The sequence below is a fragment of the Tessaracoccus zhenghani genome, assembly GCF_055326325.1.
In genome coordinates, this window is sequence record NZ_JBUZNQ010000005.1 from 114,469 (window position 1) to 170,424 (window position 55,956).

Here is a 55,956-nt window from a genome sequence, read left to right on the forward strand (position 1 = left end):
TTGCTCGAGGGTTCCGGCTACCTGTCGCGCGCCGCCTACCTGATGGACCGCGTGATGTCGACGGCGGGCCTGGAGGGCCGCGCGTTCGTCGCGCTCCTCTCGTCGCTGGCCTGCGCCATCCCGGGCATCATGGCCACGCGCACGCTGCCGTCGGCCAAGGACCGGCTGGCCACCATGATGGCCGCTCCGCTGATGACCTGCTCCGCCCGGCTGCCCGTCTATGTGCTGCTGATCGGGATGCTCGTGCCGCCCGAGCTGGGCTGGGGCCCGGTGCGGGCACAGGGCGCCATCATGTTCGGCCTCTACGTGCTGGGGGCCGCGTCGGCCATGACGTCGGCGTGGTTCTGGAAGCGGGTCGTCGGGCGCTCTGGCGTGGGGTTGCCGTTCTACATGGAGATGCCGTCCTACCGGCTGCCGAAGCTCAAGACGGTGCTGATCTCGGTGTGGGATGCCTGCAAGGCGTTCCTGCGGAAGGTCACGTCGATCATCCTGGTCACGACGGTGGTCCTCTGGGCGCTGTTGAGCCTGCCGATGCGCTCGGCTGACGACCTGGTGGCGGCAGGGGTGGACCCGGCCGACGAGGTGGCCGTGACCGCCTACACGCTGGACCATTCGGTGGCCGCCGGCCTCGGCCGCGCGGTGCAGCCGGTGTTCGAGCCGCTGGGCTTCGACTGGCGCGTGAACGTGGGCGTGATCTCGTCGCTGGCCGCGCGCGAGGTCTTCGTCGCGACGCTCGGCCAGGTGGCGTCCGCCTCGGATCCCGAGAACCCGGCCAGAGCGTTGGCGGAAATGCGGCACCAGGACGGGCCGCGCGAGGGTGAGGAGGTCTTCACGCCTCCCACCATCGCCGCGCTGCTGGTGTTCTTCGTCTACGCGCTGCAGTGCATGTCCACGCTGGCCGTGATGCGTCGCGAGACCGGCACCTGGCGGTGGCCGCTCATCGCCTTCGGCTACCTGGGCCTCACCGCATGGCTCATGGCCTTCCTGGCCCATCAGATCGTGGGAGTACTCACATGACGCGCGCCATCCATCCACAGTCGATCCCGGGGGAACCACGCGCTGTGCGCTGGGTCACCGACGCCGACCTCCCCGTCGGACAGGTCCTGCACGCGCCCGGCACCCTCGGCCCGCTGCTCGAGTACGGCGTCCTGACCAAGGTGATGGTGGAACGACGCGGGGTCTGGACGTGGTTGGCCGGGGACCGCACCTGGACCGAGCACGGCCCGCGGATCCGCGACGCGGTGGCGGCCGCCGTCGACCTCGACGGCTGGGAGGTCACCGAGGGTTCCGGGGAACTGCTGGGAATGCTGGCGCGCGAGGTGCTGGAGGGTGAGCTGGCCAGCTACGTGTCGAGCCACGGCGGCCACATCACAGTCGCCGAGGCGACGGCCACGACGCTGGAACTCAACTTCGGCGGCGCCTGCGAGGACTGCCCCGCGGCCGCGTCGACGCTGCATGACCGGGTGGAGGCATCGGTGCGGGAACGCTACCCGCTGCTCGCGGAAGTGAAGCGCAGCGGCGGGCACCACCACGGTGGCGGGTGGCTCGGCCTCCCGGTGCCCGGTCGGGGCCGATAGCTCCTGAAACTCCCGCGTGCCTGACAGGATGGCCGTATGAAGGTCTACGAGCACGTCACCGACTTCGCGCACCCGCGCGACCTCGTCCGCCGGATGCTGTACGCCCCCGGTGGGCTGGTGCGCTTCCTCCCCGGGGGCGGCCTGACCGTCCTCGAGGGCAACCCGGACGACTACCGCGTGGGCAACCAGTTCACCGTGAGCGTCCACCTGCCCTACCGGCCGTACCCGAAGCCCAAGGCCACCTACCGCTACATGGCGCTGAGCGACGACGTGCAGGTCGTCGACATGGTGGACAGCGCCATCTTCAACAGTTGGCGCCACGAGTCGTTCCTCAGCGACCTGCCAGACGGCGGCACCAGGATGTTCGACCGCATCACGTTCGACGCCCCGCAACTGAAGTTCGACACCGACGTGGAACACAACCGCGACTTCCGGTTCAGGGCGCGCCAGATGAAGGGCGACCTGATGCTCCACCGGCTCCTCGCCGGGCAGAGCCGCCGGATCCTCGTCGCGGGTGCCTCGGGCCTCATCGGTACGCAACTCGTCGCGCTCCTCGCCAACGCCGGGCAGCACGTCGGACGGCTGGTCCGCTCGCCGGACCGGGGCTACGCGCCCGGCACCGCCATCCAGTGGGACCCCGCCGGGCGACACCTGCCCCCCGGCGTCCTCGAAGGCGTCGACGCGGTGATCAACCTCGCCGGGCACTCCATCGGTGGCCGGTTCACGGCGAAGAACAAACACAGAATCCTGCAGTCACGCCTCGACGCGACGCACACGCTGGCCGATGCCGTCGCCGGGCATCCGTCGACCGCGCTGATCCAGGCGTCGGGCATCGGCATCTACGGCGCGCGACGCCCGGGCGAACTCCTCACGGAGGAGTCGGCGCCCGGCGACGGGTTCCTCGCCGACGTCGTGCGTCAGTGGGAGGGGGCCGCCGTTGCCGCGTCGGACGCCGGTGCCCGCACCGCCTTCATGCGCACCGGTATCGCGCTGAGCCAGGGCGGAGGGGCCCTCCTGCCGCAGCTGCCGCTGTTCTTCCTGGGGTTGGGTGGGCCGGTGTCGCCGAAGGAGGGCATGAACAGCTGGATCGGGATCGACGACGTGGCCCGCGCGTACACGTATGCCGTGGTGGCGCCGTCGGTGCAGGGAGCGGTCAACATGGTGGGGCCGGCTCCCGTCACCAACGGGGAGTTCGCCGAGACGCTCGCCCGGGTGATCGGGAAACGGTCCTGGCTGCCGGTGCCCTCGGTGGGGCCCAAGGTCCTCCTGGGGTCCGAGGGCTACGACCAGCTGATCAACACGGACCAGCGGGTCTCCTCGGCCAAGCTCCAGGCCGCGGGTTTCCGGTTCTCTGAGCCCACCGTCGAGGAGGCGCTGAAGCACACGCTCTGGCGGTGACAGGCGGGGCTACCCGGCGAGCTGGAGCCCCCGGAAGAGGCTGACGGCCACGAAGGCAACGGCCAGCGCGGCGAGCAGCGGCCACTGCCACTTCCGCGCAGACTTGGGCAGGAACAGGACGACGGCCGTGGCCACCACGCCGCCCACCAGGCCGCCCAGGTGCCCCTGCCATGACACGTTGGCCCACAGGAACGACACCGCCACGTTGATGCCGATCCACGTGAGGATGCCGCGCACGTCGCCCTTGTGCTTGATGGCGAGCAGCAGCACGGCGCCGAGGAGACCGTAGATCGCGCCCGACGCGCCCAGCGTGGAGCCCAGCGGGTTGGAGAACAGCATCACGCTGGCAGAACCGCCGAGCAACGAGATGAGGTAGATGGCCAGGAACTTCCAGCGCCCCACGATCTGCTCGACGTTGGGGCCCAGCAGGTACAGCACCAGCATGTTGAAGCCGAAGTGCCACAACTCCACGTGCGCGAAACCTGAGGTGAGCAGTTGCCACCATTCGCCGTAGTACGCGGCGATGGCGGGGGTGAGGGCCACGTAGCCCATCGGCTCACCGTCGTAGCCGCCTGTCAGCAGCAGCAGGATCCAGATGGCGGCGTTGATGCCGACCAGGACCATCGAGGTCGTCTTGGGGTTGGAGGTCCGCTTGCCCCCGTACGGGAGGGCGTGTTGCCGTGTCTGCTGCATCCCCTGCTGCACGCATTCGGGGCACTGGAAGCCCACTGAGCCCGGCACCATGCACTGGGGGCAGATGGGGCGGCCGCAGCGCTGGCACGAGATGCGGGTGGGTTCGTTCGGGTGCCGATAGCAGACGGGCGCGGCCATTTCCATGGGACGAGCGTACCCGTGCGCCTACTGGTGCTGTTTCCGGCGGCTCTCAGCCCAGGCCTCGCGTGATTCCGGGTCGTCCATGATGAGATAGACGAGGCCGCAGTCGTGCGGTCCGGTCACGTTGATCTGGCAGAGGGTGCACGGATCCCCGGGGCGCAGCGGGCACTTCGCGTCCGGGCGCCGCTTCCGCCTGGTTTCCGCGTTCGTCGACACGTTTTCGAGTGTACGTCCGCCGTGTACGTTGGCCCGCATGGGTCACTCGCACGGCGAACACGCACCAGTAGAAGTGGGTCAGCGCGCCCGGGCTCTCCTCGTCGGCTTCCTCGCCGTCGTGGGCATCCTCGCCGTGGCGGGCATGATCTGGCTGTGGCCCAGCGGCGCCGAGCTCGACGGCGCCCTCACCATCGTCGACGAGGTGCCCGGCGTCACGTATGAGGACGCCACCATCACGGAGGTCGCCGAGGGGTGCGAATCGGCCGATGTCGGCCCCGTCGAGGGGCCCGCCTGCCTGACCGCCCGGGTCGTCGTCGACAGCGGGGCCGACGAGGGGGCGGAGGTCACCGTCGAACTGTCCGGGCCCCAGGTGCACGCAGGCTTGAGGGCGGGCGACTCCATCGAGGTCGCCCGCATCCCCACCGAGGACGGCTTCCACTACGCGTTCAGCGGTGTGAACCGGCTCCCGGTGATCGGGATCATGCTGGCGCTGTTCGTGGCTGCGGTGGTCGCCGTCGCCCGGTGGCGGGGGCTGATGGCGCTGGTGGCGCTGGGCATCGCCGCCTACGTACTGCTGGGGTTCATGCTTCCGGCCGTCATCGTCGGCAAATCCGGCATGGCCGTGGCGCTGGCGGGATCGACGGTGATCATGTTCATCGTGCTCTACGTGGCGCACGGGGTCTCGGTGCGCACCTCCGCCGCGCTGGCCGGGACGCTGCTCGGGCTCGCGGTCACCACGGGGTTGGGCGCGGTGGCCGTCGTGGCGGCCCGGCTGTCCGGCTTCTCCGACGAGAACGAGTACGACCTCGCCCAACTCGCGCCCGCCATCAACTTCCAGGACCTGCTGATGGTGGGCATCATCGTGGGCGGGCTCGGCGTCCTCAACGACGTGACGATCACCCAGGCCTCGGCCGTCTGGGAGCTGCGCGGCGCAGCGCCGCAGTGGTCGCGGACCCGCGTGTTCGCGGCGGGGATGCGGATCGGCCGCGACCATATCGCCTCCACCATCTACACCATCGTCTTCGCCTACGCCGGCGCAGCCCTGACGGTGCTGCTCCTCCTGTACTTCACCTCCCGGGCGCCGCTGGACCTGCTCGGCGTCGAGATGTTCGCCGGGGAGGCCGTCCGCACCCTCGGCTCGGCCATCGGCCTGGTGTTGAGCGTGCCCCTGACCACCGGTATCGCCGCCCTCACCGTCGGCCCGGCGAAGGGGGAGGTCCCGGCCGCAGAGGCAAGCCTATAGCAGAAAGCTGAGCAATTCTCAGGAAGGATTTGGGAAACTCTCAGGAAAATCGTACAGTTCTCAGGGATCACCGCGTGGGTGGTCTCCTCATCCTGAGAAACCCTGAGAATTTGCTGAAGGATATCTGCGTGCGAAAGTCTTTTGTCGGAGCCCTGGTAGTGGCGCTCCTGGCTGGCGTGTTCAGCGTCGCCACCGCTCCGAGGGCCGAGGCAGCAGCCACCCTTCCGGATTTCCCCATGCTGCTGCCCGTGGGCTGGGGCCTCACCGTCCAGGGTGGCGGCACCCACACCTTCACCTCCGGCGTGCGTAGCTCCGTGGATCTCGGCGCTGCCGGCAACGCGTCGGTCGACGTGGTCGCCGCCGCCGATGGCGTGATCACCACCGTCAAGGCCAACTGCGAGGTCATCATCACCCACGAGGGCGGCTGGCAGACGAAGTACTACCACCTACGCGCCATCCCGGCCGGCCTCGCGGCCGGTCAGCAGGTGGCGGCCGGCACCAAGCTGGGTATGACCGGCATGCCGGGCTCCGAGACCTGTGGCCGCGGCACCTTCCGCCATGTGCACTTCACCCTGATGAAGGCCGGCCAAGAGATGCCCATCGACGGCCTGCAGCTGGGTGGCTACGCCATCCACGGCAGCGGCGGCGCCTACTGCGGCTACTGGACGCGCAACTCCGACGGCGCCGTCGTCGCCGACGCGCGCCGCTCCTGCTACGCCGTGCCCGCCCTGAGCAACACGCTGTTGCCCGCCTCCGCGCTGCACCGCGCGTCGGAGGTTGCCGCCTCGCGCGACGTCCAGCGTCCCGTGATCGCCGCGGCGGACACCATCGACGCCGTCGCGCTCTACGTGACCGAGGGTCAGCACACCGTCGGCGGCCGCGCCTGGCGCACCACCTGCGAGCCGTACTCACAGACCGAACGGTGCCGCACCGAGATCTGGGCCTCCATGGTCGAGAACGTGGCGGGCTATGAGCTGCACACCGAGGGCTGGGTGTTCAACAACCTCACCTACAAGCCCGCCAAGCGCGAACTCTGGGTAGGCAACGACCTGGGCACCACCGGCAGTTGGAACGACGCGCAGGGCCGGCAGTGGCGCACCGAGTGCGACACCGCCGCGACGGGTCGCGGCGCCTGCCGCACCTACGTGAAGTCGTCCGCCGGCGGCGCCGAGGTCTTCAACAACCTGGTGCGCTTCAGCGACTGACACTCCGCCCCTCGCGGCATCCACTTCCCACGAATCCCTGCCCCGCCCGCACCGGGGGCAGGGATTCTCCTATCGTGGGGACGTGGCCCTCCGGCGTTCTTCAGCTCTGCTCCTCGCCATCGTCCTGGTGTGGAGCGTTTTCACGCCCTCCGTGGCGACGGCCGACGACGACCTCCACAACTGGCGGGTCCCCCTCGCCCAGCAGGCGACCGACACGGAACTCAGGGGATTCGTCGGCGCCGAGAGCCTCCTCCCCGGCCAGCCCATGGAACTGCGGGTGCACAGCCCCTCCCAGGCCGTGGCCGTTGACGTGTACCGCATCGGCGACTATGGCGGCCGCGGCGGGCTCAGGGTGGCGCAGCTGCCCGCCCAACCCGGCGTCGCGCAGCAGCCCTGCACGCTCGAAGAGGGCAACATGGTGGACTGCTCCGGGTGGAAGGTCACACACACGTTCGACACCACCGGCTGGCTGCCGGGCATGTACTACGTGAACCTGCGCCACGCGTCGGGGAAGTCGAAGACGGTGCCGGTGATCCTGCGCTCGAAGTCGCACCGCGGCACGGTGACGGTGATGTCGGCGACAGCCACCCACCAGGCGTACAACCCGATGGGCAACTTCAACCTGTACCAGGGCTACCAGGACGGGCGCTCTGCTTTCGAGTACCGGGCGCACCGCGTCTCGTTCATGCGCCCCCAGGCGTTCGAGGGAAACCGCACCCTCAAGGTGCAGGAGTACGAAGTGGGACTCATCCAGCAGCTCGAATCCCTGGGGGTGCCGCTGTCCTACACCACCAACTTCGCGCTGCACCAGGGGGCGGCGCAGTACGCAGGCTCGCCGGCCATGGTGTTCCTCGGGCACGACGAGTACTGGAGCCTGGAGATGCGACGCGCCGCCGAGGCGTTGCGCGACTCCGGCACCAACCTGCTCTTCCTCGGCGCGAACACCGCCTACTGGCGCATCCGGTGGAACGCCGACGGCACCATCGTGACCAGCTACAAGGACGCCAGCCTCGACCCGGTACAGGGGCCGACGACCACGGACCTGTGGCGTCGCAGCCCCGGCGCCGATCCCGAGGCTTCGCTGCTGGGTTCGCAGTACACGTGCGCGTCGCGCTTCCGGGAAACGGCGCCACTGGTGGTCACGGATCCGACGTTCTGGGGGTTCGCGGGCCTCGGCGCGACCGCCGGCGCTCAGTACCCGGGGCTCGTCGGTCATGAGATCGACCGGTTGGCGAAGCAGTCGCCTGACTCCACCGTCGTGGTGGCGCACAGCCCGTTGCGGTGCACCAACGACGCCAACGCCTTCTCGGACATCACGTACTACTCGGCGCCGTCCGGGGCCGGGGTGGTGAACCTGGGGTCGTTCGCGTTCGCGTGGGCGGTGTCGCCGTGGATGGAATCCGCACCGGCCAGGTCGCAGGCGTTCGCGCGCGGGCTCGTGCGCAACCTGGTGACGGAAGCGGCGAAGGGTCCGCTGGGGCTGCGCCATCCGAGCGTCGAGCCCCCTCCGGATTTCGTGAAGAACCCGCAACTGCTCTACGTGACGCCCGGCGAGCACCTGGTCAACGGGCGGCGCTGGCGCACCTCGTGCGAGCCGTACTCGGTGACCGAGCGCTGCCGCACGGAGATCTGGGGCACGGTGGTCAGCCAGGCTGGCGGCCGGTTCGTGCAGAGCACCGGCTGGCTGTTCAACAACCTCACCTACAAGCCCACGCCGCGTTCGGTCTGGGCCGGGAACCCCCTGGCCGCAACTGGCGAATGGACGAGCAACGGCCGGCGGTGGCGCACCGAATGCGACACGGCCGCCACGGGCCGGGGCGGCTGCCGCAGCTACCTGGTGGCCACGGTGATCGCCTACTCGGTGGGCGCCGACGGGACGGGCAGCTACGCCTGGCGCAATCAGTGGACGTTCAACTCGATGGTGTCGTTCAAGCCCGCGTGACGTGGCCAACACGTCCCGGGTGCACGGCCCTGTGCCTAAGCTTGCGCCATGAGTAATGACGCGATGGTCCTGGTCGGAAACTCCAAGGGTGGCACACTCACCACCCTGCGGATCAGCGACGAGCAGCTGATCCGGGTGAGCGACGTCGCCGTCGGCGCGGGGTGCAGTACGTTCGCCGTCGACCATGCCCGTGGCCTGCTGTACGTAGCCACCTCGGAGCCGGCGCCGGCGATCCTGACGCTGCGCATCGATCGGGAGAACGGCCGGCATCAGGAGGTGGCGCGCCGCCCGGTGGAGGATCCGTTGGCCTACCTGGACGTGTCGCCGAAGGGCCACATGCTGCTGGCCGCCTCCTACCACGGCGGCTGGGGCGCGTCGTACCGCGTTGTCGACGGCGTGGTGGGCGATCAGTCGGCACGCCTGGAGAGCCGGAACATGCACGCAGCACTGTTCGACCCGAGCGGCCACAACGCCTACTTCGTGTCGCTGGGCGACGACCGCATCGCCCAGTTCGCCACCACCGTCGACGGCGGGCTCTCCGAACTGTCTGAACCGTTCATCCACGCCACGCCCGGGACGGGGCCGCGGCACCTCATCTTCTCGCCGGACAGCAACCACGCGTACCTCCTGACCGAGTTCACCGGTGAGGCCATCCACTTCGAACGCGGCGAATCCGGCCGGCTGACCCGTCGCGAGGAGGTCCCGGCCTTCGACGTGACGCGGGGGCTGCACACGTCGTCGTTCGGGGTGGACCCCATGGCGGGTCACCTGGTGTGGGGCGCGGACCTGGCGCTGGCCGCCGGGGGCCGGTGGCTGCTGTGCACTGAGCGCACGGAGTCGACGGTGGGCGCGGTCGCCGTCGAAGCGGATGGCACGCTACGCGGCCCGGCCGTGATCACCGATACGGAGACGCAGCCGCGCGGGCTGACGGTGTCGCCTGAGGGTGAGCATGTCGTCGTGGTGGGGGAGCGCAGCGGGCACGCCTCGCTGTATCGGATCTACGACGACGGCCACCTGGTGCTGCAGAGCCAGAGCGAGACGGGCGAGGGCCCCAACTGGGTCCGCTTCCTGTGACGGTTGTCCACAGGGTTACCCACACCCGGGGATAAATCACACGGCTGTGTTTCCATCATGTCAGGATGTTGGAGCGCCGTCCTCCGCGCGAGGTTCAGGGGTCTCGCCGTTGGCGACCTCGTCGATCCAGTCGTTCGCCTCGTCCGACAGGTATAGCCCGGCTGGACCGCTCTGGCCTACCCACCATGCGTCGGTGCTGACGATGCCGCCTGCCTCAGTGATTTCTTCGACAAGGTCGGTCGGGACCTGGTCACCGTTGTTTTCCATCAAATAGTCACGGGACTGCTGACGAAGCTTCGGCCACCATGCTTCGATACTCATGCGCGACATCATCCATCACTGCGATGTGATGCGCCAGACGCGGCAGAACCGGACGTCCGGCGAGCGCCGGGACAAGGCTCGTGAGGATGGGACCGATGAGGCCCCCTTCCGCGGATACAGCGGAAGGGGGCCTGGACGTAGCGCGAGGGTCTAGTGGTGAGCTGACGCCTTCATGGATCCACGCTCAGCGAGGTTGATGTGGAAGTCGAAGGCGGTGGCCAGGTCGTGCGGGGTAACGGTTGCCACCGCCGCATGGAACGAAAGACCTAGGCTGGGCTGAAGGGCCAGCGCGAAGCCACGACCGCTCGCTAAGGCATAAGGCGCGGCAGATCCGGATGGCTTCAGGCGGTCTTGTCCTGGTTGAGTCGGTCGAGGATCCAGGAACGCACCAGGGTCGACGGTGGGAGGTGCTGGGCGTCGGCGGCCTGCTGCACCCGGGCCTGCTCGTCTTCGCTGAGCCGGATCGAGTACACCTTCGTCCGGTTCGGGCGGGACGGTCGCGCACCCTCTGGATAGTCGCCCTCGAGGGTTCTCTCGGACTCATCTCGCAGGCGAGCCGCCAGCGCAGGGTCAATTGTCTTTGCCATGTCTAGTCCCCTCTCGATAGAACCTCAGATCGGCACCCGTTGCCGGCCACGCATTGATCCCGTGCAGATCCCCATCAGCGTCTCGGAACGCGATGACGACCAGCACTCTGCCAGCAGCCGTGGAGAAGCCGATGAAGCGAGAAGCACCCATCCTGACTTCGGGTCCGGCTCGAACGCCGCGAGGTCCGGATCATCCATCACCTCATGCGCCCAGCTCGGTTCGACGCCACCCCCGCCGGGGTAACGGTCGCCGCGACTCCGGATGTACGCCACGGACTCGTCGTCCCAGTTGAGTTCCTCTCCCACGTCACCCAGTATACCTTCCGCGTCAGACAATGTAGTACGAAACCGGGTTCGTAGCATGTCAGGTGCCGGAGGCCATGTAGGCGGCGAGGATGTAGTTAGGGTGCCGGTCGAGGTTCTTACGTGCCCGGTCGTAGCGCATCGTCGTCCTCGGATCGGCGTGTCGGGCAGCGATCTGGACGTCACGCAGGTCCACGCCGGCTTCCAGCATCGTGGTGACGAACGTGTGCCGCATCATGTGTGGATGCATCCACGGCAGGCGGACACCAGCAGTGTCGGCGAGGCGCTTCAGCCGGCGGGTGGCCGCGTGCCGTTCCATCCTCACCCCCCGAAGATTGCGCAGAACCGGGCCCTCAGCCCGGCCTGCCACGGCTCGCTCGATCGCGCGCTGGACCGAAGGCGGCAAGGGTGTCAGGACGACTTTGCCGCCTTTACCGTGGACCTTCAGCACGCGATGGCCATGCTCCTCTCCCAGGTCCTCGATGTTGGCGCCGCATGCTTCGAAGATCCGCAACCCCAGCAACCCCAGCATCGTGACCAGCGCGAAGTCGTTGACATTCGCAGACGACCTCGCCGCGGTCAACAAGGCTTCGAACTGGAGATGGGACAAGCCCAGGGTCGGGGACTCAGCCGACACGTTCGGGCGCCGCACATAGTCCGCCGGTGAGGCAGCGATCACTTGGTCAATGACGCAGGTGCGGTAGAAGCCCGCCATCACAGAGACACGACGGCTCACGGTCGAGGGCTGGAAGTGACGGACTTCTTGCATCCAGCGCACGTACAACTCGGCCTGGGCGCGGCTCGCCTGCAGGGGGTCGACACCCCGTTCTCGGCACCACACCAGGAAGCTACGCAGGTCAGACTCGGTGTGGACGCGGCTCTGCCCACGGTAGCGGGCGAGGTAGGCGGCGACTGCCCTCACCAGAGGATCGGTCGCAGCATCGAGGAGGACAGGGAACAAGATGGGCTCAAGACTGGTCATACATGATGCTGCGCTCACCCCGACCACAACGCCAGAGGCATCATCTTCGAACTGGCTGCGGCATGAGCGTCCGTCGGTGAAGTTCTACTCGTAGTGCGTCTACATCCTCAGGATATGGACGACGTGTCGCTCAGGGAGCACCTCATAGACAAGTCGGTGCTGGATATTGATGCGTCTCGAGTAGCAGCCCACGAGGTCGCCGACCAACTTCTCGTACTTAGGTGGAGTGGTGAACGGATCCTGAGCCAGGACCTCCAGCAGGTGCTGCGCCTTCGTCTTCAGCCCCGAGGAGGCCAGCTTCTTGGCGTCCTTCTGGGCCTGGCGCGAATACACCAGAGTCCAGGGACTCACCAGTCCAGCTCAGTCGAGCCCGCATCGACACCCTCCGCGCGGGCACGACGGATCGACTCAGCCAACCCAGGCACCGACTCCAGGAACAGCGTCTCCTGAATGGCCAGCCAGTCCTCCTCACCGACAAGCACAGCATTGCCACGCTGCCCGGTGATGGTCAACGGCTCGGACTCCTCGTTGACCTGATCGATCAACCGGTACAGATTCGCTCGGGCAGACGTTGCGCTCACAGCAGTCATGGAAACCACCTCCGCCCCAAGCGTACGTCATGACGTACGCTCAACCAAGGATGGCCAGAAGCGGGGAAGCTCGACCGAGTGACGTGGTCGGTCGCGGGCAGTGCCACCTTCAAGCCGATGGCGTCGATCTTCACCCTCCAGACCACACCAGGAGCGGCAGTTGCGGATGTCGCGGAGGTGGCTCAGCTCGCCTCAGAGAGACGCCGGACGAGATACTGGTTGAGGCTGAGGTGCTCCTCAGCCGCTTGGATCGCGAGCCTACGGTGCAGACCCTCCCCGACCCGGAGATTGAACTTGCCCGAGTAGTTCCGCTTCGCCAGAGGTTCGGGGATGACTTCACCCTCCGCTGCGAGATCGGACACGGTCTCGGCAACCAGATCAACCAAGCCCTGCAGGGCGGCCAATTGAGAGTCAGCGAGCCATGACAGCGAGGGGAACTCCGCACAACTGGCGACGAACTCGTGATCTTCGACCGACCACGTCACGCGGTAGGTGTAAAGGGACGCGTCCACAGTTGGGGTCTGAGACATCACTTTGCCTCCTTCTTGTCGATAGCAGCCATCACCTGTCGCACCTGATACGACTTGGCCTGACCGTTGCTGTTCTGGATGTTTACTCGCGGGTCGCCAGGCCAGGGGGTCTTGAACACCGCGTGTGATCCACCGGTTCTACGGGGCGGACCGAAGTAGTGTTCGCAGACCTTATGGAGGTCGTCATAGCGCACGTTCTGTGGATTCTTTCGCATTGCTGCTACGAGCTTTTCCACGGTCGCCACACCTCTATGGTACCGCGGGCAGTACCACGGTCAAGCACTGCGCGGTCAGACGGCACCTTTCAGCCCGCGCTATGTACGAGATGCCCAGATAGGTCCGGCGTGCGGCAGAGTCGGATGTCGGCCAGTCACGGCGCGAGGAGTCCGAGGGGGAGCACAGCGATGCCGTCGGGACGCCGGTAGGCGTTTGGCCCGGTGTTGATCACGATTGCGTCTAGCAGCTTGTCGCCCATGCGGTCGGCCAGCCAGTGGAGGTGCTTGGTGTCCTGGTCGGTGACGGTGTTGGCCAGTTTGACCTCGACCGCCAGGGCTCGGCCGTCGTCGCGGACCACGACCAGATCGACTTCGTGGTCGCCGTTGCGGGCACGCAGGTGACCGACGGTGGCTTCCGCCGCCTGCGCCGGGACCCGGACGCACAAGGTCACCAACGACTCGAACAGGTGACCCAGAACGCTGCCTGACTGCGGACCCACCGACGTGCCAACGCCATCGAGCAGAGCGTCGCGGCTGAGGCCGAGGAGACGGGCGGCAAGCGCCGGGTCTGCCAGATGATGCTTAGGCGTCTGCCCCAGCCGGGTCAACAGACTCCCGCTCGGCGCCCACGCCGGCACCGGGTCCAGCAGCCACAAACTGGACAACACGTCACGGTAGGCGATCGACGTGGAGCGGGCCGGCTTATCGCCCTGCCCGGGAGTGGCGGCATCCAGGATCTGCGCATAGCTCGCAGTGGTCGCCGTCGCCGCAGCATAGGCACGCAACCACGCCAACATCGCCTCAGGCTTCCGCACCGCCAGCCCCTGTTCCGGGACGTCACGATCCACCGCGTTGCGCAGGTAGGAGTCGAGCTGGAACCGCCGCGACCTCCCCACCAATGGCCGCATCGCCGGGAAACCCGACGCGACGATCTCCTCCACGTAGTCGCTCAAAGTCAGCGAGCACGAACCGGACAGCGGCCCGCGACCTCCACCCAGCAGCCCCCGCAAGCTGACCGTGGGCTGCGTCACTCCCCGCTCGGACAAGGTCATCGGACGCATCCGCAACCGACCGATCCGACCAGCCCCGGAATGCGCCGTGGCCCCCGGCGCCGGGGAGGCGCTGCCGACCAGCAGGAACTGCCCGCCCGTCGGATCAGCATCCACCGCACGGCGCACCACGTCCCACACCTCAGGGACCTTCTGCCACTCGTCAATCAACAGCGAACGCCCACGCCCCAACACCTGCTCCGGCTCCGCGGCGATGGACTCACGAATAGCCCTCGAGTCCAACCGCACCACTCCGGCAACCCGCTGCTCAGCGGTCGTGGTCTTCCCCACCCCTTTGGGCCCGTCAACCGCGATCGCCGGAACCTGCCCGAACAGCTCATCCAACTCGTCATCAAGAATCCGGCGCGCATACTCCATGCCCGAACCATACAAGAAGCAGAATTTGAATCAGTCAATTAGCACGGCATGAATCAGACAGATTGCAGGCTCGCGCATCGGCATGAGCGCTAAATCGCAAGGCCATCGCTGTCGTCCCTCTCTGGAGCCAGGATGTGCAGACCGGGGGCCGCCACCGCAGCGCAGCAAGCTTCTTGGTGCTCTTGACGAACCCCGGCCAAACGTCCCGATCCACCAACTGCCGAGCGCAGCCCGCAGACTGAAGCGCGGCTCGGCAATGCGTCGCTCCGAAGGAGGGCCCGCTCATTCGCCCGGGCGACGGCGCGCGCTCTTCAGCTCCGCCCTGTGCTTCTTGGACCGCAACCGGCGTTCCACCGATCCCCTCGTCGGGCGGGTGGCCCGCCGCTTCGGTGGGGGCGGGGCGAGCGCCTCGCGAAGCATCGCAGCCAGCCGCTGGCGGGCGGCGGAGCGGTTGCGGAGTTGCGAGCGCTCCTCCGAGGCTTCGACGGTGAGCACCCCGTCGACCAGTCTGTGCCGCAGACGGTGCAGCACCCGCCGACGCTGCGCCTCCGTGAGCGTGGTCGAGGCACGGACGTCGAACGAGAGCTGCACCTTGTTGTCGGTGGTGTTGACCCCCTGACCGCCGGGGCCGGACGAGCGGGCGAACCGCTCCCGCAGTTCGCCGGCCGGGATGACCAGGCCGTCGGGAATCCCCGGGCCCGGGTCGACGGTCAACTCGCTCATGCCCCGGAGTCTACGAGGATCAGTACCCCAGGTGGATCCCCGCGCCTGCCGTGCCGCAATAGGCTGCCAGGCATGGTGCGGAGATCCTGGGGATGGGTGCTGGCGGTGGCCCTCGCGTTGGCGGTGGTGTCGCTGGTGAGCGGCCTCGCAACCCATTCCGAGCTGAACGGCGACGCCAACGGGCTGCTCGCCACGCGCCTCACCCTCACGAAGTTGCTCAACACCGGCACCGCCTGGGCGGGCGCCCTGATCCTCGCCGGCCGCCTGGTGCGCCGCCCGCGCCAAGCGGCTGCTGCGGGAGTCCTGAGCGGGTGGCTCCTGCTGGGTGCCCACTACGGGCTGGGGCAGGTCCTCGGCGTCTACACCGGCGACATCTGGGCGGAGAACCTCAACTGGTTCCTGCTCACAGGCGCCATCGGCGCACCGCTGGGCCTCATCGGGGCGGCCGCGGGCCGCCCCGGCGGTTGGGGAGCCGCTGCTCGGCTCGCGGTCCCGGCCGGAGCCGTCGTCGAACCGTTCTACTGCGGCATGTTCGACCTCCCCGGCGCGACGCCCTGGCCCGGGATGCTGTCCAGCGTCCTGTGCGGGGCGACGCTGCTGGTCCTCGGCGGCGCAGGTCTCGTTGCCGCGCTGCGCCGAGGGGGCAGAGCTGTGCGGGTTCTAGACTCAGCCGCATGACGCGCCCCTCGTTCGACGAACTCGGCCTCGCCACCGCACGCCTCTGGGCCACCCGCAGCGCCGACGCGAAGGTCCAGGTGGGCGCCTGCCTGCTGGACCGGTGGCACCGTGTGGTGGGGGTCGGGTACAACGGCCGGGCCGCCGGCGAGCCCAACGAACGCGAGTCCATGGCTCAGGGCCAGAGCGGGTTCATCCACGCGGAGGTCAACGCCCTCCTGGCCGCGAACTGGAACGGCGAGGGCCACACCCTGTTCGTCACCCACGAGCCGTGCGCCACGTGCGCACGGCTGATCATCAACTCGCGCCGCGTGACCAGGGTCGTCTACGAGACCGGGTACACGGAAGTGGTGCGCTCCGAAGTGGGCCTCCCGTCCGGGGCGCAGATCCTCCGCGAGGGCGGACTCAGCGTCGAACTCGCTGGCTGAGTCGAGGGCCACTGGCCAGCGGCCGTGCGAGCATTGTCGGATGCAACTGCCCCAGCCCTCCGTCAAGGCCAAGGCGTCGCTCCTGCTGGGCGTCACCCTGGCCGTCGCGCTCGTCGCTGCCATCGTCCTGACCGAGCTGTTCGGCGAGATCATGGAATCCATCGCGGACAACGACGGGGTCGCGGCCTGGGACCGCCCGGTGCTCGAATGGGCCCTCGCGGCGCGCACGCCGGGGTTCACCTCGTTCGTCGCCTGGTACTCCAACACCGGCGGGCCCTTCTGGCAGCCGATCGTCACCGGTGTCGTCGTGGCCTTCCTCAGCTGGCGCTGGCGCGACATCACCCCGCTCATCCTGACCGTCATCGCCGTGGGCGGCTCGCTGCTGATCACCATCCTGGGCAAGAACTACATCGGACGCGCCCGGCCGCCCATCGCGGAGGCGGTGCCCCCGTTCGAGTCGTCGATGAGCTTCCCCAGCGGGCACAGCCTCAATGCGCTGGTCATCGCCGGCATCCTCGCCTACCTGCTGATCCGCGACACCTGGAAGCACCGGCGCTGGCTCACCTGGGTCATCGCCGCGTTGGCGGCGCTCTACTCCATCTCCATGGGCCTCTCCCGGGTCTTCTTGGGGCACCACTGGTTGACCGATGTGTTCGGCGCCTGGGTCATCGGTCTGGCGTGGCTCGCCGTCGTCATCGGATGCCACCGCATCTGGCACGCTGTGCGGTCCCGCACAGAGCCCGGGCCGGTGGAGGAGGAACGCGCTCCCGCCTGAAACCCCCAGTCAATGGTGGAACAATGGAAGGGTCAATGGAGCCGGGCGGTGTCGCCCGCCTGCCCGGCGCGGCGACGCGTAGAAGGGAAGGGCGCCCCATGTTTGAGAACCAGTTCGAGAAGATGCAGAGCGCACCCGGCTTCATCGCCGCGCTCGACCAGAGCGGTGGCAACACGCCTGGCGCACTGAAGCGTTACGGCATCGAATCGTGGGCCGATGAGGCCGAGATGTTCAACCGCGTCCACGAGATGCGGACCCGCATCATGACCAGCCCGAGCTTCGACGGGGACCGGATTCTCGGCGCCATCCTCTTCGAGGACACCCTGCACCGCCAGGTGGAGGGACGGCCCACGGCCGAGTACCTGTGGAAGGTCAAGGGAGTGGTGCCCATCCTCAAGGTGGACAAGGGTCTCCTCGACGAGGAGTCCGGCGCCCGCCTGATGAAGGACATCCCGCAGCTCGACGACGTGCTCGCCGACGCGAGGGACCACCGGGTGTTCGGCACCAAGATGCGCTCGGTCGTCATCACGCCGGGCGCCGGATTGAAGGCCGCGGTCGATCAGCAGTTCGACATCGGCCGGCACATCTTCGCCGCCGGCCTGGTGCCCATCCTCGAACCGGAGATCGACATCAAGAGCCCGCTCAAGGCGGACGCCGAACAGCAGCTCCACGACCTCCTCATGGAGGCCCTCGACTCCCTGCCCGATGACGAGTGGGTCATGCTCAAACTGACGCTGCCGGAGGTCGACGACCTCTACCGCGACGTCGTCGACCACCCGCGCGTGCTCAGGGTGTTCGCGCTCTCCGGCGGCTACACGCGCGCCGAATCCAATGAGCGCCTCGCGCGCCAGCACGGGGTCGTGGCCAGCTTCTCACGCGCCCTCACCGAGGGGCTCAAGGGGAGCCAGACCCAGGAGGAGTTCGACGCGCTGCTCGACGAGTCGATCGGCAGCATCTACGCCGCGTCGAACACCTGAGCGGAGTTGCGCAGATGTGGGCGGCGGGCCTCGGCGGCGCCCTCCACATTCCGGCCACCCGGCTCAACGGGCGAACAGCGCGGCGATCTCCTCGTGCGCGGCGATGTAGCCGTCGAGCAGTTTGCGGCCCAGCTCCGGCGAGTTGACCAGCGGGTGCGAGGCGAAGCCCTCCCAGGCCTTGTCCGCATCACGGGTGAGGGCGGCCTCGGCAATGGCCTGCTCGGCGCCGCGGAGCCGAGCCATCAGGCCCAGTTCGAGGAGGCTCACGGGCCCGACGGGCAGTGGGTGCACCCCGTCGCCGTCGACGACACAGGCGACCTCCACCACCACGTCGTCGGGCAACTCCGGCACCACGCGCCGGCCGTCCGACAGGTTCGCGACGTCGAGGATCATCCGCTCGGGCTGCCCCGTGGCCAGCGCCCGCATCATCCGCAGCGCGACCTCCTGGTAGCCACCGCCCATGTCCTCCTCGCGGCGCTCCTCGTCGCGGGCCTCGGCCATGTAGGTGGCCTCACGCTCGTGCAGCACCTCGTGCCACAGGCGCAGCGGGTCGGCGGCCCCGGCGACATTCTCGTAGAACTGGCTCTGCTGCGCCGCCAGGTACTGGCCGCGGGTCTGCTCGTTCTGCCCGATCCGTCCGACGGCGGAGTCTGTGTGCCAGTAGTAGTAGAGGTATTCGTTCGGCAGGGCGCCGAGCGCGCGCACGAAGTCCTTGCCGATCAGCCGGGCCTCTTCGATGGTGTCGAGCCGGGCGTCGTCCGCGAGGATTTCCGGCAACCTGTCCACGCCGTCGACGCTGACCGACCGGAGGAAACCCATGTGGTTGAGCCCCAGGTAGTCGTAGTCCACGCGGTCCTGGTCGTGCTCGAGCGAGACGCCCAGCAGCCGCGACACCCTCCGCACCAGCCCGATGGGGGTGTCGCAGATGCCGACGACGCGCTCGCCGAGCACCCGGCGCATGGACTGCGTCACGATGCCGGCCGGGTTGGTGAAGTTGATGGTCCAAGCTTCGGGCGCCACCTCGGCGATGGCCGTGGCGACCTCGTGCATCACTGGGATGGTCCGCAGCGCGTAGGCCAGCCCGCCGGGGCCGATGGTCTCCTGGCCGAGGAGCCCGAGGTCGAGCGCCACCCGCTCGTCCTTCACCCGGCCCGCGGGCCCGCCCACCCGGATCGCGGAGAAGATGAAGTCGGCGCCCGCCAGGGCGGTGCGCAGGTCCGTGCCGGTCCGCAGCGTCGGCGGGTTCTCCAGCTGCGCGGCCCGCGCACGGATGACCCGCTCGATGCCGTCGAGCCGCTCCTGCGAGGTGTCGTAGAGCACGACCTCCTCGATGAAGGGCCGGCCGTCCGACATGGCCACCGGGTCTGTGGCCACCGCTTCGTAGACGAGGGGTACGCGGAAGCCGCCGCCGCCGAGGATCACGAGTTTCATGGGTAGCGAACCTCCAGATTCGTTTCAGGGGGAAGGTGCAGCGACTCCGGCCCCGCGGGGCTGTCGGTGACGAGTCCGGTGAACGCCGTGATGGGGGCGATCTCGAGGAATCCGGCGCCCGGGAACTTGGCGTGGTCGGCCAACAGCCAGGAACGGGTGGACACCTCGATCATGGCCCGCTTGACGGGCACCTCGCTGGGCGTCGAATCGAGGACCGCCCCGTCGGGCCGGATGCCGGCGGCGCCCAGGAACGCCACGTCGACGCGGACCTGACGCAGGCACGACTCGGTCAGCACCCCCACCAGAGACTGGTAATTGGGCCTGAGCACGCCGCCCATCACCACGAGGTCGACGTGCGGGGCGTCGCTGAGTTTCGCCACCACCGCCAGGGAGGCCGTGACCACGGTGATCGACCGTGACCGCAGGTAGGGGCACATGGCGAACACGGTGGTGCCGATGTCGAGCGCCACCACGTCGCCGTCGTTGACCAACGCGGCTGCGGCCTTGGCGATCCGGCGCTTCTCGTGGGTTTCCTGCCCGGCCACCACGTCGAAGGCGGCGTGGTCGGCCTCGGGGCGGATGCTGTGCGGCCGGCAGGCGCCACCGCGCACCCGCTCGACGAGGCCCGCGTCGGAGAGCTGTTGGAGGTCGCGGCGGACGGTAGCCTCGGACACACCCAGCGTGCTGGCGAGTTCGGGCACCGACGCGGAGCCCTTCGCGTGCACGAACTCCGCCACCCTGCGGAGGCGCACATCTGTCAGCATGACACTGACCCTAGCCGCGATGTCCAATCATTATCGCTAAACATCGATCATCACCAAACAGAACGTGGCAGACTCAGAGCCACAGACCGTCAAGGAGGACCCCCATGTCGCCCAGTCCCATCAGCCGGCTGCTCAAGGCGGCCGTTGCGGCCGCTGCGTCGTTGAGCATGCTCGCAGCCTGCGCCCCCGGATCTGACGCCCCGGATGAGACCGCCGCCCCTGCCGACGGCGGGTCGAGCGCCGCGGCTGAGCCCAGCGTCGACCCGGGCAGCCTGGGCGACATCACGCTCACCGTGTGGGACCAGGAGGTCCGCGGCAGCCAGAACGACGCGCTCGTCGCCCTCAACGAAGCGTTCATGGAGAAGTACCCCAACATCACCATCGACCGCCAGAGCCAGTCCTTCGACGACCTCAAGGCGCAGGTCTCCCTGGCGCTGAGCGGCAACGACGTGCCCGATGTCGTCCAGGTCAACAACGCCCGCGGCGACATGGGCCAGTTCGTCACGGCCGGTCAGCTCACCGACCTGTCGCCGTACGCGGCGCAGTACGGCTGGGAGGACCGATTCCCGGCCTCGGTGCTCTCGAAGGTGCGGTACTCCCCGGACGGCACGACGTTCGGCGAGGGCAACCTGTACGGGCTCCCGCAGACCGGTGAGATCGTCGGCATCTTCTACTCGAAGAAGAAGCTCGAGGAACTGGGCGCCGAGCTGCCCACCACCTGGGACGAGTACTTCGCCATCCTGGACCAGGCGAAGGAGGCCGGCGAGCAGCCGATGATCCTCGGCAACATCGAGGGCTGGCCGGCCATCCACGTCTTCGGCCCGCTGATGGCCAACTACATCGAGCCCGAAGAGGCCGTGAAGCTGGGCATGGGCAACGCCGGCGCCAGCTGGGTCTCCGACGGCAACAAGGCCGCCATGGAACAGTTCGCCAAGTGGGGGGCCGAGGGCTACTTCGGCACCTCGCCCAACGGCACCGACTACGACGCCGCCTGGAACGACTTCACCAAGGGCACCGGCGTCTTCCTGCCCGGCGGCTCCTGGCTGGGCACCGACATGGAGGGCGTGATGGGCGAGGACCTCGGCTTCATGGCCCCGCCGCCCGCAGTCAACGGCGAACTCGCCACCACCGGCGGCACCGGCATCCCGTTCTCCATCCCGGCCAACGCCGAGAACAAGGACGCGGCCGTGGCCTACATCGACTACATCACCAGCGACGAGGCCATGAAGCTGATCGCTGAGAACGGCGGCTTCCCGGTGCTCGGCGCCGCCGACCTGGCGCCTGAATCCGGCGTCCAGAAGGAGATCTTCGAGGCGTTCGACAAGGTATCCCAGGAGGGCACGCTGCTGCCGTACCTCGACTACGCCACGCCCACGTTCTCCGACACCGCCGGCCAGGGCCTCCAGGAGGTCCTCGGCGGCCAGCGCTCGGCCGACGAGGTGCTCCAGGCGTTCGAGGACGACTACAAGGGCTTCACGGGCGAGTGACCCATGGCAGGACGAGGTAGGCGGGGGAAGGGCAACCCGTCCGCGGTGATCCGCGGGCGGGCGACGCCCTATCTGTTCCTGCTGCCCGCCTTCCTCGTCTACGCCGCCTTCCTGCTCTATCCGCTGCTGAGGGCCGGCCAGTTCTCGCTGTACGACTGGCCGGGCTTCGGCCCCTCCACGTTCGTGGGGCTGGGTAACTACGCAGACCTGCTCGGCGACCGTCGCTTCCTCGCCGCCATCAGCCACGCGCTGGTCCTGATCTTCTTCTACTCGATCCTGCCTCTGGTGGTGGGCCTCGTGCTCGCCGCAGTGCTGCGGCGCGGCCAGGTCCGTGGCCTCGGGTTCTTCCGCGTCGTGATCTTCATGCCTCAGGTGATAGCGCTGGTCGTGGTGGCCGTCGCCTGGTACCAGATCTATTCGCCGCGCGGCCTGCTCAACGCGGTGCTTGAGCTCGTCGGGCTGGGCGATTTCGCGCGCGGCTGGCTGGGCGACCCGGACTTCGCGCTGCCCGCCGTCGGCATGATCGGCTTCTGGTTGTCCACCGGCCTGGTCATGCTGCTGCTCCTGGCCGGCATGAGCCGGATCCCCAACGACCTCTTTGAGGCGGCCCGCCTCGACGGCGCCGGCCCGGTGCGCGAGTTCTTCGCCATCACGCTGCCCAGCGTCCGCGCCGAGATCACCACCGCCCTCGTGCTCACCATCATCGCCGCGCTGAAGACGTTCGACCTGGTCTACGTCACCACCTCCGGCGGGCCCGGCACGGCGACGACGGTGCCCAGCTACGAGGTCTACAACCGCGCGTTCAACCTCAAGCAGGTGGGCTCGGCGTCGGCCGTCGCGATCGTGCTGACGCTGCTGGTGTTCATCATCAACGTGTTCGTGTCGCGCATCGGTGAAGAGAAGGAGGTGCGACGGTGAAGGTCTCGGCCGGCGAGAAGCTGATGAACTACCTCATCCTCAGCCTCTTCGCGCTCTTCGCGCTGTTCCCCATCATCACCATCCTCCTCACCTCGCTGCGCCCGCAGATCGGCGTCGTGGGAGGAGCGTTCCACTGGGAGAACTTCGTCACGGCGTGGGAGCTGGGCCGCTTCGGCACGGCGCTGACCAACTCGCTGCTGGTGGCGCTCCTCGTGGTGAGTGTGGCGCTGGTCCTGTCGATCCTGGCCGGCTACGCGTTCGGCACGATGCAGTTCCGCGGGTCCACGGTGCTGTTCTACCTGTTCCTCCTGGGCCTGATGGTGCCAGCCGAGGCCATCGTCATCCCGCTGTTCTTCGACCTGCGCAACCTGGGCCTCACGGACACGATCTGGGCGATCGCCGCGCCGCAGATCGCGCAGTCGGTGGCCTTCGGCACGTTCTGGATGCGCGCCCAGTTCCGCGCCCTGCCCCGCAACCTCATCGAGGCGGCCGCCATCGACGGCACCTCCGGCATGGCCGCGCTGTGGCGCATCATCGTGCCACCGTCGCTGCCGTCCATCGCGACGGTGGCCGTGCTGATGTTCATGTGGACCTGGAACGAGTTCCTCATCCCGCTGATCATGAGCCCCGGCGGGCAGTGGCGCACCGCGCCGCTCGGCCTGGCCATCTTCAAGGGCCAGTACACCTCTGATCACGCGCTGCTCGCCGCTGCGGGCGTGATCATCGCGGCACCCATCATCCTGGTGTTCCTGCTGCTCCAGCGCTACTTCATCAGCGGCATGCTGGAAGGAGCGTCGAAGGAATGAACCAGCATCAGCACCAGGAACCCGTCTGCTACGACTGCTGGGACTGGGATCCGCTCGCGGACCTGCGCTCCGACGACGACCCGCCGCTGGACGTGGTGACCACCGGCCCGCTCTTCTTCGACCTGATCTTCACCGGCCTCCCCCGGCTCCCGGAGCCCGGCGAGGAACTGTTCAGCACCGGCATGGGCTCGTGCCCGGGCGGCATCGCGAACCTGTCGACGGCGACGGCCCGGCTGGGCCTGCGCACCGGTCTGGTCGCCGGCTTCGGCGACGACGCCTACGCCGACTGGATGTGGGACACGCTGGCCAACCAGGAGCACATCGACCTGTCCTGCTCGCGGCGCTTCCAGAACTTCCACTCGGCCATCACCGTGTCCATGGCCTTCAGGGGCGACCGCGGCATGGTCACCCACGAACACGTCCTCCCCGAACCCCTCGACGACCTTCTGCTCACCGCCCCCGCCGCTCGCGCCGCCGCCGTCGACCTGAAGCGGCCCGGCCTCTGGTGGGACAAGCTGCGCCACGACAACACGCTGATGTTCGCCGACGTCGGCTTCGACGAGACGGGGCGTTGGGACAAGGCGCACCTCGCGCCGCTCAGCCAGTGCCACGCCTTCACCCCCAACGCCGTGGAGGCGATGGGCTACACGCGCACGGACCGGCCGAGCCACGCCGTCCGGGCGCTCGCCAACCTCGTGCCGCTGGCGGTGGTGACCGACGGCGTGCGGGGCTCGTACGCCATCGACAACACGACGGGGGAGGAGGCCTACTGCCCCAGTGTCGCCGTCGACGCCATCGACCCGACGGGGGCCGGTGACGTGTTCGCCGCCGCCATCATCCTGGGCACCATCTCCGGCTGGAGCCTGGAGCAGCGGCTGCAGTTCGCCTCGCTCAGCTCATCGCTGGCGGTGCGGCAGTTCGGCGGCTCGCTGGCCGCTCCCGGCTGGGGCGACCTTGCCGACTGGTGGCGCAACCTCGAGAAGCTCCGCGAGGAGGGCGACCTCCGCGCGGCACACATCGGCCGGGAATACGCGTTCCTGGCGGACCTCATCCCCACCCACCAGGTGCACGGGGTGCGCCGGGCCCAGGGCACGTTCGCCCTGGCCTCAGATGCGGACTCGCCCCTCGCGCGCCCGGTTCCGGGTGCCGAGCCCCGGAGCTGACAGCCCTTTTCAATCAACTTCGCGCAGACCCTCGCAAATGCACACAGGTCGTGCCTAGTATGACCATCATCCTCATCCAACTAGGGCAACGCCGTCGTTGCCATTGGAGGTTCCCTGATGAGACGCAAGTTGCTGGCCCTGTTCGGCGCATTGGCCGTCGGCTTCGGTCTACAAGTCCCAGCGTGGGCGCAGGACGTGGAGCTCGCCGTGGGCGAGCCGTCCGTGACCACCGAGGTCAATCCCAACAAGATCGATGTGCTCGGCATCTGGGCCCATCCCGATGATGACGCCGGTTTCACCACCCCCTGTGGCGTCTGGACTGACCGCTACGACGTCAAGTGCGGCGTCGTCATGCTCACGCGTGGTGAGGGCGGCTCGAACTCGGTCGGCGACGAGGCCGGCCCGGATCTCGGCCTGCGCCGCGAGAACGAGGACCGCACCTCCTTCTACCGCTCGGGCGTGTACGACATCTACAACATCGACGCAGTGGACTTCTGGTACAACACCAGCGCCGCCCTCACCGAGGACGTCTGGGGCTCCGAGCGCATCCAGCGCCAGGTGGTGCACATCATCCGCCAGACGCAGCCTGAGATCCTCATGGGCTTCGCGCCCAGCCCCGCAGGTCACGGACACCACCAGTACGCCGGCCGCGTGAACTGGGAGGCGGCCCAGATGGCCGCGGATCCCACCGCGTTCCCGGAGCAGCTCACCGGTCCTGACGCGGTGGAACCGTGGCAGGTCAAGGTGACCACCTCCGGCGGTGCCACGAACGGTACGGGTGGGGTGCTCGGACCCGAATGCAATGCGGGCTTCGTGCCTGCGGACAACAACCAGTTCACCGTCGTGGGGACGTGGACGGGCTACGAGTCCCCCTACGCGTGGCTCGAAGGCAATGTGCAGGAACAGGAGCCCGGCACGCTCATGACGTGGGCGCAGGTGGGCCGCGAGGGTAACCGTGGCCATCCCACCCAGGCCCGCACCAAGCACACCGGCATCTTCGAGCCGTTCTGTCAGCGCTACGGCATCTCCCGGTCGATCGTGCCGTTCCAGCCCAATGGCACCGCCGCGAACGCCCGCGACGACGCCCTCCTGTTCGGCAGTGTGATCGCGGATCCGGGCGGCATGCCGCTGGGGTCGACGTACACGATCGACGTGGGCGACTACTTCCAGGCGCCCGGCGTGCCGTTCGACGTGACCGTCACCGCGCAGTCGGGTGAGGGCACGATCGCCGCCGGCGACGTCACCCTCGGGCTGCCCGAAGGCTGGACCGTCACCGGTGACACGGAACTCGGCCCCATCAGCGCCGACGCCGAATCCAGCGTGACGCTCACAGTGACGCCGGCCGACGACGCCGCACTGGCCCGCTACAAGATCGAGGCCCGCTTCAGCAACGGTTCCGTGACCGCGTACAACGACACCCGCGTGCAGCTCGTCGGAGGCGTCGAGGGCCAGTTCGAGCGGTGGGGCAACTTCGCCTCCTACGAAGCGTGGGCCGACGAATTCTCCCGGGTGTCCGGCCGCTCCGCGGCCGAGCGCCAGATCGGCGCGGGCGAGTCGGTGACGATCCCCGTGATCGTCAGCAACCGCACCACCGTGCCCCAGAGCGGCAACGTCTCGGTCACCGTCCCGGCCGGGTTCACCGTCGACCAGGCCACCCAGCCCTACACGGCGCTGGCCGCCGGCGCCCAGACGACCGTCGACTTCGTCGTCACGCACACTGACCCGGCAGATCCGGGCGGACGGATCGCGGAGGTGCCGATCGTGACGACGGCCACCGCGCTCGGCTCGACCAGCACCGAGACGCTGCGGCTGTACGTGGTGCCCACCACGGTCATCCCGGAGGCTGAGGTGGCGCCCGTGGTGGACGGTGTCGCCGATGACTTCTACGGCGCCCCGCTCGACATCGGCCGCCGCTGGGAGGGGGCGGCGTGTGATCCCGACGGCACCGACTGTGGCGCGGGCAGCACCGTGAGGCTCGCCTGGCACGGTGACGCCCTCTACGCCCAGGCATTCGTGGTGGACAACATCGCCGGCGCCGCCGCCACGCCTGAGCGCTGCTTCGGCCACTGGCTGGTGGATTCGGTGGAGGTGCTCCTCGACCCGCTCGGCGGGTCGCGCGACACGTCGACGACGTTCAAGACCGGCATCATGCCGTTCACGGACGACGCCTCGGGTGCCGCGGGTCAGGGCCCCAACGGGCCGTGCTGGAGCCGCGACGCCGACAACCACCAGGGCTTCTCGTCCGGTCCGCTGGCCGCCACCGTTGAGGGCGGGCCCAACTCGCCCGGCCAGGAAGTGGCGGTCGACTTCGACCTCAACGAGGACGGCACCTACGTCGACGGCGGGTTCACCGTCGAGGTGAAGATCCCGCTGGAGAACCTGCCTGCGGCAGTGGTGACCAGCACCGCCCCCACGGGCGCCCAGGCGACCAACGTGGTGGACCCGGATTACCTGGGCCTCAACGTGACGCCGTACGACTCCGACGTGGCTACCTTCATCGGCAAGACGCGCACGGCGTGGTCGCCGTTCGGAAGCCAGCAGTCCGAGCCGTACCGCTGGGGCCACGCCTACCTTGAGGGCTACACGGCGCCTGAGGGTCGTTCGACCACTCCGGACACGCCGCAGATCCCTGATCAGGCGTTGCTCGGCGTCGAGTCGCCTCAGACCATCTACCAGTCCGCCGCCCGCGGCGTGACCATCGCGGGTCTGAACGCGAGCCGTGCGCTCACCGTGCAGGACGTCTCGTTCGACGACGACGGTGCCACCATCTCCGTGGCCAGCGCCAAGGCCGGCACGCTGCGTGCCTTCGCCTGGAACGGCAACCCCGCCGCCATCCCGGTCTGGGTGTCCAGCTGTGAGGGCGACGAGTGGGGCTTCTCCACCTGTGACCTCGCCACCGACACCGCGGCCGCGCCGTGGGGCGATGACATGGGTGGGCGTCTGCTCGGCTCCGTCGAGAAGGCCATCGGCACAGGTGCCTCCACCGTCCGTCTGGCGTTGGACGCAGCAGACCTGGAGACGCTGATGGGCGAGGACGGCACCATCCTGATCTCGTTCCAGGAGAGTGCCACCAGCGCGGTCAACGCCTGGGCCTACCCGGTAGTGCTGCGCGAGGTGGAGCCGACGAAGCCGCCGGTCACGCCGCCCGTCACGTCGCCCGGTAAGCCGGACTTCGTGCGCACCCCTCCCTACACGCTGCCGGGTTACCACGACCTCAACGGCCGCAAGTGGGAGACCACATGTGAGCTGTACTCGCAGACCGAGCGTTGCTGGACCTACATCTGGGCCACGACGATCAAGGTGGAGGACGGCAAGTTCGTGCGCACCACGGGCTGGGCGTTCAACAACCTCACCTACCTGCCGTACATGACCCGCGCCGACTGGGCGAAGAACCCGCTGGGGTTCACGGGGGCATGGACCGCGACCGACGGCCGCATGTGGCGCACCGAGTGCGACACGGCTGCCACCGGCCGGGGCGGCTGCCGCTCCTACGCGAAGGTGACGGTGTACCAGGCGCATGCGAAGCCCACCGGCGGGTACACGTTCACCCAGAGCAATGAGTGGGTGTTCAACAACATCGTGCTGTTCAAGGAGCGCGTCTGACCCCTGAGCGGTTGATGTGAAGCGGGGCGGGTGGCGGTTGCCACCCGCCCCTCCTCATTCGGACAGGGCCCGCCGGGCCGGCGTCTGCATCGCGTCCTGGACCCGGAGGGCGAGTGCCGGCTCCAGGTCACGGGCGTCGGCCCGCAACGCCCGGTTGAGCCGGACGACGGCGTGCTCAGCGTCGGTCTGACGACCCGCCCTGACGAGGGCCTCGATCTCCCGCACGGCGAGCGCATCATCTGAGGGCGAGCCGAGCCGACCCCGGGCGATGGCCCACATGGCGGTCTCGAGGTCTCCCTGGTTGAGCGAGCGGTCCGCGAGGACGCAGGCGGCGTCGACGATCGTCGCGATCATGTCCGCGCGCAGTTGCTGGGCCCATTGCCACTGGAACCCGAAGGTGCCGAGCGGCTCGCCGCGCACCAGGGTGAGGGCGTCCCGGAGGGCGTGGCTGCCCGCCATGTTCACGCCGCCGCTGAGCAGGGCGACGAACTGCTCCCAGTCTGACGTGACGCGTTCGTCGAGCGCGATCCTGCCGGTGTACGCGTCCGGCAGGTAGGGCTGGCCGGACGGGTCTGCCCCCAGCCAGGTGCGCAGGCGGCTCATGTTCGAGCGGCGGGTGGCATCCGCCACCTGGAGGTCGCGCAGCATCCGGGTGGGCGTGGCACCGGGGTTCTGCAGCAGCCAGGCGCAGTACTCCATGCATTGCCCCAGCGCGCGGGTGGGTGCGGTACCGGTGGTCCCGCCCAGTTCCACCGGCCCGAGGAGGGAGAGCACGGGATGGGGCGGCGAGCTGAGCATGGTGGTCATGGGTCGCTCCTCGGGGCGGTCCAGCCGGGGGAGGGGGAGAACGTTGGGAGGGAGGTCGTCGTCGCCCCTCCACCAGGGCGCGGGCTCCGTGTCGAGCCGGCCGGTGGTGGCGAACAGCTCGACGAGCGCCCGGCGGGCGGGAGCGGTGACGAGCTGAGGGGTGAAGCCACGGCCCCGGAACAGGCCCTGCTGCGGGCTGACGAGCACCCGGGAGAACGGGAGCGGGGATGGCCCCGCCGTCGGCGCCACCACTGAGACGCCCACCTCGCCCAGCGCGAGGGCATCGCCCACCGCGTCGAGGTGGGCAGGCTCTAGGCGCTCCAGGAAGACGACGACGGTGGGCGCGAAGGCATCGCGTAGGTTGTCGTCTGCGCGCATGGCAGCCAGCGTGCCTTGGCGCATCGCGAGTCGGCGCTCGGAACAAAGACGTGCCAACCGGTGCAGCCCCGCGGGGATGCCGCTCTCACCGCTGACGCGGGGGTCGTCGAGGGCCCGCACCCAGTCGTCACCGCCCACCACGACCAGCGACACGCTGCTGGCCGACGGGTTGCAGGACAGTTCCGTCACGACTGCGCCCAGTGCAGGCACGGCCCCGTCGCCGTCGAAGAGGACGGCCCGCTCGGCCTCGAGGTTCACCTGGACGGCTTCCTCACCGTCCCAACCGAGCACCACGGCGGTGGGCCCGGAATCAGGGGCCGCGACGTCCGTCGTCTCAGATCTGTGCGCCAACGCCGTCCAGAACTGCGAGACCTGCCGGGGCACGGGGATCAGGCGACGGCCCAGCGCCCGGGCGAGCACCTGCGCCCGACGCCGCGTTGCCACGCCCAGCAGCACGGAACTGGCCAACGCCGCGCCCACGGGTTCGAGCATCCCCGAGAAGTCCTCGGCTGATCCGGTGTCCTGATCGTCGGCGTCCGCAGCTGCGTCTGTCTCTGTGGCCTCCTGGCCAGCCGCGGCAGCGGGATCCTGAGGGTGCTCCGGTTGCGCCGCGTCGATGGGGTACCCCCGGCCGAAGGCTTCAGCAACCGCCTCCTCGGGGGACCCCGGTGGGGACGCGGTGGGCGACTCGGCCTGCTCGACGGTGGGGGGAGTCGTCGGCTCGGCGACTGCCTCGGGGGCCGGTTCTGCGACGGGAGCGACGGCGCCTGCAGCGCCCTCAGGTAGGCGGAGTTCCCACCCCACCTCGATCAGGTCCGGGTCTGCCACCGTGTCTGCGTTGGCCCGGTGCAGCTCGGGCCAGCGGCTGGGATCTCCCAGTTCGGCGCCCGCGATGTGCCAGAGGGTGTCGCCCTCCTGAACCAGCACGGTGTGCGCAGGCTTCGCGGCGTCGTCGGGCAGCGTGAGGATGTCGCCCGGGTGGAGACGCGAGACATCCGAGACGCCCTCGTTCAGCGCCACGATCTCCCGCCAGCGCTCTCCCGAACCCAGTTCGAGCTCTGCGATGGCCCAGAGTTCGTCACCTGGCTGCACCGTATAGCTACGCCCGGCTGGGGCGGTCGACGAGGCGGCGGGCGCCGTCGCGTCCATCCCCGCGGCGGCAGGAGCGCGTGGTGGCTCCGCGACAAGTGGGGTGGTGCCACCGTCCGCCATGGCCAGGGTGGGGGAGGCGACCGCCGCCATCACGAGGGCGCCCACGGCCGGACGCAGCCAGCCGGTGCCCGGCAGCGTCACGCGGATCCGCTGCCTGCTGAGCACCGCGATCAGTTCCAGCAGCACCGTGAGCGCCACGACCGCCCACGCGGCCCAGGCCACGACGCTGAAGAGCCCGAGGATGAGCCGGGAATCTGCCCCCAGGGTGAGGGCCGCGACCCAGTCGACCCCCAGCAGGTGCGTGGCGTCGGTGAACCGGTACAGGAACCACGGCACGCCGACGAGCAGCGCGCCCAGGGCGAGGATCGCCGAGCCCGCCGAGGCCAGTCGGATGCCGAGAGTCCTCACGTCAGCCCGGCAGGTTGTCGGTCACGTAGGCGGTGATGACCGTGATGATGATGACGGCGATGCCGGCCGCTCCCGCGAGCAGGATGGCGTTCTCGGTGCTCTGGCTGAGGCCACGCTCGTCGCGACGCGGGGCCGGAACGAGGGCGCGGACGATGAGTTCTACGGTCTGGTGGATTGCTGACATGGTTCCTCCTCAAAGGACACTCTGGTTGATCGGGAGCTCGGTACACCTGTTATCCACAGGTCTGGCAGGAAAGTCGGAAAAGTTGTCCACAGGGGGAGGAAAGGCTTGACATCAACCCCCGATCAGGGTGAGGAGCGCCGGGGCGACCAGGGCGACGCCGAGCAGGAGCGCGGGGATGGTCATCCAGAGGGTCATCGCCTCGCTGGCCTCCTGCGCCTTCGCCTTCTGCTGGCTGAGGTGCGCGTCGCGAAGTTCGCGCACGCGGGCGCGGAGGGCGTCGGCGACACCGGCGCCCTGCTCCTCGAGTTGCATGACGTCGCTGAAGTCGGCCAGTTCCGGAATGCCCCACTCCGCCGCGATGCGCCGAAGCTCCGGCCACGGTTGCACCTGCTCCATCCGCGCCCGCTCGAGCCCGGCGGAGATCCGCCTGAACAGCGCGGCGTCGGAGATGGCGGCCGCGTTCGCCGCAGCCTGCGCGGCCGAGGCATTGGCGAGGCGTTCCAGCACCGCCAGGTCGAAGAACGTGTGGATCCCGTCGACCGCTGAGCGCTTCTGCTCCTCGGAGCCGGAGCGCAGCCGGAGATCCGCGATGAAGGAGCCGGCGGTCGCTCCGGCCAGCGCCACCAGGAAAGGAGTGAGGCCTACCGGGCGCCCCATCGCGAACTGCAGCCCGCCCCAGAGGGCGGGGAGGAAGAATCCAGTGACCGTCCAGACGAGCTTCTCCACGAAGAAGTCGCCGACGGTGCGGTCCTGCATGAGCAGCAGCCGCTGCTGCCGGGCAGTGAGGGGCAGCCGGAGCCGGCGGTGGAGGCGCTCACCCCAGTTGTCGAGTCCGGCGGAGCCGGCTGTTTCGGGCGAGGTGTGCCGCCTGTCGAGCAGCGCCAGCGCGTCGTCCAGCCGGACGGGGGCAGCGAGCGCCCCTCGGACCACCAGCAACGCCCCGAGACCTGGCACCATGCCGAAGGCGATGGCCAGTCCCATTATCACGTCTGGCTCCTCAGGAAGCGCGGCGCCATGGGCGGCACGGTCTGGCGCCGCAGCACCACGAGGCAGCCCAGATAGGCGCAGGCCAGGGTGACGGCGAGCAACTGCCCCAGCGGGGAGCGGTAGGGCGCGAAGAACTCGCCGTTGAAGAGCAGCGCCGCGCCCAGTACGGCCAGGGTGATGTAGGTCACCTGCCGGACCACCGCCCTCGGTTTCGCACGCTCGGCCGCCACTTCGCGCAGCGCGCGGAGCCGGTCTTGGCTGGTGTCCGAGAGTGCGGCGAGGGTGGCACGGGCACCGGCCCCGCCGCGGCCTGCGGCGATCACCAGGGCGGCGACCACCGCGTCGGCATCCGCTGAGCGGAGCTCGTCGGCGAGGGCGAAGAGCGCGTCACGCATCGTCCAGCGCTGATCGAGGCGCACGCACAGGCGGACGACCGGTCCGGCCAAAACCGGCGGCACCTGTTGCCTGGTGGCGAAGATGGCATCGCGGATGGACTTGCCCGAGGAGAGCGCGGTGGCGAGCAGCCTGACCCACCTGTCCAGAGCTGCGATCACCTCGATCTCCCGGTTGGGTGGCGCCATGAGGAGCAGCGGCACGATGATCGCCGCACCGGGCACCAGCAGCAGGGCGGGCAACCATCCGGTGATGACGGTCGCCAGCACGCCGGCGCCGAGGGCGCCCCCGAACCACGCTCTGCGTCGGGGTGTGAGGCTTGTCCACCACCGCCTGAGGGTTGTCCACAGGCCTGTGGATGAACTTGTGGACAGAGGGTGGTGGGTGCGGCGCAGGCCGGCCACCAGCACCGTGAAGCCCAACCCGACCGCGCACCCCAGGGCTGCGGCCACCATCACCCCCATAACGACGCCCCGTCGAACTCCGCGAGCTCCGCGGACATGGCGGCCTCCGGCTGGAACCACTCCTGCTGGGAGGCGGTTGCGGCCCGGTAGACGAGGTGCGTCGCGGGTCGGCCGGCCTCGACGGATCCGGTGAGTTGGCGCACCTCGGAGACGAAGCGGCGACGCTGACCGCCGCGCCACGTGTCGTCGGTGAGTTGCACGTGCACGAGGAAGTCGATGTGGTGCGCGATCTGGTTCATGGCGTCCTCGATGCTGAGCACGCGTCCCTGCGCTACCCGCGCGGCCAGACGGTCGATGGTGGAGGTGGCCGAGTGGGAGTGCGTCGTGCTGAGCACTCCCGCGCCCGATTGAAGGGCCTCGAACATGGCGCCCGCCTCCGCGCCACGCACCTCTCCGACGACCAGACGGGTCAGGTTCTGCCGCAGCGCCTCGGGGATGAGGTCTGCGACGGTGTAGTCGCCGACCCCGACGCCGCCGGAGGTCTCGCCCATCCCCACCCTGGCCTGCAGGGCCAGGACGTTGCGCCGGTTGTGCAGCAGGTGGGTCAGGAGCTCGTAGTCCGTCTCGAGGGTGCCGAATCGTTCGTTGGGGTGGATGGCGGCGATCAATGCCCGCAGCAGGGTGGTCTTGCCCGCCCCCTGGTCGCCTGAGATCACCACGGACTTCCTGGCGAGCACCGCCGACTGCAGCAGCCTGGCGACGTGCGGCGGCAACATGCCGGTTTCGGCCAGGTCTGACAGCGTCACGTCGGTGAGCCGGTGCTGACGGATGACGACGCTCGGCCGGTACGACAGGCCGAAGCCGATCGCGTGCAACCGGAAGCGGCTCCCGAGGGCGAGGGTCATCGTCGGATGGAGGTCGTCGAAGGGGCGCGGCGGCGAGGCGGTCTCCCCCAGGAAGCGGATCGCGTCGACGAGCTCCTCGTCGGAATCCGCGACGGCGGGGTGGGCCACCCGCCTGCCGTCGCCGTACTGGATCATCACCGAGTCGCAGCCGTGGATCTCGATGTTCTCGGCGTCCGGGATCTCGAAGAGCGGTTGGAGCCGCCCGTACCCGAAGATGGCGCTCTCCACGGCGTCGGCGTAGCGCGTCTCGAGTTCCATGGGCCACAGCGCCTCGCCGGAGTCGCCGAGTGCCTGGGCGTGAGCGTGGACCACGCGCCGGATGACGGAGCGGCCCTGGACGCGCCTGTCGGCCTCAGGCATGGGCTGGCCGTGGCCGGTGAGCCATTCCGAACCGGCGAGGGAAATCGCCTCGGCCGCCTCCCGTCGGAGTGTCACCACCAGCTGCCAGTCCACGGTCGACGGCGGCCCAGGCATGCGCGGCGGCGTGGCGGGCGAGCTGGCAGCCCGCGCGGCACGCGTCGGCAGCATGGGCCCGGCCGGGGAGGCGCCGAGCCGGCCGAGCGCTCCCGACAACGGTGGGAGTTCGTGCACGCTCATCTGATTCCTCCGCTCACCAGCGTCGCTGCCTGCCGCGCCCGGCTGAGTCGCTCTGAGACTGCCTTCGCGTCCGCCCTCAACCGGCCCATGAACGATCCTTCGAAGAACCGGCGCGGCTCGCGCTCGCCATCACTGAGGACGTCGGCGGACTTCTGCTCCCACGGCACCTCGGCCCAGACCGGCACGGCGAACTGGGCCGCGATCTCCGAGGCCGAGTACGGCCGCCCGCCGCCCACCACCACCAGCCCCACGGCGGGCTGCCGTGAAAGCGCCGCCACCTGATCATTCAGCGTGGGCAGGTGGATCCGCGCTCCCGCCAAGGAGCGAAGTGACGAACGGACGGTCACTAGCACCACGTCTGCGGCGCTGAGGAGACCCAGCGGCAGGCCGCTCGTCGAGAGGCGACCCGCGTCGATCAGCACGTCGACGCCCTGACCGTCGAGCGACTCGAGTGCCTCGCCGAGGACCGGCCACACGTGCTCGAAGAGCCGGGACGCGCCAGGGGACGTGAACCCGGGGAGGAACCGCCGCTGCACGTCGCCGCCGTCGACGAGGGGGAGGGTCTGGCGCCACAGCTCTGGGGCCAACGGGCTGCCCTCCCGGTTGAGGTGCGCGAGGCTCATGAGGCCCCGACCCCCGTGGTCCATGCCCCGCAGGTAACCGGCCTGCACCGACTGACCGGGCTCGCGGTCGCAGTCTGCCAGGAGCACGTGGCGCGGCCAGGTGAGCGCGAAGCCGAGCGACGTCGTCGTCACGCCGGGGGCGCCCGTGGCGGAGGTGAGGAGGATGACCGCCATCAGCCCTCCGTCGTCACGACGAGGGCCACCTGATCCGCTGCCGACAGCCTGGCGACGGTGTCGGCCTCCCCGTCTGCCACCTGGACGTCGAGTGCGTAGCTGGCGCCGTCGTCGAGCAGTTGCGGACGGGTGGCCACCAGAGCATCGACGGCGGTGTCGGCGCCGTCGAGCAGCCCGACCAGGCGCACCGTGGTGCCGGGCGGCAGGTCGCTGGCCGGCAGCTTGCCGAGCGCCAACCGCAGGCCCACGAGGGTCTGTCCTGCGGGGAGTGGTTCCTCGCCCACATGGCGACGCAGGGGGAAGGACCCCTGAGGCAGATCTGTGCGCGCGACCTGCCCGACGAGGGACTCCAGCGATTCGGCACCCTCCGCCGCGACTGCCAGCGAACCGGGCACTTCGAGCACCATGAGGTCGTCGCGGTCCACCACGTCGCCCCTGGCCACGTCGACCGCCATGGCCACGACGGCCCGTTGGTCCGCGTTCATCGTGTAGAGCAGCGCGGCGCCTATGCCACCCAGCGTCACGAGCAGCACGCCCAGCGCGATGAGCTTCGGGCTGCGCCGGGCTCGGAGTTGGACCGCCTCGGGCCGCGGCGCCGAGGGCGGTGTCAGGTCTGGTTTCGTCGGTCTGTCCGTGTTGAGCATTGGCCCCCTCCTGCGAACGCGAATCTAGGCCGCGAAGGGGTCACTTCCTGCACTCAGCGCGAGGGCTGTGGATAACTCGGGCGGGCATCGGCAATCAGCCGCCGTGAGTGATAGCAACCGGTAGCATTGGCCCGGCTTGATTTCCTGAGAATTCTAAGGAACTCTTGTCCTGTCGGAATCGACGAAGATCATCGGGAGACAACACGTGCGCAAACTGATCGCCTCGCTCGCAGCGCTGGCTGCTGTAGCGGTTGGCTCGATCGCCGCCACCACCGCGGATGCGCTCCCGATCGCCCCTGAGCCGGTCGTACCGGTCACCGGCATCCCCAGCCCCTGCGCCTCCACCTTCCCGTTCCCCGACGGCGCGTCCATCGAGGACATCCAGGCGCAGCTCGCCGCCAACTTCGGCTTCAAGCTGGCCGGCTCGCAGTGGACGGAGGCGCGCCGCCCGTCGATCAAGATCCTCTGGGAGACGCTCGACGCCATGGAGTGCACCTCCTACCGCAAAGACCTGCAGAGCAAGGTCACGGGCACCGTCGGCATCAACACCACCAACATCCGCGGCTACGCGTGGGGCGACTGGAGCCTCACCAGGAGCGGCTACGTCTCCCTGGATTTCGCCAAGTTCCAGCGCGCGCTGGATTCCGGTGACGAGGGACGCCTGACCCGCCTCGTCGCCCACGAGTTGGCCCACGTGCTCAACTCGGACCGCTACTCGGAGCCGGCCTACTGGACCGATTTCAAGAAGCTGTACGCCAAGGAAGGCCGCTTCTCGGAGTACGCCGGCAGCAAGGTCACCGAGGTCTGGGCAGACGTCATCGGCTACTACGTGGGCCGCTGCGCGCTCGACAACCCGTACGACACGGGCGAACACGACGCGTACTACGCCTACGCCAAGGACGTCATCTTCGGCGGCAAGGAATTCGGCCCGCCGCCGGGCGAGCCCATGAACTGCACCGTCCCGGACGCCAGCGCCGAGGCGCCCATGCCCGGGCCGGAGTCCGACGCCGAATGGCTCATCGGTTTGGGCGGCGAGTAACCTCGGGTTCATGCCTGAGGTCATCGCCTACGCCATCGACTCGCCCACCGGCCGGTACGAAAAGACCACCATCACCCGCCGGGAACCCGGCCCCACAGAGGTCTACTTCGAGATCGCCTACGCGGGCATCTGTCACTCCGACATCCACACCGCGCGCTCCGAATGGGGCGACACCATCTACCCGCTCGTCGCGGGTCACGAGATCGCAGGCGTGGTCACGAAGGTGGGCTCAGAGGTCACCAAGTTCGCCGTCGGAGACCGCGTCGGCGTGGGCTGCTTCGTGGACTCCTGCGGCGAATGCGAGATGTGCAGGGACGGCGAGGAGCAGTTCTGCACCGCGCCCGCCGGCCAGCGCACCGTCGGCACCTACAACGACCGCGGCCGCGACGGCGAACCCACCGCCGGCGGCTACTCGCAGGGCATCACCGTCGAGCAGGACTACCTCATGCGCGTGCCGGACGAGATGTCGCTCGAGCACGCGGCGCCGCTCATGTGCGCCGGCATCACCACCTACAGCCCGCTGAAGCACTGGGGCGCCGGCCCGGGCAAGCGGGTCGCCGTCATCGGCATGGGCGGGCTCGGCCACGTCGCCGTGCAGTTCGCCGCCAAGATGGGCGCAGACGTCACCGTGTTCGGGCGCACGCTCGCCAAGCGCGACGACGGGCTGAAGCTCGGCGCGTCGGATTATGTCTCCACCCAGGACCGCGACGCCATGAAGAAGATGCGCGCCTCCTTCGACATCGTGCTGTCGACCATCTCAGACGGCGTGGACCTCAACGTCCTCGTCGGCCTCACCAGGCCCCACGGTGTCGTCGTCAACGTCGGCCTCCCGTCGGACGGCAATGCCACCGTCGGCCTGGGCCGCCTCATCAGCGGCAACCGCGTCATCGCCGGCTCCAACATCGGCGGCATCCGCGAGACCCAGGAGATGCTCGACTTCTGCGCCGACTACGACGTCCGGCCCATCATCGAGGTGATCCCGGCCAACCAGATCAACGAGGCCTACGACAACGTGGTGGCCTCGAAGGTGCGCTACCGCTACGTGATCGACGCCTCGACGCTGGCAGACTGACCCGACACCCCCACCCGTGCTGCCGCCCGAGCGGCGTCACGAGCGGGGCGTCGACTCCTCCAACACCAGGCGGAGTTGCTCCAGCGCCCAGTCGATCTCCGTCTCGCCTATCACCAGCGGCGGCGCGATGCGGATGGTCTGCCCGTGCGTGTCCTTGACGAGGACGCCGCGCGCCATCAGCTTCTCGCTGATCTCGCGCCCGGTCCCGAGCGGGGGAGCAATGTCGACGCCCGCCCATAGGCCCGCCACGCGAATGGCCGTGACACCGTGCCCGAGCAGCCTCCCGAGCCCCAGGGCGAGATGCTCGCCGAGCCTGCGCGCACGCTCCTGGAACTCGCCGGTCTCCAGCATCTCCACCACGCGCAACCCCACCGCCGCCGCCAGCGGGTTGCCGCCGAAGGTGGAGCCGTGTTCCCCTGGCCGCAGCACGCCGAGCACCGCGCGGTCCCCGACGACGGCGGAGACGGGCAGGATGCCTCCACCGAGCGCCTTGCCCAGCAGGTAGAGATCGGGCGCGACGCCCTCCCGGTCGCAGGCGAAGGTCTCGCCGACGCGGCCCAGACCCGCCTGGATCTCGTCGGCGATGAACAGCACGTTGCGCTCGTCGCAGAGCTCGCGGACCCGCCGCAGGTAGCCCCGGGGCGGGATGATCACGCCCGCCTCACCCTGGATCGGCTCGATGAGCACCGCCGCGGTCTCCTCCGTGATGGCGGCGGCGATGGCGTCGGCGTCCCCGTAGGGCACCTCGTCGAAACCGGGCGTGAACGGGCCGAAGTCGTTGTGCGCCACCGGGTCGTCGCTGAAGCTGATGATGGTGGTGGTGCGGCCGTGGAAGTTGCCCGCGGCCACGATGATGCGCGCCTTGTCCGCGGGGATGCCCTTGACGCGGTAACCCCAGGCGCGGGCCACCTTGATGCCGGTCTCGACGGCCTCGGCGCCGGTGTTCATGGGCAGCACCATGTCCTTGCCGCAGAGCCTCGCGAGCGCCTCGGCGAACGGCTCGAGGCGGTCGGTCATGAAGGCGCGGCTGGTGAGCGTGACCCGCTCGAGCTGGCGGGTGGCGGCGTCGACGAGCGCCGGATGGAGGTGGCCGAAGTTCACCGCTGAGTAGGCGGCGAGGAGGTCGAGGTAGCGCTTCCCGTCCACGTCGGTGACCCAGACGCCCTCGGCGGACGCGATGGTCACCGGCAGCGGGTGGTAGTTGTGCGCGACGTGCGCCTCCGCGCCTCCGGGACGTGGGCCCGCCGTCGCCACCTGGCTGCCGCGCAGTTCCAGGGTGCAGCACTTGATGCCGCCGCCCCCGAGCAGCAGCTCGGACAGGTCGAGCGGGATGGGGTTGTAGCCGCGTGCGCGCAGCTGCTTCGCGAAGTCCTCGGCCCCGGGCGCGATGACGACGTTGTAGCCGTCGCTCACGCAGTTCAGCCCGAACACGGCGCCGTCCTCGTCCGACACGCGGATGGCGTCGGGGTAGCGGTCCTCGAGGATGGCGCGGCTGGCCGCGTCGAAGGCCCCGGGCAGGTACGCGATGGTGGCCCTGGCCGGCGCGCCGTGCTCCGTGCCCTGGACGGGGTCGAGCACGGCGATGGCGGTGTCCAGATGGTAGTAGCGCGCGTCGATGAGGTTCAGCGAGACCACGTCGCGGCCGAAGATGGCCGCCACCTCGCGGTGGCTGTCGTCCGTGGAGCGGAACCCGGTGCCGGCCAGGATGGTGTTGCCGACGAGGAGGAAATCTCCCTCGCCCTCGTTGACCTCCGCCGGCTCCACGGTGTCGAAGCCGTGGGTGCGGAACCACTCGGCGAACGCCGGGGCCTCCCCGGCCCGCTCCTCGAAGAGGCACTTCGGCAGGTAGGCACGGCCGTCGATGAGGAAACCGCCGTTGGCCGTGTAGACCATGTCGGGATAGCCGGGGACCGGTTCGATCAGCTCTACCTCGTGGCCCAGGCTCAGATACAGGTCGTGCAGCTTCTGCCACTGCTCGATGGCGCGGGCCGTGTCGGTGGGCCTGCCCGGCTCCATCCAGGGATTGATCGCGTAGGTGACCGTGAAATGCTCCGGCCGGCACATCAGGTAGCGACGATGGTGCGCGGTGCGTCGCTCGATGGCGCGGATGGGGGTGGGGGCAGGGGCTGGGGCCGTTTCCGTCGTGGACATGATGCTCCTCGGGAATAGACGAGGCGGACGCTGTCCCAGGGCCCGGCGGAACTTCCACCCGCCGCCCATCAGGGCGGGCGGGGAAGATGCGACACGGGCACGCCAATTTCATTCTGGCATCCGTCCCTGCGGTTTACCAGCCCTTCTCCGGCGTCGCGGTGAGCCGGCCGCGACCTCGTAGGCTGGGGCCCATGAGCCGCTTCACGGTCACGCTGCACGCCGATTGTCCGCCTCCCGAGGCGCTCAGCCGTGTGCTCGATCTCCGTGCCCACAGCAGGCACATCCCCTTCACCACCTTGACCCCCGCGCCCTCGTTCGCCGAGCTGGAGACCGGTGTGCGGTTCGTCGCCCGCACCGCGATCGGGCCGTTCGGCTTCGACGACCCCATGGTCGTCGAACACCTCGACGCGGGTCCCGGCCGCTGCTCGGCCCGGCTGCGCAAGCAGGGGCGCGCCATCCGTGGGCTGATCCGGGTGGAGTGCCTGCCCGACGACGGCGGGGCCACCGTCATCTGGCGGCAGGCGGTGCACCTGCCGTGGTGGCCACGCAGGCTCCACTGGCTCGCCGTGCCGGTGCTGCGGGCCGGCTACCGCCGGGTCCTCCAGCGGTTGCTTTCCGAATCACCGGCTCCATAACAGACACGAGTAGGGTTCGTTTTGTGAGTACAAGCGGGTACGGCCGGGCGGCCTGGGTGGTGTGGGGCGTTGCCCTCCTCGCCTACGCGGTCGCCGTCATGCACCGCACCTCGCTCGGCGTGGCCGGGCTCGAGGCCGCCCAGCATTTCGGCACCACACCGGGCATCATCTCTACCTTCGTGGTGCTGCAGCTCGCGGTCTACGCGCTGGCCCAGGTACCCGTCGGGCTGCTGCTCGACCGGTACGGATCCCGCCTCGTGCTGACCGGCGGCATCCTGGTGATCGTCGGGGGCCAGATGGTGCTCGCGCTGGCCACCGAGCTGCCCCTGGCCTATGTCGCCCGGATCCTGCTGGGCGTCGGTGACGCCTGCATCTTCAACGGCATCCTCAAGCTCCTGCCACGCTGGTTCGAACCGCGCCGGATTCCGGTGCTCACCCAGATCACCGGCATGTTCGCCGGCTTCGGCCAGATCGCGTCGGTGGTCATCGTGCTGCCGATGATCCAGCTCCTCGGTTGGCGGCTGGGGCTCCTCATCGTGGCCGGCGCCAGCGCGCTGGCGGTGCTGGCGGTGATCGGGTGGGTGCGCAACGCTCCGCCGGGGGAGGACGCGGGCATCGTTGTCGACCCGCTGCGCGAGATCCCGGGGCGGATCGTCGACGTGACGCGGCATCCGGCGACGCAGCTCGGGTTCTGGGTGCACTTCACCTCCGGCTTCTCGATGAACGCCTTCCTCTTCATGTGGGGCATGCCGTACCTGATCGTCGCCCAAGGACTGTCGCAGCTCCAGGCGTCTGGGCTGTTCACGGTGCTGTCCGTCGCGGCGATGTTCGCGGGGCCTGTCATCGGCGCCCTCACCGCCCGGCATCCGCTGCGCCGCAGCACGCTGGCGCTCATCGTGGTGTGCTCGTTGATCGTGGTGTGGGCCGCGGTGCTGCTCTGGCCGGGGCGCGCCCCGGGGGCCCTGCTGTTCCTGCTGGTGCTGGTCCTCGCGGTGGGCGGGCCGGGCACCGGCATCGGCTTCGACTTCCCCCGCACGTCGTTGCCGACGACGCGGCTAGGGGCGGCCAACGGCATCGTCATCACCGGAGCGTTCACCGGCGGCACCCTGCTCATCCTGCTGATGGGCGTGTTCCTCGACTGGATCGCGGGCGGCAACGCCTACACGCCGGAGCACCTGCGCCTGGCGTGGGCGCTGCAGGCGCCGTTCTTCATCATCGGCATCGGCGGGATTCTGCTCAGCCGCCGGAAGCTCCGCACGCTGATGGAATCCCAGGGCGTCGTCGTGCCGACATGGCGTGAGGTGCTCGAGAGGCTGCGTCGCCGCCGGAGCTTGGGCAACTGACCCGCCACGGGGTCCGTCAGAAAAGACCCTCCGGCTGGGGCGGCGGGGCGTGCGACGGATCCACGTCGTTGAACAGCTTCGAGACGGAGCGACCGTTGTGGATCCGGTCGATGGCGCTGGCGAACAACTGGGCGACACTCAGGCACGTGAGGCCCGGGAAGTTCTCCGGTGCCGGCACCGTGTTGGTCGACACGATCTCCTTGATGGCATCCACGGCCAGCAGCTTCTCCACCGCGTTGCCCGTGAACAGCCCGTGCGTGCAGGCGACACTCACCTCCGCAGCGCCGAAGGCCTGCAGGGCGCGCACGATCTCCACGATCGAGCCGCCGGTGGCGATCTCGTCGTCGAGCACGATGGCGCGCTTGCCCCGGACGTCGCCGACGATGGCGTCGATGACCACCTGGTCGTCGGCCAGCCGCTGCTTCGAGCCCGCGGCGACGGGGAGATTGAGCAGCCGCGACAGGAGCGTGGCCTGCTTGGCGTTGCCCAGGTCCGGGGAGACGACGACGCAGTCAGTGAGATCCCGCTCGCGGTAGTGGTCGGCGATGACGCCCAACGCGGTGAGGTGGTCCACCGGCACCGAGAAGAAGCCGTGCACCTGCGGAGCGTGCAGGGCCATGGTCAGCACGCGGTCGACGCCCGCCGTCGCGAGCATGTCCGCCACCAGCTTGCCGCCGATGGAGATGCGCGAGGCGTCCTTCTTGTCGGACCGGGCGTAGGCGTAGTGGGGGATGACGGCGGTGATCTGACCGGCCGACGCGCCGCGGGCGGCGTCGATCATCAGGAGCAGCTCCATCAGGTGCTCCTGGGTGGGAGGCACGAGCGGCTGCACGATGTAGACGTCGCGTTGGCGGCAGTTTTCCAGCAACTGGGCCTGGAGGCAGTCGTTGCTGAAGCGGGAGATCTTGACGCCGGAGCGCCTCATCCCCAGGTGGTCACAGATCTCGTCGGCCAGCTCATGATGCGCCGACCCGGAGAACACGACGATGCCCTTCACCGGCCGCCCCTATCTTGTTGGACTGGCCTCAGCCTAGCGAGCCGCGCAGGATCCATGGCCAGCGGTTCACCGACCGGCCGGCGACAGCCATGTTTCCTGCTGTTCACCCGGCGTTCAGCCAGGACGTGCGCGCCGTTCAGGTCGGGGGCATAGCTTTCCACGGCGGTGGCCAGATGGCCGCCCCTGAAGAAAAGGAACGCTCATGCGTGCAATCCGTACCGCCGCTTTCGTCGGCCTGGCCGCGTTGGTGACGCTCACCGCCTGCGGCGCCGACACCACCCCGGCCGACGGCGAGAACGCCGCCGCCGCTGACGCCACGGCTGCCGGCGACGCCTGCGCCCCCGTCGACATCGAGGCCAAGGCCGCCGAGATCGACGCCGCCACCGCCACCTCCGCCGCCGACTTCGGTGGCCTCGACGGCCTCATCGCCGCCGCGAAGGCCGAGGGTCAGCTCAACACCATCGCCCTCCCGCACGACTGGGCCAACTACGGCCGCATCATCGACTGCTTCAAGAACACCTACGGCATCACCATCAACGAGCAGGCCCCCGACGCCTCCTCGAAGGAAGAGATCGCCGCCGCCGAGGCCAACAAGGGCACCGACAAGGCCCCGGACGTGTTCGACCTGGGCACCAACGTCGCCCTCTCGTCCACCGACCACTTCGCGCCCTACAAGGTGGAGAAGTTCGACGACATCCCCGCAGACCAGAAGGAGGAGACCGGCCTCTGGGTCTCCGACTACACCGGCGTCATGGTGGTGGGCTACAACAAGACCCTCTTCGGCGAGATCACCTCGCTCGACGAACTGACCGACGAGAAGTTCGCTGGCACCGTCGCCCTCAACGGCAAGCCCGCCGAGGCCGGCGCGGCCTTCAACGGCTTCCTGTTGGCGAACCTCGCCAACGGCGGCTCCATGGAGGACACCCAGCCCGGCATGGACTACTTCATCAAGCTCAACGAGGCAAAGACCCTCAACCTCACCGACGTGACCCCAGGCACCATCGAATCCGGTGAGCACGGCGTCGTCTTCGACTGGTCCTACAACATGGTGCCCGTCACCGAGAAGCTTGAGGCGCAGGGCGTCGAGTGGGCCACCTTCCTCCCGGAGGACATCACGCTGGGGTCCTACTACAAGCAGGCCATCAACGTCGACGCCCCCAACCCGGCCGCGGCGCGCCTGTGGCAGGAGTTCCTGTTCTCGGCCCCCGCGCAGAACCTCTGGGCCGAGGGCGGCGCCGTGCCGGTGCTGAACGTCCTCTTCGCCGACGAGTTCTCCGACGAGGCCAAGGCAGCGGCACCGCAGGTGGAGAGCCTCGTGTCGCCCACCTCCGAGCAGTCCGACGCCATCACCGCGTTCCTGCAGGAGAACTGGGACAAGACGATCTCCTGATGTTCCAGACGGCAGCGGGCGTGACAGCCCCCAGATCACGCGTCGCGCGGCAGGTCCGCGACGCGGCGGTGACCCTCCCCTTCTTCGGCTATCTCGTGATCTTCCTGTTCCTGCCCACGATCATCGTGATCATCGGCGCGTTCCGGAACCGGGCCGGGGAGTTCACCCTCGACGGCGTGGCCAAGCTGTTCACGCCCGCTACCGTCCAGATCTTCACCACCACCGCCTGGCTGGCGTTCGCGTCGGCCCTCATCGGGGCGGTCGTCGGCGGGGTCGCGGCCTATGCGCTGGCGACCGTGCCCACGACGTCGCCGCTGCACCGCGTCTACACCGCCGTCTCGTCGGTGCTGGCGCAGTTCGGCGGCGTCATGCTCGCATTCGCCTTCATCTCCGTGCTGGGCAAGAACGGCAACTTCACGCGGCTCATGGCGGGCTCGTTCGGGGTGACGCTCCCCGGCGACTTCCTCACCTCCATCCCGGGCCTCATCGTCGTGTACTGCTACTTCCAGATCCCGCTGATGATCATCGTGTTCCTGCCTGCTGTCGCCGGCCTGCGCCAGGAGTGGCGCGACGCCACCGAGAACCTGGGCGGCTCCGGCTGGACCTTCTGGACGCGCGTGGCGGGGCCCATCCTCGCGCCCAGCTTCCTCGGCAGTTTCCTGCTGCTGTTCGCCAACGCGTTCTCGGCCTACGCGACGGCAGCGGCGCTGATCTCGCAGAAGACGATCATCGTGCCGATGGCGATCGAGGGGGCCATCCGCAACGAGAACAACACCGACATGGATTCCTACGCCCAGGCGCTCGCCGCCGGCATGATCGTGGTGATCGCCGTGGTGATGGGCCTCTACGCCCTCCTGCAGAAGCGCACCGCGCGGTGGACCCGATGAGCCGGGCCGCCACGTCGGCGCGCAGGCGGGCCGTCTTCCGCTGGGTGGTCCTCGGTCTCGTCGGCCTGTTCCTGGCCTACCCGCTCTACGCGCTGTTCGAGTTCTCCATCCGTTTCCCACTGACGGGCGCCTACTCGTGGGACGCCTGGGGGCGTCTCATCGGGGCGGGCGACGCCGCACGCCTCGGCCCGCTCTACACCGGGCTGCAGAACTCGCTGGCCATCGCCGCCCTGACGCTGGTGATCATGTTCGTGCTGCTCCTGCCGACGATGGTGTGGGTGCGGCTGCGGCTGCCCAACCTGACGAGGGTCGTCGAGTTCGTCGTCCTGCTGCCGTTGACGCTGCCGGCCATCGTGCTGGTGGTGGGCCTCGTGCCGGTGTACCGCTTCATCGCCACGCGGGTGCTCGACACCCACGCCATCTGGCTGGCGTTCGCCTACGTCATCCTCGTGCTGCCGTTCGCCTACCGGGCGCTCGACTCCGGCCTCAGCGCCATCGACGTGCACACCCTCACTGCCGCCGCGCGCTCCATGGGCGCCTCCTGGCCGACGGTACTGCTGCGGGTGATCCTGCCCAACCTGAGCAACGCTGTGGCGTCGGCCGCGTTCATCTCGATCGCCGTCGTGCTGGGCGAGTTCACCATCGCCCGCATGCTCGCCCGCGAGAACCTCCAGACCGGCGTCATGCTGGTCAACCAGGCCGCGCCCCAGGTGGCGGCGGCCGTGTCCCTGCTCACTCTGCTGTTCGGCATCACGCTGCTGGTCGGGCTCAGCTACATCACGTCGCGCCAGCGCAAGAGGAAGGTCACATCATGAGCACGAACAGTTTCGCGGTGGGCGTCGAGATGCGCGGCCTGCGCCGCAGCTTCGGCGCAGTGAAGGCCCTGGACGACTTCGACCTGGACATCCGCCCCGGCGAACTCGTCGCGCTGCTGGGCCCCTCCGGCTGCGGCAAGACCACCGCGCTGCGCGTGCTCTCCGGCTTGGAGGACCTCGACTCCGGCGCCGTGTCGGTGGGCGGCCGCGACATCACCCAGACCCCGCCGAACAGGCGCAACATGGCGATGGTCTTCCAGAGCTACTCGTTGTTCCCCCACCTCACGGTCGCCGGCAACATCGACTTCGCCCTCTCCATGCGGAAGGTGCCCGGGCGGAAGCGCCAGGCCATCATCGACCACCACCTCGAGCTGGTGGGGCTCATCGCCCAGCGCAACCGCTTCCCGCACGAGATGTCAGGCGGCCAGCAGCAGCGGGTGGCGCTGGCCCGGGCGCTGGCCTCGAACCCGGACGTGCTGCTCCTCGACGAGCCCCTCTCAGCCCTCGACGCCAAGGTGCGCGTGCACTTGCGCGATGAGATCCGCCGGATCCAGCAGGAGCTCGGCACCACCACGCTGTTCGTCACCCACGACCAGGGCGAGGCCCTCGCCATGGCGGACCGGGTGGGCGTCATGCAGGCGGGCAGGCTGGAGCAGCTCACCTCGCCCCGCGAACTCTACGAGCGTCCCGCCACCGGTTTCGTGGCCCGCTTCATCGGCCAGACCAACGAACTGCTGGGGGTCGTTTCGGCCGGGAACGTGCTCGTGATGGACCAGTGGCTGCCTGCGCTCCCCGGCTCCATCACGGAGGGCCGCGGCACCGCGTTGGTGCGCCCCGAGCGGATCACCGTCACCCCCTGCGAGGACCGGGCCGACGGCGGGGAGGGCAGGATGGCCACGGTGCGGCAGTTGTCGTTCCAGGGTGACCACGCCGTCGTGCACCTGGCGATGGCGGAGTCGGACCACGAGATCACCGCCTTCGTGACCGCCCGCGAAACGGCGGCGCTGTCCGAGGGCACCGACGTGTTGGTGGGCCTCGACCCGGTGCCGGTTCTGGTGGCGGCCTGAGCTGCGACGAGGTCCCCGGCCACGTACTACTGCCTGTAGGATCGCGGTCATGTCCCAGCACCCGATGCACCACCCGCAGTCGAAGGGTGTGGTGCGTACCCTGCACCACGACGCCGGCGATCGACCCCACGTCCTGGTGTGGGAGGTCACCCGGGCGTGCCAGCTGGCGTGCCGGCACTGCCGTGCCGACGCGTTCACGCGGGCGGATCCGCGTCAGTTGACCACCGAGCAGGGCAAGGCGCTTCTCGACGACTTCGCCGGCTACGGCACCCCCAAGCCCATCGTCATCTTCTCCGGCGGCGATGCTTTCGAGCGCCCGGACCTCGAGGAGCTCATCGCCTACGGCACCTCCATCGGGCTGCCCATCGCGCTGTCGCCGTCGGTCACCCCGCTGTTGACCGACGAGCGGCTCGCCTCGGTCCGCGAGGCCGGGGTGAAGGCGTTCTCGCTGTCGCTCGACGGCGCCACGGCAGAGACGCACGACTCGTTCCGCGGCATCGACGGCACGTTCGACGACACCATGAAGGCCGCGGAACTCGTGGTCAAGCACGGGTTCCGGTTCCAGGTGAACACCACCATCTGCCGCAACAACCTGCGGGAACTGCCGCAATTGCTCGCCACCACCATGAGCATGAAGGCGCACATGTGGTACGTGCTGTTCCTCGTGCCGATGGGGCGCGGCTCCAACCTCGAACCGCTCGACCCGGAGGAGATGGAGGACGTGCTGCACTGGCTGCACGACGTCTCGGACCGGGTCGCCGTCAAGGTCACCGAGGCGCCCAATTACCGTCGGGTCGCCATCCAGCGCGACGACCTCCGCGCAGCGGGCCAGCCCATGCCTGAGCGCGGTGAGCTGCACGCGTGGTTGACGGAGGAGACCGAGCGGCTGCTGGGCAGCGTCGTCGAACGCCGCCCGCCGCGGCCGCCGATCGGGGTCAACAGTGGCCGGGGGTTCGCGTTCGTGGACCACATCGGCGACGTCTACCCGTCAGGCTTCCTGCCCCACAAGTGCGGCTCGGTGAAGGAGCAGTCGTTCCGCGAGATCTACGCGGAGGCGCCGATGATGAAGGCGCTGCGGGAGCCGTCGTCGTACTCCGGCAAGTGCGGAGTGTGCGAGTTCAACTGGATCTGCGGGGGTAGCCGCGCGCGGGCCCACGCCATGCTGGGCGACCCGCTGGCGTCGGACCCCACCTGCATCTACCAGCCTGCGGGTGCGTCAGCCATCTAGGGGAGCGTCACCATGGGCGCCCACCCCAACCATCCGGGACAGCAAGCGTTTAGCCGTGGGCAACGGGGCGCCCTTCGCGGTAGGTCGGGCGTTGGGGGTGCCCGCCGATGAGGGCCTCACCCCGGACGGCATCTCCGGCGGGTGGGGTCCCACATGGGCGAGAAGGGCGCCCCGTTGACCGCGGCGATCCGGGCTCAGGGGAAAGCGTGTGCCCACCGCACTGCGATCGTTTCGTTCGTCCCCGCCGACACGCTCAGGGCGCGGAGAGCAGCAGCGCTTCGCCCTGGCCGCCACCTCCACACAAGGCGACACCCGCGCGCCCGGCGCCCCGACGATGCAGCTCCAACGCCGCGTGCAGTGCCAGCCGAGCGCCGGAGGCGCCGACGGGGTGGCCCAGCGCGACGGCGCCGCCGTGCAGGTTCGTCTGCTCCCACGGGTAGCCAAGCTCCTGCAGCGACGCCAACGCGACGGCGGCGAAGGCCTCGTTGATCTCGAGGAAATCCAGATCGGTCACGTCCCAGCCCGCACGGGCCAGCGCCGCGGCGAGCGCCCGGGACGGCTGCTGGTGCAGTTGCGTGTCCGGCCCGGCTACCTGGCCGGCCTCGCCCACGGAACACAGCACCGTCAACCCGTTGGCCTCCGCGTACTCGCGGCTCGTCACCACCAGCGCAGCGGCGCCGTCGGAGATCGGCGACGCGTTGCCCGCCGTGATCGTGCCGTCCTCGCGGAACGCCGGCCGCAGTTTCCCGAGCGTCTCGACGGTGGACTCGGCCCGCACGCCCTCGTCGCTGTCGAGCACCAGCGGTTCGCCGCGCCGTTGCGGGATCGACACCGGCGCGATCTCGTCGTCGAACACCCCGTCGGCCGCGGCCGCAGCAGCCCGTGCGTGGGAGTCGGCCGCCACGGCGTCCTGCTCCTCGCGCGTGAACCCGTGCCGCTCGTTGCCCTGCTCGGTGAGCAGCCCCATCGAGATGCAGTCCGCGGCGTCGTCCAGCCCGTCGGCGGCCACGGCGTCCTCCAGCGGGGACGTGCCGTACTTCACGCCGGCGCGCACCCGGGCCAGGTGCGGGGCGTTGGTCATCGACTCCATGCCGCCGGCCACGACGACGTCGGCCTCACCCAGCCGGATGATGCGCGCCGCGTTGGTCACCGCGGCCAGCCCGGAAAGGCACACCTTGTTGACCGTCTCGGCCGGCACGTTCATGCCCAGCCCGGCCGCCACCGCGGCCTGCTTCGCCGGGTTCTGTCCGCAGCCGGCCTGGATCACGTGACCCATGAACACGTACTGCACGGCCTCCGCCGCCACCCCGGCCCGCGACAGCGCGGAACGGATCGCGTGCGCCCCCAGGTCGACGGCCGTCAGCGAGGCCAGCTGGCCCAGCAACCGGCCCTGCGGGGTGCGTGCCCCGCCCACGATCACGACGTCCCTCATGCCGCTTCCTCCAGCTCCACCGAGAACTCGGCCCCGGTCATGGTCTCAATCTCATCGGCCTTATGTCCGGGGGCGATGCGTCGCAGCACCAGCCCGCCGTCGACCACGTCGAAGATGCAGAGATCGGTGATGATCCGCTGCACCACGCCCTTGCCGGTGAGCGGCAGCGTGCACTCGGCCACGATCTTCGGCGACCCGTCCTTGGCGACGTGCTCAGTCAGCACGATGACCCGGTCCGTGCCGGCCACCAGGTCCATCGCGCCGCCCATGCCCTTCACGAGCTTGCCGGGAATCTGCCAGTTCGCCAGGTCCCCGGCGCCCGAGACCTGCATCGCGCCCAGGATGGCGGCGGCCATCTTGCCGCCGCGGATCATCGCGAAGCTCGTGGCCGAATCGAAGATCGCCGCGCCCGGCAGCAGCGTCACGGTCTGCTTGCCTGCATTGATCAGGTCGGCGTCCTCGTCGCCCTCGTACGGGAACGGGCCCATCCCGAGGATGCCGTTCTCGCTCTGCAGCACCACGTGCACGCCGTCGGGCAGGTTGTTGGCCACCAGCGTGGGCATGCCGATGCCCAGGTTCACGTAGTCGCCGTCATGGAGTTCCGCGGCGGCCAACGCCGCCATCTCGTCCCTGGTCCAGGCCATGTCTAAGCCTCCTGACGCGCACGCACGGTGCGCTGCTCGATGGGCTTCTCGCGCCCGGAATACTGCGCCACGTGGTGCACGTAGACGCCGGGCAGGTGCACCGCGTCGGGGTCGATGCCGCCCAGCTCGACGATGTGCTCGGCCTCCACGAACGTCACCCGCCCCGCCGTCGCGACGTTGGGATTGAAGTTGCGGGCCGTCCGGTTGAACACCAGGTTGCCGCTCACGTCCGCGGTGTGGGCGTGCACCAGCGACACGTCGGCGACGATGGCGCGCTCCATCACGTACTCGCGGCCGTCGAAAGTGGCGGTCGGTTTCCCTTCCGCGATGATCGTGCCCACCCCCGTGGCGGTGTAGAACGCCGGGATACCGGCCCCGCCCGCACGCAGCCGCTCCGCGAGCGTGCCCTGCGGCACGAACTCCACCTCGAGCTCGCCGCTGATGTACTGCGCCATGAACGTCTTGTTCTCGCCCACGTAGGACGCCAGCACCTGGTGGACCTGGTTGTTGTCCAGCAACATCCCCAGGCCCACGCCGTCGACGCCCATGTTGTTCGACACCACGGTCAGGTCCCGGACGCCCGAATCCCGGACGATCTCAATCAGGTCCACCGGATTGCCGGACAACCCGAAGCCTCCGACGGCGAGCGTCATCCCGTCGAAGAGGTGCTCCGTCAGCACCTCGGCGATATTGGTCCGGACCTTGGTCATGGGGCCACCTCCTGGTGCAGCACGGCATCGGCGACCACGGCGGCTCCGCGTTCCGACAGCGTGATCGTGTAGTGATTGACCCCGGGCACATCCACGACGGTGAACCCGGGCAGCCGGGCCGCCCACCGCGCCGCGTAGTCAGCGGGGAAGAGCCCGCCGGGCTCGTCCATCATGCCGCGCTCTGCGCGCAGGAACACCGTGGGCACCGTCAGGTTCTGCAGCGCGTCGAGGAACGTGTTGCCCTCGGTGCGCACCAGGTCCTGGTAGTCGCCGGCCATGGCGTCGTAGCTGGTGGAGGGCCGGTAGGGGGCCTCGTCGCCGTGCAGGTCGTAGCGGACGTAGCGCTCCACGTCCGGCGTCCAGGTGGCGAAGGCGGGGTGCTGCCGCCAGAAAGCCACGTACTCCTCGGGGGAGTCGAAGCTCATCGACAGCCGTTGCGCCGCGGGGCCGAGGATCGCCTGCAGCGCGTCCTCCGGGGCGAGACCCTCGGGCATCGGCAGTGGGAGGCCGCCGTCGACCAGCACCAGCCGGTCCATGAGCTGCGGGTGCCGGTGGGCGAGCGTCACGGAGACGAACCCGCCCATCGAGTGGCCCACGGGCAGCACGTGGTGGATGCCGAGGTGCTCCAGCGCGGCGGCCACGTCGTCGGCGTGCTGCGCCATGCCGTGCGGCCCGGGCAGGGCGTTCGACCGCCCCCTGCCGCGCAGGTCCGGGGCGATGATCCGCCACCCGGGCAGGTGCCGGGCCAGAGGTTCCCAGGCGCGCGACGACGAGGTGATGCCGTGCACGGCGAGCACCGTGCCCACGGGGTCCGACGAGGGTTCCCAGACGTGGCAGTAGAGCCCGCCGGGCACCGTGACGTCTCGGCGGCTCATCGCGCGATCCACCCGCCGTCCATGACATAGCTGGCGCCGGTGGCCATGCGGCCGTGTGGGCCGGCGAGGAACGACACCAGCGCGCCCAGGTCGCCGGGCTCCACGAACTCCTTGACCGCGGGCTGCACCAGCATCACCTTCTCGATCACCTCGGCCTCCGAGATGCCGTGCGTCCTGGCCTGGTCCGCCACCTGGCCCTCGACGAGCGGGGTGCGCACGTAGCCCGGGTTGACGCACACGGAGGTGACGCCGTGCGGGCCGCCCTCCAACGCCGTCACCTTCGACAGCCCTTCCAAGCCGTGCTTGGCCGACACGTAGGCAGACTTGAACGGCGAGGCCACCAGGCCGTGCACCGACGAGATGTTGATGATGCGGCCGAACCCCTGCGCGTACATGTGCGGCAGCGCCGCGCGGATGAGCAGGAACGGCGCCTCCAGCATGATGCGGTGCAGCAGCCGGAACGCGGCCGGGTCGAAGTCCTCGATGGGGGAGACCCGCTGGATGCCGGCGCAGTTGACGAGGATGTCGCAGTCGAGGCTCAGGTCCTCGAGCGCGGCGGTGTCGGACAGGTCGACGACCCAGGCCTCGCCGCCCAGTTCCTCGGCGGTCTCGCGCGCGGCGGCCTCGTTGAGATCAGCGACGACGACGCGTGCGCCGTCGGCGGCCAACGCCTGTGCGCAGGCGAGCCCGATGCCGCTGGCGCCGCCGGTGACGAGGGCCTTCCGGCCGCTCAGTGGGGTGCTCATGCGTGTCCTCCTCGAGGTTGCAGTGCGTTGGTGACGAAGTCCATGACGGCCTCGAACACGTCGTCGGGGATCTTGGCCGCCGGATGGCCGGCGTCCCAGCTGAGGTAGCGCATGCCCACCACCTCGCCGACGCCCATCAGCGCCCACGCAGCCACCTCCGGGTTGGCGACGGAGATCTCAGCCCGCCCGGCCGCCTCGGCCAACGCCTCGGCGTAGCCCTCGAAGATGCGGGTGTAGTGGGTGCGCATCGCGTCGGGGGCCACGAACCAGGCCTCGCGGATGAGGGGGTAGACCTCGGGGTGCTCGGCGAGGAAGTCGAAGTAGGCGCGGAACCCGCCGCGTTCTGCTTCGAGGCGGTTGGTGGCGCCCTCGCTGCCCTGGCGCATGGCGTTGCGCAGCTGGCGGTTCAGGTCGACGACCACCTCGTGGTAGAGCTCAGCCTTGCCGGGGAAGTAGAGGTAGAAGGTGCCCATGGCGACGCCCGCGCCCTCCGTGATCTTCACGATCGACGCCTCGTGGTACCCGTGCGTGGCGAACGCGGTGCGCGCCGAATCCAGGATCTTCGCCTTGGTGCGCTCGCCACGTGCGGTGCGGGGGGTGGTGGTCGTCATCGGCGACTCTCTTCTCTCAGTGCCCGGCGGCTGACCTTGTCGATACCGGCGGTGGGCAGGGCGTCGGCGAAGGTGATCCTCGCCGGGGCTTTGAAGGCGGCCAGTTGCGCCCGCACGTGGGCGATCAGCTCGGCGCTGTCCGCCGTCGCGCCCGGGCGCAGCACCACGTGGGCGTGGCCCACCTCGCCCCAGACGTCGTCCGGCACGCCGACGACGGCGGCCTGGGCGACCGCGGGGTGCGTCAGCAACGCTTCCTCCACCTCGACGGGAGCGATGTTCTCGCCCCCGGAGATGTACACATCGTCGGTGCGGCCGAGGATGGTGTAGTAACCGGCCTCGTCGCGGGTGGCGAGGTCGCCGGTGTGCAGCCAGCCCTCGCGCAGTGCGTCGTCGGTGGCGACGGGGTCGCCGAGGTAGCCGGCGAACAGCCCGGGGCCCCGCACCAGCAGTTCCCCGGTGCCCGGGCCGACGACAGGCTCACCGTTGACCGGCTCTGCCAGCGCCACCTCCACGTGGGGGTAGGGTCGCCCGGCGGAGCCCACGCGGTCGAGGGCGTCCTCGGGCGGGAGGCAGAGCACGTTGGGGCCGGCCTCGGTGAGCCCGTAGCCCTGGGTGAGGCGCACGCCCCGGGCGTGCCAGGTGCGCAGCACGGCGGCCGAGGCGGGAGCGCCGCCCACGACGGCGGTGCGTAACGTAGAGAGGTCGGTCTCGGCGAAGGTGTACTCCTCGCTGAGCCGCCGGTAGTGCGTGGGCACGCCCATCATGGCGGTGATGCCGCGCGCGGGGATGAGCTGCAGGATGCGGCGGGCGTCGAACGTGCGCTCCAGCACGACGGTGGCGCCGACGGACCAGGCCAGCAGCGGCTGCACGTTCCACCCGCCGGCGTGGTGCTGGGGCAGCACCGAGAGCACCACGTCGTCGCGGTTCAGCGGCACCACACGCGAGAAGGACAGGTTGGTCCAGAAGCACGTGTCGTGGGTGAGGACGGCGGCCTTGGGGCGGCCGGTGCTGCCGGAGGTGAAGATGATCAGCAGGGGGTCGTCGTTGTGGGGCCCGCGCCGCGGACCGGCCGGCGTGTGGTGGGCGCGGGGCGGCACGCCGTAGGTGTCGAACCTGGCGGTGTTGATGGGCTCCGGCAGCAGGGCCAGCCCTTCCCCGGCGACGGTGGCGTAGGCGTCCTCGACGACCACCAGCATCGGATCGGCGACCCTCAGGGCGTGGGCCAGTTCACCCGGCGCCGAGCGCCAGGACAGCGGGACGAGCGCGATGCCCAGCCGGGCACAGGCGAAGAACCAGACCACGTGATCGGTGCTGCTGCCGGTGACGGTGGCGATGCGGTCGCCCGCGCGGTAGCCGCCGCGGGTGAGCCGCTCAGACAACCGCCCGACGCGGCGCTCCAGGCCGGCATAGGTGGTGCCGACGCCGCGGTCGTCGACGGCCACCCTGTCCGGGTAGGAGCGGGCGCTGTCAGTGAGCCAGCGGTCGATCGTGTGGTCCGTGTTCACGCGATGTCCTCCAGTGCCTCGCGGCCCTCGCGGGCGCGTCGGCGACCCGTGAGGCGGTTGAGCGTGCCGGACACGCCGCCGGGCAGGAACAGCACGATCAGGATGAACAACGTCCCCAGGATGAACATGGGCTCCGACAACGGGATGCGCAGGATGGCCGGCAGGTCCGCGATGGCCGGCGAGCTGGCCAGCGCGTTGAGGCGCTGGTTGAGCAGCGTGTAGATGATGGCGCCGACGACGGCCCCCCACCGGGAACCCACACCGCCGAGCACCACCATGGTGAGCAGCGAGATGGTGAACTCGGTGGACACCGCCGTCGCGGAGGCGCCGGATTGGAGCAGCAGGAACACCATGCCGGTGAACGTGGCCAACGTGCCGCCGACGGCGAACGCGATGAGCTTGACCAGGTACGGGCGGCCACCCAGCACGCGGACGCGGGTGTCGTTCTCGCGCACCGCGGCGACGTTGTGGCCCAGCCGGGAGTTCTCGATCCAGGCGACGATCACGTAGACGACGGCGACGGTGATGAGCGCCACCCAGTACAGGTTGCGGGTGTTGATGACGCCGATGAGGAAATCCGGCACGTTGTCGCTGGCCATGGACAGGCCCTCTTCGCCGCCGGTGAGGCGGCCGGGGTTCCGGCGCACCAGCACGTTGCCGGCCTGCGCGAAGGCCAGCGTCACCATGGCGAACGAGATGCCGCTGACCCGCAGGCTGATCGCGCCCAGCACGTTGGCGACGAAGATGCCGATGACCAGCACCACGGCCGCCGCCCCCAGCAGGGGGAGCTCGGTGTTGCGCAGCACGATGGCCAGGCCGTACACGCCCACGCCGAAGTACAGCGCGTGGCCGAACGACAGCAGGCCGGCGACGCCGAAGATCAGGTGGTAGGACAGCACGACGGCCACCATCAGCATGGTGAACGCCATCAGGTGCATGGAACCGGCCGAATACGTGGG

General features: G+C 69.4%; 56 protein-coding genes (2 of these 56 cut by a window edge). 25 read left to right on the forward strand and 31 right to left on the reverse strand.

Features of this window, described 5'->3' with window-relative positions; all coding sequences use genetic code 11:
* The 3 genes in view from feoB to ACZK4S_RS11915 are tightly spaced (at most 36 nt apart) and all read left to right on the forward strand, a layout consistent with a single transcriptional unit that may run on beyond the window.
* Positions 1-1,017, forward strand: the 3' portion of a protein-coding gene (gene feoB / locus ACZK4S_RS11905; protein WP_463644444.1) for a ferrous iron transporter B. The gene continues 858 nt to the left of window position 1, outside the view; the window shows 1,017 of its 1,875 coding nt (coding positions 859-1,875); the start codon falls outside the window, past its left edge; it ends in the stop codon at positions 1,015-1,017.
* Positions 1,014-1,577: a NifU family protein gene (locus tag ACZK4S_RS11910; RefSeq protein ID WP_463644405.1), complete on the forward strand. Its 564-nt coding sequence runs from the start codon at positions 1,014-1,016 to the stop codon at positions 1,575-1,577. The genes feoB and ACZK4S_RS11910 overlap by 4 nt, the downstream gene beginning before the upstream one ends.
* Positions 1,578-1,613: 36 nt before the next feature.
* Positions 1,614-2,975, forward strand: a complete 1,362-nt coding sequence (locus ACZK4S_RS11915) for a TIGR01777 family oxidoreductase (protein WP_463644406.1) — start codon at positions 1,614-1,616, stop codon at positions 2,973-2,975.
* A gap of 9 nt (positions 2,976-2,984) precedes the next feature.
* Here ACZK4S_RS11915 and ACZK4S_RS11920 read toward each other — a convergent pair whose 3' ends face one another.
* Positions 2,985-3,812, reverse strand: coding sequence for a rhomboid family intramembrane serine protease (locus ACZK4S_RS11920; RefSeq protein WP_076063581.1), 828 nt, complete (start codon positions 3,810-3,812; stop codon positions 2,985-2,987).
* Positions 3,813-3,833: 21 nt separating this feature from the next.
* Positions 3,834-4,025, reverse strand: a complete 192-nt coding sequence (locus ACZK4S_RS11925) for a DUF6767 domain-containing protein (protein ID WP_076063579.1) — start codon at positions 4,023-4,025, stop codon at positions 3,834-3,836.
* A gap of 37 nt (positions 4,026-4,062) precedes the next feature.
* Here ACZK4S_RS11925 and ACZK4S_RS11930 point away from each other — a divergent pair, with 37 nt between their 5' ends.
* From ACZK4S_RS11930 to ACZK4S_RS11945, 4 genes are all read left to right on the forward strand, one after another.
* Positions 4,063-5,268 (forward strand): YibE/F family protein, encoded by a 1,206-nt coding sequence (locus ACZK4S_RS11930; RefSeq protein ID WP_463644407.1) that lies wholly within the window; start codon positions 4,063-4,065, stop codon positions 5,266-5,268.
* Positions 5,269-5,396: 128 nt separating this feature from the next.
* Positions 5,397-6,473, forward strand: coding sequence for a M23 family metallopeptidase (locus ACZK4S_RS11935; RefSeq protein ID WP_463644408.1), 1,077 nt, complete (start codon positions 5,397-5,399; stop codon positions 6,471-6,473).
* Between the two features lie 82 nt (positions 6,474-6,555).
* Entirely contained in the window at positions 6,556-8,415 is a 1,860-nt protein-coding gene (locus tag ACZK4S_RS11940) for a N,N-dimethylformamidase beta subunit family domain-containing protein (RefSeq protein WP_463644409.1), read from the forward strand.
* A gap of 48 nt (positions 8,416-8,463) precedes the next feature.
* The gene (locus ACZK4S_RS11945; RefSeq protein WP_463644410.1) at positions 8,464-9,489 is read left to right on the forward strand and encodes a lactonase family protein; all 1,026 of its coding nucleotides are present in this window, start codon (positions 8,464-8,466) and stop codon (positions 9,487-9,489) included.
* A gap of 60 nt (positions 9,490-9,549) precedes the next feature.
* Here ACZK4S_RS11945 and ACZK4S_RS11950 read toward each other — a convergent pair whose 3' ends face one another.
* The 10 genes from ACZK4S_RS11950 to arfB all read right to left on the reverse strand — a co-directional run bounded on the left by ACZK4S_RS11950 (position 9,550) and on the right by arfB (position 15,167).
* Entirely contained in the window at positions 9,550-9,810 is a 261-nt protein-coding gene (locus ACZK4S_RS11950) for a hypothetical protein (RefSeq protein WP_076063569.1), read from the reverse strand.
* Between the two features lie 341 nt (positions 9,811-10,151).
* The gene (locus tag ACZK4S_RS11955) at positions 10,152-10,397 is read right to left on the reverse strand and encodes a YlcI/YnfO family protein (protein ID WP_143571043.1); all 246 of its coding nucleotides are present in this window, start codon (positions 10,395-10,397) and stop codon (positions 10,152-10,154) included.
* Between the two features lie 24 nt (positions 10,398-10,421).
* A complete protein-coding gene (locus ACZK4S_RS11960; protein ID WP_463644411.1) occupies positions 10,422-10,703 on the reverse strand; it encodes a hypothetical protein in 282 nt (93 codons plus the stop codon).
* A gap of 58 nt (positions 10,704-10,761) precedes the next feature.
* Positions 10,762-11,682 (reverse strand): tyrosine-type recombinase/integrase, encoded by a 921-nt coding sequence (locus ACZK4S_RS11965; protein WP_076063567.1) that lies wholly within the window; start codon positions 11,680-11,682, stop codon positions 10,762-10,764.
* Between the two features lie 99 nt (positions 11,683-11,781).
* A complete protein-coding gene (locus tag ACZK4S_RS11970) occupies positions 11,782-12,033 on the reverse strand; it encodes a Txe/YoeB family addiction module toxin (RefSeq protein ID WP_076063565.1) in 252 nt (83 codons plus the stop codon).
* Positions 12,030-12,272 carry a type II toxin-antitoxin system Phd/YefM family antitoxin gene (locus ACZK4S_RS11975; RefSeq protein WP_076063562.1) on the reverse strand — a complete coding sequence of 81 codons (243 nt, stop codon included), beginning with the start codon at positions 12,270-12,272 and terminating at the stop codon, positions 12,030-12,032. Before ACZK4S_RS11975 ends, ACZK4S_RS11970 begins: the two co-directional genes overlap by 4 nt.
* Positions 12,273-12,454: 182 nt before the next feature.
* Entirely contained in the window at positions 12,455-12,802 is a 348-nt protein-coding gene (locus ACZK4S_RS11980) for a type II toxin-antitoxin system HicB family antitoxin (protein ID WP_076063651.1), read from the reverse strand.
* A complete protein-coding gene (locus tag ACZK4S_RS11985; protein WP_463644412.1) occupies positions 12,802-13,047 on the reverse strand; it encodes a toxin HicA in 246 nt (81 codons plus the stop codon). The genes ACZK4S_RS11980 and ACZK4S_RS11985 overlap by 1 nt, the downstream gene beginning before the upstream one ends.
* 125 nt (positions 13,048-13,172) lie before the next feature.
* Positions 13,173-14,444, reverse strand: a complete 1,272-nt coding sequence (locus ACZK4S_RS11990; protein WP_463644413.1) for an ATP-binding protein — start codon at positions 14,442-14,444, stop codon at positions 13,173-13,175.
* A 282-nt stretch (positions 14,445-14,726) separates the two neighbouring features.
* Positions 14,727-15,167 carry an alternative ribosome rescue aminoacyl-tRNA hydrolase ArfB gene (gene arfB / locus ACZK4S_RS11995; protein ID WP_463644414.1) on the reverse strand — a complete coding sequence of 147 codons (441 nt, stop codon included), beginning with the start codon at positions 15,165-15,167 and terminating at the stop codon, positions 14,727-14,729.
* A gap of 72 nt (positions 15,168-15,239) precedes the next feature.
* Between arfB and ACZK4S_RS12000 the strand changes: the two genes are divergently transcribed.
* From ACZK4S_RS12000 to ACZK4S_RS12015, 4 genes are all read left to right on the forward strand, one after another.
* Positions 15,240-15,845 carry a hypothetical protein gene (locus tag ACZK4S_RS12000; protein ID WP_143570948.1) on the forward strand — a complete coding sequence of 202 codons (606 nt, stop codon included), beginning with the start codon at positions 15,240-15,242 and terminating at the stop codon, positions 15,843-15,845.
* Positions 15,842-16,270, forward strand: a complete 429-nt coding sequence (locus ACZK4S_RS12005; protein WP_076061574.1) for a deaminase — start codon at positions 15,842-15,844, stop codon at positions 16,268-16,270. Before ACZK4S_RS12000 ends, ACZK4S_RS12005 begins: the two co-directional genes overlap by 4 nt.
* Before the next feature lie 40 nt (positions 16,271-16,310).
* Positions 16,311-17,045 (forward strand): phosphatase PAP2 family protein, encoded by a 735-nt coding sequence (locus ACZK4S_RS12010; RefSeq protein WP_463644415.1) that lies wholly within the window; start codon positions 16,311-16,313, stop codon positions 17,043-17,045.
* Between the two features lie 98 nt (positions 17,046-17,143).
* Positions 17,144-18,022: a fructose bisphosphate aldolase gene (locus ACZK4S_RS12015; RefSeq protein ID WP_463644416.1), complete on the forward strand. Its 879-nt coding sequence runs from the start codon at positions 17,144-17,146 to the stop codon at positions 18,020-18,022.
* Positions 18,023-18,085: 63 nt separating this feature from the next.
* Here the strand turns inward: ACZK4S_RS12015 and ACZK4S_RS12020 are convergent, their stop codons facing one another.
* Positions 18,086-19,453, reverse strand: a complete 1,368-nt coding sequence (locus tag ACZK4S_RS12020; RefSeq protein WP_463644417.1) for a family 4 glycosyl hydrolase — start codon at positions 19,451-19,453, stop codon at positions 18,086-18,088.
* On the reverse strand, positions 19,450-20,217 hold the full coding sequence (locus tag ACZK4S_RS12025; RefSeq protein WP_076061564.1) for a DeoR/GlpR family DNA-binding transcription regulator: 768 nt from the start codon (positions 20,215-20,217) through the stop codon (positions 19,450-19,452). Before ACZK4S_RS12025 ends, ACZK4S_RS12020 begins: the two co-directional genes overlap by 4 nt.
* 104 nt (positions 20,218-20,321) lie before the next feature.
* Between ACZK4S_RS12025 and ACZK4S_RS12030 the strand changes: the two genes are divergently transcribed.
* From ACZK4S_RS12030 to ACZK4S_RS12050, 5 genes are all read left to right on the forward strand, one after another.
* Positions 20,322-21,704 (forward strand): ABC transporter substrate-binding protein, encoded by a 1,383-nt coding sequence (locus tag ACZK4S_RS12030; RefSeq protein WP_463644418.1) that lies wholly within the window; start codon positions 20,322-20,324, stop codon positions 21,702-21,704.
* A gap of 3 nt (positions 21,705-21,707) precedes the next feature.
* Positions 21,708-22,622 carry a carbohydrate ABC transporter permease gene (locus ACZK4S_RS12035; RefSeq protein WP_463644419.1) on the forward strand — a complete coding sequence of 305 codons (915 nt, stop codon included), beginning with the start codon at positions 21,708-21,710 and terminating at the stop codon, positions 22,620-22,622.
* A complete protein-coding gene (locus tag ACZK4S_RS12040) occupies positions 22,619-23,428 on the forward strand; it encodes a carbohydrate ABC transporter permease (protein ID WP_245244035.1) in 810 nt (269 codons plus the stop codon). The genes ACZK4S_RS12035 and ACZK4S_RS12040 overlap by 4 nt, the downstream gene beginning before the upstream one ends.
* Complete coding sequence (locus ACZK4S_RS12045; protein WP_463644420.1) at positions 23,425-24,591, forward strand: carbohydrate kinase family protein; 1,167 nt, start codon at positions 23,425-23,427, stop codon at positions 24,589-24,591. Before ACZK4S_RS12040 ends, ACZK4S_RS12045 begins: the two co-directional genes overlap by 4 nt.
* A gap of 117 nt (positions 24,592-24,708) precedes the next feature.
* On the forward strand, positions 24,709-28,194 hold the full coding sequence (locus ACZK4S_RS12050; RefSeq protein WP_463644421.1) for a PIG-L family deacetylase: 3,486 nt from the start codon (positions 24,709-24,711) through the stop codon (positions 28,192-28,194).
* Between the two features lie 54 nt (positions 28,195-28,248).
* Here ACZK4S_RS12050 and ACZK4S_RS12055 read toward each other — a convergent pair whose 3' ends face one another.
* The 7 genes from ACZK4S_RS12055 to ACZK4S_RS12085 all read right to left on the reverse strand — a co-directional run bounded on the left by ACZK4S_RS12055 (position 28,249) and on the right by ACZK4S_RS12085 (position 35,850).
* Positions 28,249-30,939, reverse strand: coding sequence for a LysM peptidoglycan-binding domain-containing protein (locus ACZK4S_RS12055; RefSeq protein WP_463644422.1), 2,691 nt, complete (start codon positions 30,937-30,939; stop codon positions 28,249-28,251).
* Position 30,940: 1 nt separating this feature from the next.
* Entirely contained in the window at positions 30,941-31,123 is a 183-nt protein-coding gene (locus ACZK4S_RS12060; protein WP_076061546.1) for a hypothetical protein, read from the reverse strand.
* 111 nt (positions 31,124-31,234) lie between these two features.
* On the reverse strand, positions 31,235-32,110 hold the full coding sequence (locus ACZK4S_RS12065) for a type II secretion system F family protein (protein ID WP_463644423.1): 876 nt from the start codon (positions 32,108-32,110) through the stop codon (positions 31,235-31,237).
* Positions 32,107-32,772: a type II secretion system F family protein gene (locus tag ACZK4S_RS12070; RefSeq protein WP_158069059.1), complete on the reverse strand. Its 666-nt coding sequence runs from the start codon at positions 32,770-32,772 to the stop codon at positions 32,107-32,109. The genes ACZK4S_RS12065 and ACZK4S_RS12070 overlap by 4 nt, the downstream gene beginning before the upstream one ends.
* A gap of 185 nt (positions 32,773-32,957) precedes the next feature.
* Positions 32,958-34,409, reverse strand: a complete 1,452-nt coding sequence (locus tag ACZK4S_RS12075; protein ID WP_463644424.1) for a TadA family conjugal transfer-associated ATPase — start codon at positions 34,407-34,409, stop codon at positions 32,958-32,960.
* Entirely contained in the window at positions 34,406-35,206 is an 801-nt protein-coding gene (locus ACZK4S_RS12080) for a P-loop NTPase family protein (RefSeq protein WP_076061537.1), read from the reverse strand. Before ACZK4S_RS12080 ends, ACZK4S_RS12075 begins: the two co-directional genes overlap by 4 nt.
* Positions 35,206-35,850, reverse strand: a complete 645-nt coding sequence (locus ACZK4S_RS12085; protein WP_076061535.1) for an SAF domain-containing protein — start codon at positions 35,848-35,850, stop codon at positions 35,206-35,208. The genes ACZK4S_RS12080 and ACZK4S_RS12085 overlap by 1 nt, the downstream gene beginning before the upstream one ends.
* A gap of 205 nt (positions 35,851-36,055) precedes the next feature.
* On the opposite strand from ACZK4S_RS12085, the gene ACZK4S_RS12090 reads away from it, so the two are divergent.
* Both ACZK4S_RS12090 and ACZK4S_RS12095 read left to right on the forward strand, forming a co-directional pair.
* Positions 36,056-36,889 (forward strand): hypothetical protein, encoded by an 834-nt coding sequence (locus ACZK4S_RS12090; RefSeq protein ID WP_076061533.1) that lies wholly within the window; start codon positions 36,056-36,058, stop codon positions 36,887-36,889.
* Positions 36,890-36,899: 10 nt separating this feature from the next.
* Positions 36,900-37,961, forward strand: coding sequence for an NAD(P)-dependent alcohol dehydrogenase (locus ACZK4S_RS12095; RefSeq protein WP_463644425.1), 1,062 nt, complete (start codon positions 36,900-36,902; stop codon positions 37,959-37,961).
* Between the two features lie 36 nt (positions 37,962-37,997).
* Here ACZK4S_RS12095 and rocD read toward each other — a convergent pair whose 3' ends face one another.
* Positions 37,998-40,112, reverse strand: coding sequence for an ornithine--oxo-acid transaminase (gene rocD, locus ACZK4S_RS12100; RefSeq protein WP_463644426.1), 2,115 nt, complete (start codon positions 40,110-40,112; stop codon positions 37,998-38,000).
* Between the two features lie 191 nt (positions 40,113-40,303).
* Here rocD and ACZK4S_RS12105 point away from each other — a divergent pair, with 191 nt between their 5' ends.
* Complete coding sequence (locus ACZK4S_RS12105; RefSeq protein ID WP_463644427.1) at positions 40,304-40,747, forward strand: SRPBCC family protein; 444 nt, start codon at positions 40,304-40,306, stop codon at positions 40,745-40,747.
* A gap of 23 nt (positions 40,748-40,770) precedes the next feature.
* Positions 40,771-42,090 (forward strand): MFS transporter, encoded by a 1,320-nt coding sequence (locus tag ACZK4S_RS12110; RefSeq protein WP_463644428.1) that lies wholly within the window; start codon positions 40,771-40,773, stop codon positions 42,088-42,090.
* A gap of 16 nt (positions 42,091-42,106) precedes the next feature.
* Here the strand turns inward: ACZK4S_RS12110 and ACZK4S_RS12115 are convergent, their stop codons facing one another.
* Positions 42,107-43,087 carry a ribose-phosphate diphosphokinase gene (locus ACZK4S_RS12115; RefSeq protein WP_463644429.1) on the reverse strand — a complete coding sequence of 327 codons (981 nt, stop codon included), beginning with the start codon at positions 43,085-43,087 and terminating at the stop codon, positions 42,107-42,109.
* A 202-nt stretch (positions 43,088-43,289) separates the two neighbouring features.
* Here ACZK4S_RS12115 and ACZK4S_RS12120 point away from each other — a divergent pair, with 202 nt between their 5' ends.
* The 5 genes from ACZK4S_RS12120 to ACZK4S_RS12140 are packed head-to-tail and all read left to right on the forward strand — an operon-like array spanning position 43,290 to position 48,474.
* Positions 43,290-44,477, forward strand: a complete 1,188-nt coding sequence (locus ACZK4S_RS12120) for an ABC transporter substrate-binding protein (RefSeq protein WP_459396468.1) — start codon at positions 43,290-43,292, stop codon at positions 44,475-44,477.
* Positions 44,477-45,364 (forward strand): ABC transporter permease, encoded by an 888-nt coding sequence (locus ACZK4S_RS12125; RefSeq protein WP_463644430.1) that lies wholly within the window; start codon positions 44,477-44,479, stop codon positions 45,362-45,364. Before ACZK4S_RS12120 ends, ACZK4S_RS12125 begins: the two co-directional genes overlap by 1 nt.
* Positions 45,361-46,179: an ABC transporter permease gene (locus tag ACZK4S_RS12130; protein ID WP_076061606.1), complete on the forward strand. Its 819-nt coding sequence runs from the start codon at positions 45,361-45,363 to the stop codon at positions 46,177-46,179. The genes ACZK4S_RS12125 and ACZK4S_RS12130 overlap by 4 nt, the downstream gene beginning before the upstream one ends.
* Positions 46,176-47,246, forward strand: coding sequence for an ABC transporter ATP-binding protein (locus tag ACZK4S_RS12135; protein WP_463644431.1), 1,071 nt, complete (start codon positions 46,176-46,178; stop codon positions 47,244-47,246). Before ACZK4S_RS12130 ends, ACZK4S_RS12135 begins: the two co-directional genes overlap by 4 nt.
* Positions 47,247-47,295: 49 nt before the next feature.
* Positions 47,296-48,474, forward strand: coding sequence for a TIGR04053 family radical SAM/SPASM domain-containing protein (locus ACZK4S_RS12140; RefSeq protein WP_463644432.1), 1,179 nt, complete (start codon positions 47,296-47,298; stop codon positions 48,472-48,474).
* Between the two features lie 253 nt (positions 48,475-48,727).
* Here ACZK4S_RS12140 and ACZK4S_RS12145 read toward each other — a convergent pair whose 3' ends face one another.
* The 8 genes in view from ACZK4S_RS12145 to ACZK4S_RS12180 are tightly spaced (at most 2 nt apart) and all read right to left on the reverse strand, a layout consistent with a single transcriptional unit that may run on beyond the window.
* A complete protein-coding gene (locus ACZK4S_RS12145) occupies positions 48,728-49,906 on the reverse strand; it encodes an acetyl-CoA C-acyltransferase (RefSeq protein WP_463644433.1) in 1,179 nt (392 codons plus the stop codon).
* Entirely contained in the window at positions 49,903-50,550 is a 648-nt protein-coding gene (locus ACZK4S_RS12150; RefSeq protein ID WP_463644434.1) for a 3-oxoacid CoA-transferase subunit B, read from the reverse strand. The genes ACZK4S_RS12145 and ACZK4S_RS12150 overlap by 4 nt, the downstream gene beginning before the upstream one ends.
* A gap of 2 nt (positions 50,551-50,552) precedes the next feature.
* Positions 50,553-51,260 (reverse strand): CoA transferase subunit A, encoded by a 708-nt coding sequence (locus tag ACZK4S_RS12155; protein ID WP_463644435.1) that lies wholly within the window; start codon positions 51,258-51,260, stop codon positions 50,553-50,555.
* A complete protein-coding gene (locus ACZK4S_RS12160) occupies positions 51,257-52,135 on the reverse strand; it encodes an alpha/beta fold hydrolase (protein ID WP_463644436.1) in 879 nt (292 codons plus the stop codon). The genes ACZK4S_RS12155 and ACZK4S_RS12160 overlap by 4 nt, the downstream gene beginning before the upstream one ends.
* Positions 52,132-52,881, reverse strand: coding sequence for a 3-hydroxybutyrate dehydrogenase (locus ACZK4S_RS12165; RefSeq protein ID WP_076061504.1), 750 nt, complete (start codon positions 52,879-52,881; stop codon positions 52,132-52,134). Before ACZK4S_RS12165 ends, ACZK4S_RS12160 begins: the two co-directional genes overlap by 4 nt.
* Complete coding sequence (locus tag ACZK4S_RS12170) at positions 52,878-53,492, reverse strand: TetR/AcrR family transcriptional regulator (RefSeq protein WP_076061502.1); 615 nt, start codon at positions 53,490-53,492, stop codon at positions 52,878-52,880. The genes ACZK4S_RS12165 and ACZK4S_RS12170 overlap by 4 nt, the downstream gene beginning before the upstream one ends.
* Complete coding sequence (locus tag ACZK4S_RS12175; protein ID WP_076061500.1) at positions 53,489-54,997, reverse strand: class I adenylate-forming enzyme family protein; 1,509 nt, start codon at positions 54,995-54,997, stop codon at positions 53,489-53,491. Before ACZK4S_RS12175 ends, ACZK4S_RS12170 begins: the two co-directional genes overlap by 4 nt.
* A protein-coding gene (locus tag ACZK4S_RS12180) for a branched-chain amino acid ABC transporter permease (RefSeq protein ID WP_076061498.1) crosses the window boundary here: on the reverse strand, positions 54,994-55,956 show its 3' portion. The gene runs 114 nt beyond the window's last position; only the last 963 of its 1,077 coding nucleotides appear in the window; its start codon lies beyond the right edge, outside the window; the stop codon is at positions 54,994-54,996. Before ACZK4S_RS12180 ends, ACZK4S_RS12175 begins: the two co-directional genes overlap by 4 nt.

Coding starts and splice junctions, on each gene's coding strand:
- ACZK4S_RS12035 (WP_463644419.1), top strand. CDS start 21,708: ATGGCAGGACGAGGTAGGCGGGGGAAGGGCAACCCGTCCGCGGTGATC.
- ACZK4S_RS11980 (WP_076063651.1), bottom strand. CDS start 12,802: ATGTCTCAGACCCCAACTGTGGACGCGTCCCTTTACACCTACCGCGTG.
- ACZK4S_RS11930 (WP_463644407.1), top strand. CDS start 4,063: ATGGGTCACTCGCACGGCGAACACGCACCAGTAGAAGTGGGTCAGCGC.
- ACZK4S_RS12120 (WP_459396468.1), top strand. CDS start 43,290: ATGCGTGCAATCCGTACCGCCGCTTTCGTCGGCCTGGCCGCGTTGGTG.
- ACZK4S_RS12010 (WP_463644415.1), top strand. CDS start 16,311: ATGCAACTGCCCCAGCCCTCCGTCAAGGCCAAGGCGTCGCTCCTGCTG.
- ACZK4S_RS12080 (WP_076061537.1), bottom strand. CDS start 35,206: ATGGCGGTCATCCTCCTCACCTCCGCCACGGGCGCCCCCGGCGTGACG.
- ACZK4S_RS12105 (WP_463644427.1), top strand. CDS start 40,304: ATGAGCCGCTTCACGGTCACGCTGCACGCCGATTGTCCGCCTCCCGAG.
- ACZK4S_RS12085 (WP_076061535.1), bottom strand. CDS start 35,850: ATGCTCAACACGGACAGACCGACGAAACCAGACCTGACACCGCCCTCG.
- ACZK4S_RS11950 (WP_076063569.1), bottom strand. CDS start 9,810: ATGAGTATCGAAGCATGGTGGCCGAAGCTTCGTCAGCAGTCCCGTGAC.
- ACZK4S_RS12025 (WP_076061564.1), bottom strand. CDS start 20,217: ATGCTGACAGATGTGCGCCTCCGCAGGGTGGCGGAGTTCGTGCACGCG.
- ACZK4S_RS12045 (WP_463644420.1), top strand. CDS start 23,425: ATGAACCAGCATCAGCACCAGGAACCCGTCTGCTACGACTGCTGGGAC.
- ACZK4S_RS12015 (WP_463644416.1), top strand. CDS start 17,144: ATGTTTGAGAACCAGTTCGAGAAGATGCAGAGCGCACCCGGCTTCATC.
- ACZK4S_RS12145 (WP_463644433.1), bottom strand. CDS start 49,906: ATGAGGGACGTCGTGATCGTGGGCGGGGCACGCACCCCGCAGGGCCGG.
- ACZK4S_RS12000 (WP_143570948.1), top strand. CDS start 15,240: ATGGTGCGGAGATCCTGGGGATGGGTGCTGGCGGTGGCCCTCGCGTTG.
- ACZK4S_RS12125 (WP_463644430.1), top strand. CDS start 44,477: ATGTTCCAGACGGCAGCGGGCGTGACAGCCCCCAGATCACGCGTCGCG.
- ACZK4S_RS11945 (WP_463644410.1), top strand. CDS start 8,464: ATGAGTAATGACGCGATGGTCCTGGTCGGAAACTCCAAGGGTGGCACA.
- ACZK4S_RS12140 (WP_463644432.1), top strand. CDS start 47,296: ATGTCCCAGCACCCGATGCACCACCCGCAGTCGAAGGGTGTGGTGCGT.
- ACZK4S_RS12050 (WP_463644421.1), top strand. CDS start 24,709: ATGAGACGCAAGTTGCTGGCCCTGTTCGGCGCATTGGCCGTCGGCTTC.
- rocD (WP_463644426.1), bottom strand. CDS start 40,112: ATGTCCACGACGGAAACGGCCCCAGCCCCTGCCCCCACCCCCATCCGC.
- ACZK4S_RS12075 (WP_463644424.1), bottom strand. CDS start 34,409: ATGAGCGTGCACGAACTCCCACCGTTGTCGGGAGCGCTCGGCCGGCTC.
- ACZK4S_RS12020 (WP_463644417.1), bottom strand. CDS start 19,453: ATGAAACTCGTGATCCTCGGCGGCGGCGGCTTCCGCGTACCCCTCGTC.
- arfB (WP_463644414.1), bottom strand. CDS start 15,167: ATGAGCGAGTTGACCGTCGACCCGGGCCCGGGGATTCCCGACGGCCTG.
- ACZK4S_RS11955 (WP_143571043.1), bottom strand. CDS start 10,397: ATGGCAAAGACAATTGACCCTGCGCTGGCGGCTCGCCTGCGAGATGAG.
- ACZK4S_RS12165 (WP_076061504.1), bottom strand. CDS start 52,881: ATGAGCACCCCACTGAGCGGCCGGAAGGCCCTCGTCACCGGCGGCGCC.
- ACZK4S_RS11990 (WP_463644413.1), bottom strand. CDS start 14,444: ATGGAGTATGCGCGCCGGATTCTTGATGACGAGTTGGATGAGCTGTTC.
- ACZK4S_RS12060 (WP_076061546.1), bottom strand. CDS start 31,123: ATGTCAGCAATCCACCAGACCGTAGAACTCATCGTCCGCGCCCTCGTT.
- ACZK4S_RS12170 (WP_076061502.1), bottom strand. CDS start 53,492: ATGACGACCACCACCCCCCGCACCGCACGTGGCGAGCGCACCAAGGCG.
- ACZK4S_RS11910 (WP_463644405.1), top strand. CDS start 1,014: ATGACGCGCGCCATCCATCCACAGTCGATCCCGGGGGAACCACGCGCT.
- ACZK4S_RS12135 (WP_463644431.1), top strand. CDS start 46,176: ATGAGCACGAACAGTTTCGCGGTGGGCGTCGAGATGCGCGGCCTGCGC.
- ACZK4S_RS12155 (WP_463644435.1), bottom strand. CDS start 51,260: ATGACCAAGGTCCGGACCAATATCGCCGAGGTGCTGACGGAGCACCTC.
- ACZK4S_RS12030 (WP_463644418.1), top strand. CDS start 20,322: ATGTCGCCCAGTCCCATCAGCCGGCTGCTCAAGGCGGCCGTTGCGGCC.
- ACZK4S_RS11915 (WP_463644406.1), top strand. CDS start 1,614: ATGAAGGTCTACGAGCACGTCACCGACTTCGCGCACCCGCGCGACCTC.
- ACZK4S_RS11965 (WP_076063567.1), bottom strand. CDS start 11,682: ATGACCAGTCTTGAGCCCATCTTGTTCCCTGTCCTCCTCGATGCTGCG.
- ACZK4S_RS12095 (WP_463644425.1), top strand. CDS start 36,900: ATGCCTGAGGTCATCGCCTACGCCATCGACTCGCCCACCGGCCGGTAC.
- ACZK4S_RS11920 (WP_076063581.1), bottom strand. CDS start 3,812: ATGGAAATGGCCGCGCCCGTCTGCTATCGGCACCCGAACGAACCCACC.
- ACZK4S_RS12005 (WP_076061574.1), top strand. CDS start 15,842: ATGACGCGCCCCTCGTTCGACGAACTCGGCCTCGCCACCGCACGCCTC.
- ACZK4S_RS12150 (WP_463644434.1), bottom strand. CDS start 50,550: ATGGCCTGGACCAGGGACGAGATGGCGGCGTTGGCCGCCGCGGAACTC.
- ACZK4S_RS12130 (WP_076061606.1), top strand. CDS start 45,361: ATGAGCCGGGCCGCCACGTCGGCGCGCAGGCGGGCCGTCTTCCGCTGG.
- ACZK4S_RS12160 (WP_463644436.1), bottom strand. CDS start 52,135: ATGAGCCGCCGAGACGTCACGGTGCCCGGCGGGCTCTACTGCCACGTC.
- ACZK4S_RS11975 (WP_076063562.1), bottom strand. CDS start 12,272: ATGACTGCTGTGAGCGCAACGTCTGCCCGAGCGAATCTGTACCGGTTG.